Below are 48382 nucleotides of genomic sequence, written 5' to 3' on the forward strand. Positions count from 1 at the left end.
CGCCCCAAAAGGGTGTTTTGGGGGGGGTGTGCTTGCCCCGCGATGGCTTTACATCAGAAGCCCAGGCGATCGCGCAGGCTGTAGTACCAGGCACCGATGGCGCTGAACGGCACACGCAGCATCTGGCCACCCGGGAACGGGTAGTGCGGCAGGCCGGCGAACGCGTCGAAGCGCTCGGCCTGGCCGCGCAGGGCCTCGGCCAAGACCTTGCCGGCCAGGTGGGTATAGGTGACTCCGTGGCCCGAGCAACCCTGCGAGTAGTAGATGTTGTCGCCGATGCGGCCGACCTGCGGCAGGCGCGACAGGGTCAGCAGGAAGTTGCCGGTCCAGGCGTAGTCGATCTTGACGTCCTTGAGCTGCGGGAAGGCCTTGAGCATCTTCGGGCGGATGATCGCCTCGATATTTGCCGGGTCACGCGCACCGTACACCACGCCACCGCCGAAGATCAGGCGCTTGTCGCTGGTCAGGCGGTAGTAATCGAGCAGGTAGTTGCAGTCCTCGACGCAGTAGTCCTGCGGCAGCAGGGTGCGGGCCAGTTCTTCGCCCAGCGGCTCGGTGGTGATCACCTGTGTGCCGCAGGGCATCGACTTGGCAGCCAGCTCCGGTACCAGGTTGCCCAGGTAGGCGTTGCCGGCGACGATGATGAATTTGGCGCGCACCTTGCCCTGCGGGGTATGCACCACCGGGTTGGCGCCACGCTCGATGCGCACGGCCGGGGTTTGCTCATAGATGATGCCACCCAGCGACTCGACCGCGGCGGCTTCGCCCAGGGCCAGGTTCAGCGGGTGGATGTGGCCGCCGCTCATGTCGAGCATGCCGCCTATATAGCTGTCGCAGGCCACCACTTCGCGGATGCGCTTCTGGTCCATCAGCTCCAGCTGGTTGTGGCCGAAGCGTTCCCACAGGCGTTTTTGCGATTCCAGGTGGCCCATCTGCTTGCTGGTCAGCGCGGCGAACACGCCGCCGTCCTTCAGGTCGCACTGGATGTTGTACTTGGCCACGCGCTCACGGATGATGCGCCCGCCCTCGAAGGCCATCTGACCGAGCAGTTGCGCCTGCTTGGGGCCGACGGTGCGCTCGATGACATCGATGTCGCGGCTATAGCTGTTGACGATCTGGCCACCGTTGCGGCCCGAGGCGCCGAAACCGACCTTGGCGGCCTCGACGATGCTCACCTTGAAGCCGTTCTCCAGCAGGAACAGGGCGCTGGACAGGCCGGTGTAGCCGGCACCGATGATGCATACATCGGTTTCCACCTCACCCTGCAGCGCCGGACGTGGCGGCACCGGGTTGGCCGAGGCGGCGTAGTAGGACTGGGGGTAGGGGGTGTTAGCCATGCTCGAGGGACCTCGTGTTTTATATTTTTAACGAATGTACCGATGCTATCAATAATAATAAACACCCGCTAGTCGTCCGGTGAAAATCCTTTACGCCCCCCTGAGCCTCGACCTTTCTATAAATAGTTTAAGATTCAGTAGCTTAGCGTGAAAAAAACAGTTGACAGGGTATCTGGATCGGGTAGAATGCGCCCCACACGACAGGCACATAGCTCAGTTGGTTAGAGCACCACCTTGACATGGTGGGGGTCGTTGGTTCGAGTCCAATTGTGCCTACCAAATCAGAAGAGGGCGATCCGCAAGGATCGCCCTTTTTGCTTTTGGTCGCTTCCAGCGGGCGAGCCGTATGCGAGATCGGCCGGTAAAAGCCTTGCCCGCAGGTCACTGGGGCGGTTCGGATAAATTTCGCAAAGTTTTTGATTTTTTTGAAAAAAACGCTTTACAGGTGCGCAGTCGATCACTAATATGCGCACCACACGACAGGCACATAGCTCAGTTGGTTAGAGCACCACCTTGACATGGTGGGGGTCGTTGGTTCGAGTCCAATTGTGCCTACCAAATCAGAAAGGGGCGATCCGCAAGGATCGCCCTTTTTGTTTGTGCAAGAAAAGACGCTTGCGGTGTTTTTCCTCGGTCGCCCTGGTACGGCCTTAGCGCTTGCTGCTGTGGCGTCGCACCAGCGCACCGTCATCGCACGTATGTGCCAACGGCAGCAGCCAGTCCAGCATCTGCTGGCGTTCATTGGCCTGCAAAGGGCTGTCTGCCCCCTCGAACTGAGCGCCCAGGGCCCTTAGCGCATATTCGACCACTGTATTGTTGACGACTGTTTTTGATGTCTCGATGTGGTGGTGAATCGATGCCATCAGCGTGTCGTGATCCTCTGTCGGTTCGAGGCTCAGCGACAGGGCAAGATACCTGGGCAGCCCTCGCTTGTGGCCTGCCATCATGGCGACTGCGCGGTACAGGTTGACGACATCTTCCTTGTCGATGTGCCCTGCCGAGCGGCTTGCATAGTAACGCTCGAGTCGGTTGATGGCGTACGGCAGGTCCGCCTGCCAGCGGCCTTGTGCTACCAGTGCTTGTTCGCGTACATCCCCGATCGTCAGCAGATAATCCAGATAGCCTGCGAAGCTCCGAGCTTCCCTGGCGTAGCGCAACCGACGCCAGCGTGAGCCGAATTCGCGCTCCCAGGTCCAGCGCCTGACCTGTGGCAGCAGTTCCTGGTTGAGCCAGTCCAGTGTGTCCTGGCAAGGCCACCAGCCTCTGGCTGACGGTTCGCGTTCGCTGAGGTCGTGGGGCGTCCACAGCAGGTCTAGCCAATCGCTGGAGAATGCCTCGGTCGACGCATGGGTGGTGATCACCGCGTGGTAGCCGCTGTCGTGACGGTCGGTTGCCTGTGCGTGGCAGGGCTTGAGCATGCTTGGGTGGGCGTCGAACATGTGCCAGGGGCTTGTGCCTGCGGCGTAGTCGTGCGCCTCGCAGAAGCGGGCGATGTAGCTCCAGGCACGCTTGCGCAGCGAGCCGATTTTCACCCGGTGCGAGCCACCGTGGGCGATAAACGGAAATCCGCTGGCGGACAGGCTGCGCTCCAGTGCCTGCAAGGTGTCGCGCATCACCACGGTGAGCGCGTCGGCGACATCGGCAAGTGCCTGCACCACGGGTTCTTCGAGTATCAGCCGGCTGCTGGGCAGGTCGATCAGGTAACGGTCCTTGTCGCCTGGCATCAGCCCGACGATGAACGGGCGCGACTGGCTGTCCAGTGGCGCGCCGCTGGCAAACAGAAAGCGCTCGAGCAGCCATTCGTGGCTGACGGTGATCGTCACGCCGCGCAGGTCGTGCTGGTGGAAGTCGAAGGCGGCGGTGGCGCGGGACGCGGTAAGGTCCGGCAGGAACACGCTCAGCGAAAACCAAGGCCCGCGGTAGTACCAGTGACGGCCGTGATGGCCGATGCGGGTGAAGGCATCGGGGCTGCAGGCGCTGTCGGGCGCATGCCTGGCGGCGGCCAGGTGGTCGCTCAGCCTGCCTGGGCGTTCTACGAATGCCCTGGCTTTGCGTGCCACGTAGGGGCGTGGGTCGAAGATGGATTTGGCAACCAGCTCGGTGAACCCTACGCGTTCCATCCACAGGTTGCCAAACGTCTCGATATGCGCGCCAGGGAAGAACTTCGACAGCACGTCGGGATGCTGCTGCAGTCTCTGCGTCAGGTCGTGGGCGGTCCACAGCTGCCCTTCGATACCTGCCGCTTTCAGGCGTTGTTTCTCGCCGATCCAGCGACTGGCCAGCGTGCCGATCTCGCGCTGCGCGAGGATCAGGGTGAACGAGCGCGTGAGCGAAGGCCAGGGGCCATTCAGGAAGGCATCGATTGCTCCCGTCAGCTCGGTGCCGGTGAAGTCCTTCCAGGCCTTGCATTCGAAGACGTTCAGCTGGTCGGGGCTCTCCTCGTCCTGGGCGAACAGGTCGATGCCGCCTTGCCGGGTGCCGCTTTTCCCGAGGCGGTGGCAGCCGCCAAGCGGTTGTTCCTTGCTCAGCAGCCACCAGCACAGCTGTTCGAAGGATTGCGCCGGCATCGCGAAATCAAGCACGAAGGTCGTGCGCGGGTAGATGCGCGTGTCGGGGGTGATGCTGGCTTCGGGTTGCAGGTGCGAGGGCCACTCCTGCGGCAGTTCGGGCATGCTTGCGGTGGTGACTGTGGCGTTTGAAGGTTCCAACCTGAGTCCTTGTATCGCTGTCTGTCCATTGTGGTGCGGCAACATCTTCGGCCAGGTCGATTACCGAAGGCAACAGACAAAGCCTGCGACAGAAGTGCCATGAGGGGATGTTCCGGGCCATGCTAGAATCCGCCCCTTCGAATCTGGAGGTACAGGCGTGCGCAAACTGGCGGTGGTAATGGCGGTGTTGGCCCTGGCGGGCTGTAACAACGAGGTCGAAGGCGTGCACAAGCAGGTGGCCGAACACCTGAACAACCCCAAGACGGCCAAGTTCGCCAACGTGCGCTTCGACACCCAGGGTTCCATCTGTGGCCAGGTGCGCGGCAAGGATGACGCCGGTCAGTACGAGCCTTATCGCAGCTACGTGGCGATCAAGCACGACGGTCAGTACGAGATCCTCATCGACGAGACCGGCAACAACCTGCGTATCCGTGAAGTCTGCGGTGGCGCCGACCTGCAGCGCCGCGCCGAGGCGCTGGCCGACCAGCCGGCACCGGAAGGCTGGGACGTGGAGGTGATCCAGGGGCCGAACATGGGCGCCCTGACTGACATGACCGCACGCCTGATCGAAAAGGGCATCCCGTCCTGGGTCGAATACCGCGACGGCAAGCCGGTGGTGCTGATGGGGCCGTTCCCGGCCAAGGTCGAGGCCGATGCGCGCAAGGCCGAAGTGATGGCCAAGCTGGGCACCGACTCGATCGTCATCCAGCACGGCGTCCAGCGCTGACGTTCACCCGTACCTGCCAGGCTTGGACGCTGGGCAGGTATCAGATTGAACGCGGGCTTGCCTCGCGTTCGGTGCCGATGTCCTCGAACACGCTGATCAGATGCTCCGGCTGCCCGTCGGCGCGGCGCTCCAGCGAGGTGCGTGCCCGCACCCAGAGGTAGTGCCCGTCCTTGTGGCGTACACGCTTCTGCACTTCGTATCGCTCGATCTCGCCGGCCAGCATACGCCGCAGCAGTGCCAGGTTGTCCGGCAGATCGTCGGGATGGGTGAGCTGCTGGAACGTCGTGCCGTACAGCTCGTCCTCACGGTAACCCAGCAATTCGCAGAGGCTGCCGTTGACCCGCTGCCAACTGCCATCCGGGTCGATGTAGGCCAGCGCGCCCCAGGCCAGTTCGAAGATGGTGCGAAAGCGCGCCTCGCTCTGGCGCAATTCCTCTTCGGCCACCTTGCGCTCGGTGTTGTCCATGCTGATGCCGACCATCTTTACCGGGCGCCCGGCACTGTCGCTCAGCACCGTGGCGCGCGAGGCGATCCAGCGTTGGTCGCCGTCGGGGCGGGTGATGCGAAAGTCGCACTCGCAACCGGTGCCGTCAGCCACGGCCTGGGCATACATGCCCTGCATGTGGCTGGCGTCCTCGGGATGGATGTGCTCCCAGAAGTCCTCATTGCGCCGTAGTGGCCAGCCATATACTGCCTCGACGTTGGGCGAGTAGGTCACTTCGTCGGTGACCAGGTTCCATTCCCAGGTGACGATGCGCGCACCTTCCTGGGCCAGCTTCATGCGCGTCTCGCTCTCCATTATCTCGGCGGTGTAGCGACGACGCACGTCGGTCATCGGCAGCTCGACCACCTCGGCCTGCTGCACGCTGTGCAGGGCCTCTTCGCCATAGCGCAGCCAGATCCAGTTGACCTTGAGCAGGTCGGCCAGCTTGCGCAGATTGGCGTAGTCGATCTCGCCGCCGCGGGTCCACTTGTGCACCGCCGTGCGCGAGATCCCCAAGGCCGTGCCCACCGCCTGCAGGGTCAGCTTGTGGTGTTCGAGCAGTTCCTTGAGGCGAAAGGCGAAGCTGTTTTCCGTCATGGGTGCTGGATCCTTGGGCGTGGGCGAGGCAGCCAGTATACCTGAGCTGTCAACTTGAGGTTGACAGCTCGGTTGCCGCGCCCGGCGGCGCCGGTTAACGTGGCGCCTGACTTATAAAGGACAGGGATGCACCGCATGAGCCGATCATTGGAACTCAACCGCGCCAGTTGGAATGAACGGGCGCCGCTGCACGCCGCTTCAAAGGACTACGAGGTCGAACGCTTTGTCGCCGAAGCCGGCCACCTGTCCGAAGTGGTGCGTTTCGACCTGCCACGCCTGGGCGATATCCATGGCCTGCGCACGGTGCACCTGCAATGCCATATCGGTACCGACACCTTGTCGCTGGCGCGCCTGGGTGCGGATATCTGTGGCCTGGACTTCTCTGCCGCCTCGCTGGCCCAGGCGCGTGACCTGGCCGAACGTTGCGGCGCTGGCATTGCCTATGTCGAGGCGGACGTCTACCAGGCTGCTCAGGTACTACCGGCCGCTGGTTTCGATCTGGTCTACACCGGTATCGGCGCGTTGTGCTGGCTGCCGAGCATCGAGCGCTGGGCGCAGGCGGTGGCGGCATTGCTCAAGCCGGGCGGACGCCTGTTCCTGCGCGATGGCCACCCGATGCTGATGGCGGTCAACGAAGACCATGAGGACCGTTTGCAACTGGAGTATCCGTACTTCGAGTGCGAGGCACCGACCGTGTGGATCAGCGACCAGACCTACGTCGATACCGACCAGGCCCTGACGCAGACCGAAACCCATGAGTGGAACCATGGCCTCGGCGAGGTGATCACCGCGCTGTTGAGTAGCGGCCTGCGCATCACCGCCCTGGAGGAGCACCAGAGCATTCCCTGGGAGGCCTTGCCTGGGCAGATGGCGTTAGGTGATGACGGCGAGTGGCGCCTGGTCGAGGCGCCCTGGAGATTGCCGCTGAGCTATACGCTGCAGGCGGTCAAAGGGTAGGTCAAAGGCTTGGCGTGTACGCGAGCCGTGGGAGCGGGCTTGCCCCGCGACAGGTTCGCGATTGCAGTCGCGGGTCAAGCCCGCTCCCACGAAATCCGCGCCATTTCAGTCAGGGACCTGTGTGCTCAGGACAGGAACCCGCCGTCCACATTGAGCGCGGTGCCGGTGGTATAGCTGGAGGCGTCGCTGGCCAGGTACAGCACCGCCCCGGCCATTTCGCTCGGGTCGGCCACGCGCTTGAGCGGGATCTGCTGCAACGCGGCATTGCGGATGCTGTCGTTCTTCACCAGCGCCGAGGCGAACTTGGTGTCGGTCAGGCCGGGCAGCAGGGCGTTGCAGCGGATACCGAACTGCGCGCACTCCTTGGCAAACACCTTGGTCATGTTGATCACGGCCGCCTTGGTCACCGAGTAGATGCCCTGGAACAGCCCCGGTGACACTCCGTTGATCGAGGCCACATTGATGATGCTGCCACCGCCGTGCTCGCGCATCAGCTTGCCGGCTTCCACCGACATGAAGAAGTAACCGCGGATATTGACGTCGACGGTCTTCTGGAATGCGCCCAGGTCAGTGTCCAGCACGTTGCAGAACTGCGGGTTGGTGGCGGCGTTATTGACCAGGATGTCGAGGCGCCCGAACTGCTCGCGGATGCCGGCGAACACCTGCTGGATCTGCTCCATCTCGCCGATATGGCAGGCCACCGCGGTGGCCTTGCCGCCGGCGGCGACGATCGCCTCGGCGACCTGCTGGCAGCCGTCGAGTTTGCGGCTGGAGACGATCACATGGGCGCCCTGCTGGGCCAGCAGGTGGGCAATGGCTTCACCGATGCCACGGCTGGCACCGGAAACGAAGGCGATCTTGCCGTCGAGGTCGAACAGGTGGGTCTTGGACATTCGGGTATTCCTTGTTGTATGCCGGGTTACAGGCTGGATTTGCCGATCAGTTGCAGGCTCATGTGCTCCAGCAGCTTGTTCATGTGGATGAACTGGGCGAAGCGTTTGTCCTGGGTCTGGCCGTGGAAGAAGCGGTAGTAGATCTGCTGGACGATACCTGCCAGGCGGAACAGGCCATAGCAGTAATAGAAGTCGAAATTGTCGATGCGAATGCCGGCGCGCTCGGCGTAGTAGTCGACAAACTGCTTGCGGGTCAGCATCCCCGGTGCGTTGCTCGGTTGGCGGCGCATCAGTTGCACCGGCGCCGGGTCGCCGGCCTCGATCCAGTAGGCCAGGCTGTTGCCCAGGTCCATCAGCGGGTCGCCGATGGTGGCCATTTCCCAGTCCAGTACGCCGATGATGCGCATCGGGTTGGCGCTGTCGAGGATGACATTGTCGAAACGGTAGTCGTTATGCACGATGCCCGGGCGCGGGTGGTCGGTGGGCATCTTCTCGCGCAGCCAGGCGATCACCTGCTCCCAGCGAGGTGCGTCGGGGGTCAGGGCTTTTTCATAGCGGCTGGCCCAGCCTTCGATCTGGCGCTGCACGTAACCTTCCGGTTTGCCCAGGTCGGCCAGGCCGCACGCCTGGTAGTCCACCTGGTGCAGCTCGACCAGGCGATCGATGAAGCTTTTGCACAGCGCCTCGGTTCGGTCGGCGTCCAGGTCGAGTCCGGCGGGGATGTCGGAGCGCAGGATGATGCCGTTGACTCGCTCCATCACATAGAACTCGCCGCCGATGAGTGCTTCCTCGGTGCAGTGCACGTAGGCCTTGGGGCAATAGGGGAAACCGGCATTGAGCTGGTTGAGGATGCGGAACTCGCGGCCCATGTCGTGGGCCGACTTGGCCTTGTGGCCGAATGGCGGGCGTCGCAGGACGAATTCCTTGCCTGGGTAGGCCACCAGGTAGGTCAGGTTCGAGGCGCCCCCCGGAAACTGGCTGATGATCGGGCTACCCTGCAGCCCGGCGATATGACCCTTGAGGTACGGATCGATGACGGCCGCGTCGAGTTCTTCGCCGGGGCGTACCTGGGTGGACTGGTCGGTGAGCGTCATGCGATTTCCTTATGATCGATAGCAAGGACTATTGGCTAATCTAATTTCCTGTCGAAACTGGTACAAGCGTGCCAGGCGCTTATTGGCCTGGGTGTTGCTGGCCGATCAATGGCCCTGATGGGCGGGCTTTGCGCGGGCGAAAAAAAACCGAAGCGCATCAGGCTTCGGTCTTTTTCATTCGCGATCTACCGCGCCGATCAGGCCGGGAACAGCTCGCTGAGCTTCATCGACAGCATCATGTCGCCTTCGACGCGCAGCTTGCCGCTCATGAAGGCCTGCATGCCGTCGGTGTCACCGCTGACGATACCTTTGAGGGTTTCGCTGTCCAGTACCAGGGTGCAGTTGGCGTCGGCGTTCTCGCCTTCCTGGATCTTGCAGGTGCCGTCCTTGACCAGCAGGGCGTAGTGCTTGTCTTCGTCGGTGATGTTGAAGCCGAACACCAGATCCAGGCCGGCGGCAGCTGCAGGGTTGAATTTTGCCTTCATCGCCTCGACGGCTTTAGCTACATCGCTCATGGTGTATTCCTTGTTAAGTGATATTCGCGTCCGCAAGGACACAACAGACCGGGCTCATCGGTAGGTGACGAGCTCCGGCAACCGCAACAGCCGCACATGGGCTTGGCTGTTGAAGGAAGCCAGGGTGACGTCGCGGCCCCGGAATTTCAGGTGGCTTAGCGACGTGTTGATGATCTGCCAGTTCAGGGTAAATGCCTGAGCCGGCGTGATTCCGCTCACCAGGTGGAGCAGGGCGGCAATGGTGCCGCCGGAAGTGAACAGGGCAATGTTGTCTCCGCTGGCAGCGCTGTCTAGCAGGCGCCCCAGGCCATCGCCGACCCGGCCGCTGAAAGACTGCCAGGTTTCCAGGCGATCGTCGTGGTCGTGGTCGCCGTCGTGCCAGCGCTGCACCATCAGGGCGAACAGACGCTGGAACTCGCTGCGGTGCTGGGCACCGTTGCGCAGTACATGCAGGGCTTCAGGCTCTTCAGGCAGCAGGCGCGGGAGCAGGGCGCGAATCACGCCATCGGCGTCGAACTCGTTGAAGGCCGGGTCGGTCTCAATGGCCGGGATCGGGTTGCCATGGGCATGCAATGCGTCCAGGGCCAGGCGGGCGGTGTCCTGCTGGCGGCGCAAGGTGCCGGCCACGCAGCGGTCCAGGCGCAGGCCCAGTTGGGCCAGGTGTTCACCCAGTGCCTGGCTCTGACGCTCGCCCACAGGCGACAGGACGTCGTAGTCGGCGGCACCAAAGGAGGCTTGGCCATGTCGGATCAGGTAGAGATTGCCCACGTTGAAGTCCGGCCCGGTTGGAGGTTGCTGCGAGGTTAGGTTGCCCCAGGCGGGCTGTCAACGAAAAAACATACAAGCGTTTGAAAAGGTCGTTTGAACTGTGTTGCCAGCATTTTCACCCGCTGGCAGAGGCTCTGGCGCCCCGGTATGCTTGCATCCAGTTCGCGTCCTTGCGGCGCTGGTTTATCAAGGAGTCAATGTGGAGTTTCTTGCCGAATACGCAAGCTTTCTCGCCAAAACCGCCACCCTGGTGATCGCCATCCTGGTGGTGCTGTCGGCCATCGCCGGCCTGCGTGGCAAAGGGCGGCGCAAGCCGGGCGGGCAACTGCAGGTCACCCGCCTCAACGAGTTCTACAAGGAACTGCGCGAGCGCCTGGAGTCGGGCCTGCTCGACAAGGCCCAGCTCAAGGCCGTGCGCAAGCAGCAGGCCAAGGCGGAAAAACAGCAGAAGAAAAAGCCTGAGGACAAGCGCCGGGTGTTCGTCCTTGATTTCGACGGCGACATCAAGGCCTCGGCCACCGAGAGCCTGCGCAACGAGATCACCGCGCTGCTGACCCTGGCCACCCCGCGTGACGAGGTGGTGCTGCGCCTGGAGAGCGGCGGTGGCCTGGTGCACAGCTATGGTTTGGCGGCCTCGCAGCTGGCGCGCATCCGCGAGGCCGGCATCCCGCTGACCATCTGCATCGACAAGGTCGCCGCCAGCGGCGGCTACATGATGGCCTGTATCGGCGAGAAGATCGTCAGCGCACCGTTTGCCGTGCTCGGTTCGATTGGCGTGGTGGCGCAGATGCCCAACCTCAATCGCCTGTTGAAGAAGCATGACATCGATTTCGAAGTGCTCACCGCCGGCGAATACAAGCGCACCCTGACCGTGTTCGGCGAGAACACCGAGAAGGGTCGGGAGAAGTTTCAGGAAGACCTGGACATCACCCACCAGCTGTTCAAGGATTTCGTCGCCCGCTACCGCCCGCAGCTTCATATAGACGAAGTGGCGACCGGCGAGGTCTGGCTCGGCATCGCTGCGCTCAATCGCCAACTGGTCGACGAACTGGGCACCAGCGACGAGTACCTGAGCCGCAGCGCACGCGAGGCCAACGTGTTCCATCTGCGTTTCGCCGAGCGCAAGAGCCTGCAGGAGCGCATCGGCATGGCCGCCAGCGGGGCGGTGGAGAATACCCTGGTAGGCTTGTGGAGCAAACTCGGGCGTCTGCGCTAACACCTTGAACCCCTTGAAGATTTTTTTCTTCAAGGGGGTTGCAAGGTGCATCGAATGCCGACATAATGGCGTCCATCGAAACGCAGCTGGCTTGAAAAAGCCCAGCGGTTTCAAGGAGATAGCGAAAGCTGACTCCGACTTTGAGGCCGAGTAGCAAAGTGGTTATGCTCCGGATTGCAAATCCGTCTACGCCGGTTCGATTCCGACCTCGGCCTCCACTATTCGAAACCCCGCAGATCTAGGTCTGCGGGGTTTTTCTTTGCGTGCAGAAAATGCCAAGAGTTCCGAAACAAAAGGTATGGAGTTCCGAAACCTCAGCCTTTTGAAGGCTTGGCGATCGCTCCGACTCGACGGTAAACGCGCTCGGTGATTCCTTCTTTCGAGTGGCCCAACAGCACGCTTGCATCGCTCAGATCGTTGATTTCCGACGCCGCCTTCGGTCGGATGTCCCTGAACTGGAAGTGCGCTATCCGGTTGGCCAGGTCGGTTTTTTTCTCCAGTTCAGCCTTCTTTCTGGCTGCCTCTCTGGCTTCGGCCTATCGGTTGCAAAGCATCCCCCAGCTCATGCGCTTCCCGTGCTCCTTGGCTGATTGGAATCTGGAGGCTACTACTGCCCCGCCATCATTGGTTACTGGCTTTCCGTCCAGGGTGGACAGCTGTGAGTAATTGATGTTTTCGCTTGCAACCATCGGTCTGATATAAAACTTCTCTTGTCGTTGTCGGAGCACACTCGATGTAGCTCAGAAACTTCTGAGCATTGAGAGGTGCGTATGACCAGAGATAGGGATAACGGACAGGGTGGCAAGTCAGCCGGTAATGGTAGCTGGCCAGCCGGTCGAGACGAGGATGCCAAGAGGGCCCGCCCAGAGGATCGCGACGATTACATCGAAAACCGGCCCTTTCGAGGCGGGCAGAGACAAGGTCCGCCGGACCCATCGCGGGCATCCAACGCCGAGCGCTATAGCCATCACGAGCGCCCACTGGAATAATTGCCAAGTCTAAAGGCTCACTGATTCAAGGCGAGCACTACTGGCTAGAAGCCCAGCCCCCGAGCTGGGCTTTTTGCATCTGGGCTCACCCCAGGCCCCGGCGCTTCCACGCATCGTACTCCCATAGCGCGCTGGTGTGGAAAGCCGCATAAGGCGCATGCTCCGTAGCTCTTCGACCTGGGCAATGGCCTCGGCCCGATCCCTGGTGCGGATCGCATCCACAGCCTCCGCCCAGTGCTCCAGCGCCTCGGCAAATCTCCGCTTCTCATCGTCGGGCATCTTCGCACCCTTCATGTGAGTGGTTGGGGAGGGTAAGGGTAGAACAAATGGACGTGGGCGGGTGGCGCTTGTCGGCGGACCTATGACTGGCTGTGATAGATTCCGACCTCTAACAGGGAGGTGCCAATGAGCAGCAGAGGAACAGATCGTCAGATCGACAACATCGAGTTCAACGTTAGCGATATCAGCCGCAGCAAGGCTTTCTACGGCGCTGTGTTCGGTTGGACCTTCGTCGATTACGGCCCCACATACACCGAGTTCAGCGACAGCCGGCTTGCTGGCGGCTTCACCACGGGTGAGCCTGTCAGGCCCGGTGGCCCGCTGGTCATCTTGTATTCGGACGACCTCGTCGACGCCCAGGTCAGAGTGTTGGCTGCGGGAGGGAAAATCAGCCGAGAGGTATTTTCGTTCCCAGGCGGGAAGCGATTCCACTTCACTGATCCTGATGGGTATGAGTTGGCTGTCTGGACCGAAACGGACTGAACCAGTTAAGCCCAGTGACTTGCTGGGCATACTCCGGCTTGCGTCTGCGGCTGCCTGGCTGTGGTAGATTGTGGTCCTAAACGCACGATGTCGTGCCTATCAGTCTGGCGGCAGATCTTGGCTGGGATGGTCGCTGAAAACCCTTCTGAACGAGTCTCATCACCATATGCAGATGGCATGTAGAACATCAGGTTGATGCCTATCAGCGCTTTGGCTGGTAGCGGTGAGAGCCAGTCTTCAAACGTGTTCCTGGTGCTGATCAGGGCTGGCTCGAAATTCTTCTTGAGAAGGTCGGTGGAGGCTTCTAGTAGCGCGCCTCCGACTGCAGTGGATAAGGCCAGAAGGCTGCTGACCAGATACTTCTTGAGTGAGGGCATTGTTCGCGTCCTTGCGAGTTGAGATTGACGAGCCCGCGAAAAATCGTGGGTTAAAGAATGAGCGGCGCTTGGCCCGGCTTGGGGTTAATCACGACTTAGCGAATGGCACTGGGGGCCTTGGCCGGAATCGTCCTGGCGGGATGCGGGGCTAGCGATATCAATCGGGCGCGTAAGGCTGCCGCCTATCACTTGAAGGATCCGGAGTCCGCACAGTTTTCACCGACCAAGAACCGCCGGACCTTCTGCGTGTTCCGGTAGTGCCTGTCCAGCTGGGTGGCGCGGGTGATCGGTCCAGCGTGCCAGTCGAAGCTCATCTTCATTCCCTTGGATGGCTGTGATCCCAGGAGCGTAGTATTGTCGGCGGCTGCGCGGACGCGCCCTGACCTGATGGTCTGCGCCGTCTAATTAAGCCAGGCGGCTTGCCAGAAGCTCGACAAACGCCCGCACTTTGACCGGTCGAAAGCGAGCCGTTGGAAAGACTGCATGGATCTCGCCTCGGGGTAGCGACCATTGCGGCAGCACCTCGATCAGCCGGCCTGCTTGCAGGTCAGGCTCAGCCACATAGTCCGGAAGGACCGATAGCCCGGCCCCGAGTAGCGTGGCTTCGCGCACTGCCAAGGTGGCGTTGAGCGACAGGCTGGCTTTCATCTCCACTGTTTCGCGCTGCGAGGCACCCTTGGCAAATAGCCAACGGGTCGGTTCTCGCAGCGCCAGGTTCGCCACGATCGGCAACTCGGCCAGATCCGCCGGGGTCTGCAGTTTGTCCACTCGCGCTTGCCACTGAGGGCCGGCCACCAATCGTTGCGCAAACTCGCCGATTCGCCGGGCCTGCAGATGTTGCTCGGTTATCCAGCCAACGCGAATGGAAAGGTCCAGATCGTTGGCGCCCAGATCCAGGGTCTGGTCGCTGAAGTGTGCTTCGACCTTGCACTGCGGATATCGCTGCGAGAATGCGGTGATGGCCGGCACCACGACACCGATGCCGTAATCGAAAGGGGCGGTCAGGCGGAGGGTGCCCGTCGGCTCGCTGGCGGCTTCGGACAATTCCTCGAAAGCCTCTTCAGCCTCTTTGAGGATCAATGTACAGCGGTGATAGAACTGTTGGCCCGCCTCGGTGGTGCGGACTTTTCGCGTGCTGCGAACCAGCAGTGTGGTGCGACAGTCGCTTTCCAGTCGCGCTACCTGCTGGCTGACCACGGCCTTGGTGATGCCGAGGCGCTCGGCAGCGGCGGTGAAGGAGCCGGTTTCGACCACCGCGGTGAAGTACGCAAGCCTGTTCAGGCTGGAAGCGCCGGTCATTGATATGTCCTTAATGTATGCCAATAACATACAGTTCGTTTATTTTGTGCGCGTTTAAATGTCAATGCTTGATCTATAAGATTCGAGGCATTTCATTCAAGGCGATCCACTATGAGCAAGACCCTGGTTTACCTCTTCGATCCACTCTGTGGCTGGTGCTACGGTGCAGGCGGACTGCTGCCCCGCGTTCTCCAATCCACGGGCCTTGCGTTGCGACTGATACCGACGGGGCTGTTTTCCGGCAGCGGTGCTCGCGCCATGGATGATGACTTTGCGGCCTACGCCTGGAGCAACGACCAGCGTATCGAGCGCCTGACCGGGCAGGTCTTCAGTGAACGCTATCGTGACCAGGTACTCGCCGACCGTCTTCAGGGGTTCGACAGTGGTCCGTCTACCCTGGCGCTCAGCGCAGTGAACCTGACTTCGCCAGAGCACGAGTTCGAAGCGCTCAAGGCGATTCAGGCAGCGCGCTATGTCGATGGCCTGGACGTGACTCGACTGGAGACGTTGACAGCAGTGCTGGCGGACCTGGGTCTGGATGCCGCCGCGCAGCGGCTGACGCGTCCGGATTTGGCCTTGCTGCAGGCCAACGATGATCGTGTGGGGCAGGGGCGCGCCTTGTTGCGTCGCGTGGGCGGTCAAGGCGTGCCGACATTCGTTCTGCAACAAGCGGACGACGCCATGCAGTTGTTACCTGCCAGCGCTATCTTTTCAGATCCTCAGGCCTTCATTCGCGAGCTGAACGTGGGGGTAAAACCATGAGCAGGAGCAACCTGGACATCATCCGAGCCTCGTACGAAGGCTCAGCCGAACAGAATGGCCGGAATCTGCTGGCGGCGCTGGCTGCGGACGTGACCTGGACCGAGGCGGCTGGCTTCCCTTATGCCGGTACCTATGTCGGCCCGCAGGCGATCATGGAGGGTGTGTTCCATCGCCTGGCCACCGAATGGGATGGCTACCAGGCCAAGGTGCATACCTATGTGGCCGAGGACGACCGGGTTGCCGCCTTTGGCGTCTACTCGGGCACCTATCGCAAGACCGGGAAAGCGATGACTGCTACCTTTGCCCATCTGTACCGGCTGAACAACGGCAAGATCGTCAGCATGGAGCAGTACGTCGACAGTGCGCAGGTCAACGCGGCGCTTACCTGAGCCGTTTCACGGTCGGCGTCGGTTCCAGGCGCAGGCCGCTGCAGGGCGGCCTGCGCCGACTGGCATTTACTTGCCCGAAGCATCCTGCTCGACCACCAGGTCCAGCACATAGACTTGCGACGGGGCGTCGGCTGGCGGGTTCTTCCATTCGTACTGCTTTACCCGCACCACGGTACGCACGCCGTCATGGTGCTCGTAGCCCTCGATGGACTGGTACAGCGGGTGCCAGTTGTCCTGGGTCGGCAGTTGCAGACCAGCGTCGTCATAACGGCGCTCGCGCACTTGCAGGCACTGGTAGTTGGGGATCAGCGGATGGCTGCACTTGACTGTGTTGGCGGCAACTTCCAGGAACTTGGTCTCACCCTTGCTGCCGTAGCGGGTTTCTGGAGTGGCTTCGCCCTGAAACTTCAGCACCGAACCGTCCTGGGTGGTCAATTGCAGCATGGGTGCGTGGGTTTCGCCGCTGAAGGCCGCGCGCAGATCACCTTTCAACAGGCGTCCGATCTCGGCATCCAGGTCCATCAGGCGCTTGTCGCAGGCCATCATGGTCGAAGCCAGTTGCTGCACCTTCAGGACACCGTTCTGATAGCTGTAGCCACCGAACTGGTTGTTGCAGCCACCGCTGATGTTCAGGCGCTGGTCACCGAAATTCAGGCGCAACTTGCGCTCGATGCCTGAGGCCAGGGCTGCGTTGGGCTTGCCGGCTGCATCGCTGGCCGATGCCAGGTTCCAGTAGTAGGCCGAGAGCAGAGGCTGGGCTGCGGCAGACGCGGTGGTGGCCGGCATGGAAGGCGATCCTTCATGGGAGGTGGAAGCCGGGGTGCAGGCCTGAAGCAGGGCGGCACAGACGGCGACGAGGAGAATATTCTGTTTCATGGTTCGCTCTTTCAGCCTTGAAAAATAAGGGCGGCATCCTCGCAGGTGGGGTGCGCGCGCCGGTAAGCCGGTTTTGTCGAGGATGTATCGGGTTGTCCGGCGACAACTCGAGGTGACCTCTGCAGCTACCGATGGCAATCGGACAGCATTGATCCCGTTCGGTTTCATGGAATGGGTGATGGGTAAGTGTTACGAAATTTTGCACACTACGCTGGCGGTTTTCGAGCGGATGTCTTGCTCCCCGAGCCCGCGGGTAAGTCGTTCATGGTAGCGGCTGGATGAGCTCGGCGCCCTGGTTGCGTGCATTACCCACTGCCATGCCGACCCGATACCACTCGAAGCGCTCGGCCGGCTCGCCCAGGCCTAGGGCCATCTGCTCGGCAGCTTCGCTGGGCAGGTCGGGCGCCATCCAAGCCACGGCCAGCTGCGCTGACAGCACCACTGGCCTGCGGTCGTGGACATCGACCAGGCCGCCTTGAGCGTCGGCGGTGATGATGACGAAGCCGTCGCGTTCATTGTCGGAAAATTGGCCGATGGCCGCGCAGAGGGCAGGGTGGCCATCGCGGCGGCGGATGAAATACGGCTGTTTCTTCGCCGCGCCCTCATCGACCCATTCGAACCAGCCATCCACGGGCACGACGGCGCGGTGGGGCCAGATCGAGCGAAAGTAGGGCCCATGGGCGACCTTCTCGGCCCTGGCATTGACCGGCGTGACAGGGTCGGTGGCCCAATGTGGGCGCCAGCCCCATTTCACCAGATCGGCCCTGCTGCCGGCAGCCTCCCGGCGCAGTACAGCCACGGGCGTGCCGGGGGCGACGTTGTAGCGCAGCAATGCCCGGTCACCCACGGCGTTACGCCAGGCATCCGGCATGCTGAGCGTTTTGACGAATTCATGGATTCCACGGTACTGGCTGAGCCTTCCGCACATCGTAAGCCTCTCCTGCGTACGCAGGTGAAGCATAGATCGCGCGAGGTCTTGTGCTGCAGGCAAAGAAAGGCCCGCTGGGGAGGGCGGGCCAAGTGTTTCACGGATGAGTCGTCAACTTGCCACAGCAGACGTGAAAATGTTGTCAACGACCGAGGCTTGCGCAGGAAGGAAAGCCCAGAAAAAAGAAAACCCGCCAGATCGGCGGGTTGAACAGAACGTATCGAAGCCAGGCCAGTCTGCCTTGTAGAATGTCAGAATTTCGTGAATGTCATTCTGGCAGGCGCTCAGTAACCGTTACTGAATTTTTCATTGACCATGCGGCGTTTGACCGCGTAGTGCTTTTGATCGATGGCATTCAACAGTAACTGGCTGTCGAGTTCCTCCATCTCGTTTCTTTTCAGGCGTGCGACATGCGCCCGGGTAACCTGATAATTGATCGACTCTGCTGCGTTGTAGCCACTGAATGGGTCCCATAGAACAGACACTGGCCAGAGCAACAGGTTGACCGTACCAGGAACATACGCTCGTCCGTAGAACGATCCGCCACCCGGTAACAGCCCTAATAGCATTGCGGCTGTGGGGCTCTTTTCTTCGGCTGCCAGGTTGTTGGCACGGTAATGGTCGAGTTCGGCCTGCTGAATGGAGTTCAGGCCGGAGGCGCAGCCGCTGGTCAGCATGAGGAGTGCGGCAATGAGTAGGGGGCGGTAATACATTGTGTATCCTTTCTTGCGAGGCAGTTACTCGCGCAAGGTAGGACGCGAGGTGATCACATGCTGCGCTGATGCTGGCCATATTGCTGTCATCCTATTTGCTCAAAGACGTCCGAAATGGCGATTTCAGTGCAGCCGTGCCCCTCAGCCATGCAGGAGTTCCAGTTGGCTGATCACGCATATCGAGCCATCCGAGGCCGGGGTGGTCGAGCTGAAATCCAACTGGTTGTAAACCCCGCCGTGGAAGTTGAACGTATGGCCATTCCAGCTTGACGTCATGTTCAGCATTGCGCTGCTGCCGGTGCGGCCGGCGCAAACGGCCGACACCGTGGCGGCGCCCGCCGCAGTGACCTCGATGGTAATGTCGAAAGGCGCGCCCAGCGGCACCTCGGCCAGGATGGTGCTACTGGTCGGTATCCCCTGGTTGAAGTCCTGGCGAAAACCAAGGGTGACCTTCCCTTTGTTCCAGAACACCTTGATGACCGGGCTGTCGTCATCTTTCACATGCATCTGCGCGATCACCACCTTCTGTGCCGAGTTGACCCGCTCCAGCACCATGCGTTGGTGATTGACATGCCGGCCGGCGCTGGCCAGCGTCCAGTAGACCGCTTCCTTCCACTCACAGCGGGTGCGGTGGGTGCTCTTGCTCGCCGCCCCTTTGGTTGGGGCGGTCATGCGCACGGCACCATCGTCCAGGCGGCTGACAACCTGGGGCAGGGTGGCGAGGGCCTGGGCGCCGGTCAATTCCAGCGCCACTGGGTTGCTGGACGACTTTGCCACTGGGGTGGTGATGATCAGGTTGTCGATGTTCACGGTCATGGTGGATACCTCCTTGATGATAAAGATCCTGCACCGCATGCGAGCCTTGAAAGGGCGCTCGGTTCATCGGGCAAGGGAGGTCCAGGCAAAAAAAGCCCGCCAGGGCGGCGGGCAAAGAGCGTTTTTGAAGGGAGAGCCTGCACTGTGCGCCTGGTCGGTTAAGCCGGGGTTAAGCGCCATGAGGATTGACCCTGTGCGTCGATGCGCCTATATAGGCCTGCCGTTGTTACCGGAGCCTGTGATGCACGACGAAGACGATCTGCACGAACCTGAGCACGACCATCTGCTCGACCCTGAATTCCACGAGGGCTACGACCCCGAGGCGGATGCATACGGGGCCCTTGACGAAGTCGAGGAGGACGAAGAGTCGCTCGACGACTTCGATGACGAAGAGGACCATCCGGCCTGGCACGACGACTGCGACGACTGATGTCGACGCGGGTGCTCAGCGGCGGTCGAGGGAGAACCGCCCGGCACCGCTGACGGCCAGCAGCAGCAAGCCGCCAATGATGCTGAGGTTTTTCAGGAACTGGGTCATGTTGGCGCTGCGCTCGGGTTCGACCATGTTCCAGAACGGATGCCCGATCAGCGCGGTACCCAGCACAAACAGGGCGAACAGCAAGGCCAGGGGGCGGGTGTAGAACCCCAGGATCAACAGGATGCCGACCAGCAGTTCCATGATCACGGCGATGGCCGCAGCCAGCATCGGGGCGGGGGCGCCCAGGGAGGTCATGTAGCCGACCGTGCCTTCGAACCCGGTCAGCTTGCTCCAGCCGGAGAGCACGAAGAGGATCATCAACAGGATGCGGGCGAGCAGCAGAATGAAGTCGCGTTGACCATCGAGCAGGCTATAGCGCATGGCGGCGCTCCAGTGAACAGGGACAGGTTCCACTCTAGCAGCTGCGCGGCGGATTTCCGGCGGGTATGAAAAAGGCGCCGCAAGGGCGCCTTCATCGACAGAAGATGGTGCGAGTGGCGGGACTCGAACCCGCAAGGCTCACGCCGACAGATTTTAAGTCTGCTGTGTATACCAATTCCACCACACTCGCACGATTGGCTGGCGCGCCGCAGGGCAGCCTGGGCCAGACAATCAGGCGCGCTTTATAACCCATTGTTATAGAAGCGTCAACCAGCCTAATGTTCAGGATTCGATAGCACGCGCGATATCGCGCATCTCGCGGGCACTATGGCGCAGGTCATCAACGTGCCCGCCCATTGTGTGCGCATCTGCCTGATGAATCGAATGACGCAGGTAACGGACATGGCCGTCCAGCGCCTGGCTCAGTTCATCGAGTTCGCTGGCGCTGCGCATCAGGTCGTCCTGCAGCCCTTGCATGCGAAGGTTGGAGGTCATGATGGTTCCTGTGGGATCCGGGGCGCGGGCACTATAGTTCAATTGACAGGATGCCGCGATTGCGCCACTGTCGCGCATTGGATCCAACCAGGCCTGTCGCCATGTCATCGCTTCCCCCTGGCCCGGACGCAACGCGGCGTGTTCGCCCAAAGTTGTTCTGGCGCTTGTTGTTCCTTCTGGTCTGCCTGCTGGCGGCGTTTCTTTACGCAGGCTTCATCAGCCTGGGTGGTTACCTGCTGATGCTCGGCTTCGACCAGGAGGCTACGCAGCCCAGGCGCTTGCTCGCCTTCGCAGGCGCAGCGCTGATCCTGCTGGTGGGGGTATGGCTGCTCAAGGTGGCGATGCCGCGCAGGCTGGTGCCGACCGTGGTGGAGCGCGAGCGCTGACGATCGTCGCATAAGGTGCAGTGCATGCTGGACTTTTGACTACGCTCAATATGTCCTTTCGCGGTGCTTGTGGAGCTCACATGGTTTCGACAGACCGCCCCACCCATTCGGTGATGCCCGAGGCACGCTACGAGCAGTTGGTCCAGGCGGTGGTGGACTACGCCATTTATATGCTCGACCCAACCGGCCATGTGGTGTCCTGGAACGCTGGCGCGCAGCGGATCAAGGGCTACGTTGCCGATGAGGTGATCGGCCGGCATTTCTCGCTGTTCTTCAACGCCCAGGATTGTGCCGACGGCCGCCCGCAACGCTTGCTGCGCCAGGCACTGGAAGAAGGCAAGGCGCAGGACGAAGGCTGGCGCGTGCGCAAGGACGGCACGCAGTTCTGGGCGCTCGCCGCGCTGGATGTGATTCGCGACGCGCAAGGCGAGGTCATCGGCCTGGCCAAGGTCACCCGCGACATCACCGATCGTCGCGAGTCGGCCCAGCAGCTCGATGCCATGCGTGCGCAATTGTTCCAAGCGCAAAAGCTCGAGGCCCTGGGGCAACTCACCGGAGGCCTGGCCCATGACTTCAACAACCTGCTGACCATCATCCTCAGCTCAGCCCGGCTGGCCAGCAGCAGCCAGGATCCGGCACGTGTGAGGCGCTTGCTCGAGCATATCCTCGATGCTGGCCAGCGCGGCACCCAGCTGACCCAGCAACTTTTGAGCTTTGCCCGGCATCGGCAACTGAGTATCACGCGCATCGTGCCTGCCGAGGCGATCGATATCATTTGCGGGCTGGCGGAGCACGCATTGCCCCGGGAAATCGAATTGCTACCCCAGGTACAGCCTGACTTGCCGCTGATCGAGGTGGACGCCGGGCAGTTGCAGATGGTCTTGCTGAACCTGGTGTTCAATGCCCGCGATGCCATTGTCGCCACCGGGCAGATCCGTATGGTGGTCGAATGCGTGCAGTTGTCCGGCGAAGTGGATGGGCTGTGCGGGCGCTTCGTGCGCTTCGATGTACGTGATGACGGCCAGGGCATTGACCCGCAGGTGCTGCCACGGATCTTCGAGCCGTTCTTCACCACCAAGGCCTTCGGCAAGGGCACTGGCCTTGGCCTGAGTCAGGCCTATGGTTTCGCCCGGCAGAGCAATGGTGCGATCGAGGTGTCCAGCCGGCTTGGCGAGGGCACCTGCATGAGCCTGTACCTACCAGCCCGGACGGGCCCCGATTCGCTTTCGACCGACGGATAGACAGCCATGGTAGAGCAACTAAAGCGACTGGCCACGGGCATCGCGGGGCTCGATGCGCTGCTCAAAGGGGGGTTGGTGGTTGGCGCCTCCTATATCGTTCAAGGGCATCCCGGTTCGGGCAAGACCATCCTGGCCAACCAGCTGGCGTGCAACCATGTGCGTGAAGGTGGTCGGGTACTGGTGGCGACGTTGCTCAGCGAGTCCCATGAACGGCTGTTCCAGTACCTGTCGACCCTGAGCTTCTTCGACCCGGCGCTGGTGGGCGACACCATTCAGTTCGTCAGCGCATTCGACACCCTGGAGCAGGAGGGCCTGGACGCGGTGGTCAGGCTGTTGCGCCAGGAAATTGCCCGACAGCAGGCCACCTTGCTGATCGTCGACGGGCTGCTCAACGCCCGCTCCAGGGCGGAAACCAGCCTCGACACCAAGAAATTCGTTTCCGAGCTGCAGGGGCATGCGGCGTTCGCCGGCTGCACGCTGCTGCTGCTGACCAGTGCGCGATTGGATGAAGGCAGCCCCGAGCACACCATGGTCGATGGCGTGATCGAGCTCGGCGAACACCTGGTCGGCAGCACGGCGGTGCGCCATGTCCAGTTGCGCAAGACGCGTGGCAGTGGTGCGTTGTCCGGGCGCCACGAATGCCTGATCACGGAGGCCGGGTTGCAGGTCTACCCGCGCCTGGAGTCGCTGTACAGTCGCCCCAGCCAGGCAGGAGCGCAAACCCTGAGCCGGGTCGCCACGGGTGTTGCCGACCTCGATGCCATGCTCGGTGGCGGGTTGGCCGAGGCGTCGGTGACCCTGCTGATGGGGCCATCGGGCGTAGGCAAGACAGCGCTGGGCATCGCGTTCCTGGCCGCTTCGACCCAGGCTGCTCCGGGTCTGCATTTCGGTTTCTACGAGACGCCTGCGCGGTTGCGGTTGAAGGCCTGTGCGCTGGGCTTCGACCTGCAGGCACTTGAGCGTGAAGGTAGCGTGCAACTGAGCTGGCAATCGACCAGCGAAGGCTTGCTGGATCAACTTGGCGCCCAGCTGTTGGCACAGGTCGAGGCGCTCGCTGCCAGGCGCGTGGTAATCGACAGCCTTGGAGCCTTCGGCCGCCTGGCGCTGGAGCCTGCCCGACTGAATGCCTTCTTCCGCGCGCTGACCGGTGAGTTGCGCGCCCGTGGCGTGACGGTGCTGCTGACCTGGGAGATGCGTGACATCTTCGGCGCGGAGATCACCGCGCCGGCCCCCGACCTGTCGAGCATCGTCGACAACCTGATACTGATGCGCTTCGCCGAGCTCGACGCGCAACTGCACCGCGCACTGTCGGTGATCAAGGTGCGTGACAGCGACCACGACCCTGCTTTGCAGGCGCTGAATCTGGGGCCTCATGGCATCAGCCTGGCGCGGGCGTTCGACGGTGCCAGTGGCGTGCTCAGTGGCTCGGCGACACCGCCTGGAGATCGTTGATGGGATGAACAGCATCCTGATCGTCGACGACGAGTACCTGATTGCCGATATCCTCGGTTTTGCCCTGGAGGACGAAGGCTACCTGGTTGAAAAGGCGAGCAACGGGCGCAAGGCCCTGGAGGCTTTGAAGGAAAAGCGCGTGGACCTGGTGATCACCGACTACATGATGCCGGTGCTCAATGGCGAAGAACTGCTGCAAGCCATACGTGAAGAGCTGCAACTGGCGGACCTGCCGGTCATTCTCATGAGTGGCGCCCAGGCCAGTCAGGGTCGGGCCTGCCCCGGGAGGTTCGCGGCGGTGTTCGACAAGCCATTCGACATGGACCGGATGATCGCCACGGTGCGCGAACTGCTGGGCACCTGAGGTTCAGGAGAGGCTCCCCGCATGGGCGGGCAATCGATCAGGCGCATCCGTGCGGCATGATGCAGTTGGCGTGCGGGTTACTCGTCGTTGCTTTTTTCGGGCGCCGGGCTGCCCGCCTGGATCCGCTTGTAGATCTCTTCACGGTGCACCTGGACATCTTTCGGTGCATCGATACCGATCCTCACTTGCATCCCCTTGACGCCCAGAATGGTGACTTTGATGTCATCGTCGATGACGATGCTTTCGCCAACCTTGCGGGTGAGTATCAGCATGTAGTTCTCCTTGGTGATGTAGAAAACCGCCGAGCCAGGTGCTCTGCGGTGGGAGCCTGTCCCTCTTCCTTCTCATTAAAGACGCTTTCGGCGGATAGTAATTCCCCGACAGACAAATTCTGTTGTCGATCTTTAGTTGCAGGTGCCGGCAGGGCTGCGAGGCCACTCCACGGCAAGGTGCTCGGTGGCAAGGATAGGGTGCTTGGCGCCATATGGGAAATTTCTCTGCTCGATGAAGTAAATAGTGTCCGTCAATGATCGTCTTGGCGCTCCAACATCTGCAGGAAACGTAGCAGTGCCACTTCCTCGGTTTCCAATCCCTTGCGCGGACGGACACGGGGCAATGCCGAAAGACGGCCGAGGTGGAAGTGCTCAAGGACGGCGGGATGGATGTAGCAGCGTCGGCACACAGCCGGAGTGTTGCCCAGGCGCGTCGCCACCTGGCGGACGATGGCGGCGACCTGCCGACGCGCCTCGCTGTCGGGCTCCCAGGCCTGTGGCCTGAGCAGGTTCAGGGCCAGGCTGCTGCCGGCCCAGGTGCGGTAGTCCTTGGCGGTGAAGTCGGCGCCGGTCAGCTGCTGGAGGAACTGGTTGACCTCGGTCGAGCCGATGCCATGGCGCTGTCCATGTTCGTCCAGGTACTGGAACAAAGCCTGGCCGGGCAGTTCCATGCAGCGCTTGACCAGGCCGGCCAGGCGTCGGTCGGTCAGGGTGACGTTGTGTTCGACACCGCGTTTGCCGCGGAACTGGAAGCGGATACGGCTGCCCTTGACCTGCACATGGCGGGTGTCGAGGGTGGTCAGCCCGTAGGAGCGGTTGTCGCGCAGGTACTGGCGGTTGCCGATGCGGATCAGCGTGGTGTCGAGCAGGCTGATCACCAGCGCCATGACCTTCTCCCGGCCCAGTCCGGGGGAAGCCAGGTGCGTGTCCAGTTGCTTGCGCAGCTTCGGCAGCACCTCGGCGAAGGCCAGCATGCGCGCGTACTTGTGCTGGTCGCGCAGCTCGCGCCATTGCGTATGGTAGCGGTACTGCTTGCGCCCCCGGGCGTCGCGCCCGGTGGCCTGCAAGTGCCCTTGCGGGTCGGCGCAGATCCACACGTCGGTGTAGGCCGGCGGGATCACCAGGGCGGCGATGCGTGCCAGGGTCTCTTTATCGCGTACCCGCTGGTTGCCGGCGTCGAAATAGTGGAAGCGGTCGCGCCAGCGCCGGCGGGTCAGGCCGGGCTGGCTGTCATCGACATAATGCAGGGCGGCAGGCAACGGGCAGTCGGGCATCGGCGCAGTCCATCGAGGGCACTCATGCTGCAATGGACAGCATCCGCCGCGTCATTGCTCAGCCCAACAGCGCCACCGACTTGATCTGCGCCCACAGCAACTGGCCCGCGCGCACGTCGAGCTGGTCCGCCGAATAGCGCGTGATGCGTGCCAGCAGCGCACTGCCGGCGGCATCCAGGCTGACCAGCACATGGGCCGGGTTGTCCGCCGGGCGGCATTCGCGGACCCGCACCGGCAGGCGGTTGAGAATGCTCGACGCGCCGTCGGCGGCCAATGCCAGGCTGACGTCCCGGGCCTGGACCTTCAGGCGCAGGCTGCTGCCCACCTGCAAGGCGGGGTGGGCGATACGCAGCAATTGCCCCTCCGTGCCGGACAGGCGCAGGTCGAACAGCTCATAATGCGGGTCGTGGCCCACCACCACGCCTTCGAGCACCACCCCGGCATCCTCGCCCTGGGCCAATGGCAGGTCGAGGCGGGCCAGGGTCTGGCCGATCGGCCCGCTGGCCACCGCCTTGCCCTGTTCGAGCAACACCAGGTGGTCGGCCAGGCGCGCCACTTCGTCCTGGGCATGGCTGACATAGATCAGCGGGATATCCAGTTCGTCGTGCAGGCGCTCCAGGTACGGGAGGATTTCACGCTTGCGCGCGCTGTCGAGCGCAGCCAGGGGCTCGTCCATCAGCAACAGTCGCGGGCTGCTGAGCAAGGCTCGGGCGATGCCGACGCGTTGTGCCTCGCCGCCGGACAGTGTCGCCGGCTTGCGCGCCAGCAGGTGGCCGATGCCCAGCAGCTGGCAGGCCTGTTCCTGGCTGATCTTGCGGGCCTGCGGTGCGATACGGCGCCAGCCGAACTCAAGGTTGCCTTGCACCGACAGGTGCGGGAACAGGCTGGCCTCCTGGAACACGTAGCCGACCGGGCGCCGGTGAGGTGGGATGAAGTGCCCGCGGGCGCTGTCTTCCCACACCTCGCCATTGATTTCGATGTAGGCGCTGGCGGCCCGTTCCAGGCCGGCCAGGCAGCGCAGGCACGAGGTCTTGCCTGAGCCGGAGTGACCGAACAGGGCGCTGATGCCGCGACCGGGCAGGTCAAGGTCGACGTCCAGGGTGAAGTCGTCACGCGCCAGTTTCAGGCGCGCCTGTATCGATGCGCTCATTTCAGCTCCAGCCTGCCTTGCCACGGCGGCCGGCATAGAGCATCAGCAGCACCAGGAACGAGAACACCAGCATGGCCCCGGCCAGCCAGTGGGCCTGGCTATATTCCATGGCCTCGACGTGATCGAAGATCTGCACCGAGACCACACGGGTCTTGTCGGGAATGTTGCCACCGATCATCAGCACCACGCCGAACTCGCCGACGGTATGGGCGAAGCCGAGGATGCTGGCGGTGATGAAACCGGGGCGAGCCAGGGGCAGTACCACGTGGACGAAGGTGTCCCAGGGGCTGGCGCGCAGTGTCGCTGCCACCTCCAGCGGGCGCTGGCCAATAGCGCCGAAGGCGTTCTGCAATGGCTGCACCACGAAGGGCATCGAGTACACCACCGAGCCGATCACCAGCCCGGTGAAGCTGAACACCACGCTGCCCAGGCCCAGAGCCTGTGTGGCCTGGCCGATCCAGCCATGGGGGCCGAGGGCCAGCAGCAGGTAGAAGCCGATTACCGTTGGCGGCAGCACCAGGGGTAGGGCCACTACCGCGCCGATCGGCCCGCGCAGCCAGGAACGGGTGCGCGCCAGCCACCAGGCGATGGGCGTGCCCAGCACCAGGAGGATGGCGGTGGTCAGGCTGGCCAGCTTGATGGTCAGCCAGATGGCGCCCAGGTCACTGGCGTCGAGAGGCATCAGAGCTCATAGCCGTAGGACTTGATCACCGCGGCGGCTTTCGGGCCCTTGAGGTAATCGACCAGGGCCTTGGCGGCCGGGTTGTCCTTGCCTTTGTTGAGGATCACCGCATCCTGGCGGATCGGGTCATGCAGTTCGGCGGGCACGATCCAGGCGGAGCCTTCGCTGACCTTGCCATCCTTGTAGATCTGCGACAGCGCGACGAAGCCCAGCTCGGCGTTGCCGGTGGAAACGAACTGGAAGGCTTGGGTGATGTTCTGGCCCTCGACGATCTTCGCCTTGGTGGCTTCGGTCAGCTTCAGCTTGTCCAGTACCTGGGTGGCGGCCAGGCCATAGGGCGCGGCCTTGGGGTTGGCGATGGACAGGTGCTTGTACTCGTTCTTCTTCAGCACATCACCCTTGGCGTCGACATAGCCTGGCTTGGCCGACCACAGCGCCAGGGTGCCGATGGCGTAGGTGAAGCGCGAGCCTGCAACGATTTCCTTTTCCTGTTCCAGCTTGGCCGGAGTGCTGTCGTCGGCGGCGAGAAACACTTCGAATGGCGCGCCGTTCTTGATCTGTGCGTAGAACTGGCCGGTGGCGCCGTAGGCAGCGACCAGCTTGTGGCCGGTGTCCTTCTCGAAATCCTTGGCGATGGCCTGGATGGGCGCTGTGAAGTTGGCCGCGACAGCGACCTGGACTTCATCGGCCCAGGCACTGTTGAGGCAGATCAGGCTGGCGAGGGTGCTGGCGGCCAGATAGGACAAGCGAATACGCATGAAGACGGCTCCTGAGGGATTATCGTTATGGTGCGGAATATATAGCGATAAGCCGTCTGTCGGGAAGGGGTTGGTGTGATTTGCCGTCGGTGGTGGTCTTGTTGTGGAGCTGCGTGGCAGCGGCGCACGGCCGCTCCCACGCAGGTGATGCTTGAACGCTATTCCCTGCGCGACAGCGCAGCCCAAGGGGTGGGCGATCTCCAGAAGATCATCGCTACGCCGCCAATCGTCCGCTGGCAATCGCCTCCGACGCGGCCAGCATCGCCCGCAGCAGCACCGCGCAGCCGGCGGCGAGGTCCTCGGGGGCGGCGTTCTCGATTTCGTTGTGGCTGATCCCGCCCTCGCACGGCACGAAGATCATCCCCGCCGGGCCCAGTTCGGCAAGGAAAATCGCGTCGTGCCCGGCGCCGCTGACGATGTCCATGTGCGCCAGGCCCAGGTTGCGTGCCGAATCACGTACCGCCTCGACGCAACCTTTGTCGAAATACAGGGCCGGGAAGTCAGCGGTGGGCACCAGCTCGTAGTCCAGCCCGTGCTTGGCCGTGGTGGCCTCGATCACCTGGCGCACCTCGGCGATCATCGACTCCAGTCGCTGGCCTTCCAGGTGGCGAAAATCCAGGGTCATGCGCACTTCGCCGGGGATCACGTTGCGCGAGCCGGGGTAGGCCTGCAGGCAACCGACCGTGCCGCAGGCATGTGGCTGGTGGGCGAGGGCGGTGCGGTTGACCGCCTCGACCACGGCGGCGGCACCGACCAGGGCGTCCTTGCGCAGGTGCATCGGCGTGGGGCCTGCGTGGGCCTCGACGCCGCGCAGGGTCAGGTCGAACCACTTCTGGCCGAGGGCGCCGAGCACCACGCCGATGGTCTTGTGCTGGTCCTCGAGGATCGGGCCCTGCTCGATATGCGCCTCGAAGTAGGCGCCGACCGGGTGGCCGGACACGGCGCGGCTGCCGGCGTAGCCGATGGCGTTCAATGCCTCGCCGACGCTCACGCCCTGGGCATCGCGCTTGGCCAGGGTGTGCTCGAGGGTGAACTTGTTGGCGAACACCCCAGAACCCATCATGCACGGGGCGAAGCGTGAGCCTTCCTCGTTGGTCCACACCACCACCTCCAGCGGCGCTTCGGTTTCCACGCCGAGATCATTGAGGGTGCGGATCACCTCCAGCCCGGCCATCACGCCAAAGCAGCCGTCGAACTTGCCGCCGGTGGGCTGGGTGTCGATATGGCTGCCGGTCATCACGGGTGGCAGCTTGGCGTTGCGCCCTGGGCGGCGGGCGAAGATGTTGCCTACGGCGTCGATGCTCACCGTGCAACCGGCTGCTTCGCACCACTGCACGAACAGGTCGCGAGCCTGGCGATCGAGATCGGTCAGCGCCAGGCGGCATACGCCGCCCTTTGGCGTGGCGCCGAGGCGGGCCAGGTCCATCAGCGATTGCCACAGGCGGTTACTGTCTATGTGGTGTTGGCTGGATTGCAGGATTTCCTTGGCGGGGGTGGTCATGGGGTGTCTCCTCAGGCTGTTATTTTTACCATCACGTGGGAGCGGGCTTGCCCCGCGATGCGGCGCATCAGGGCATCGGCTTGGCCAGCCGCGCCGGGCCGCGCACCGCGATACCGCCGAGGGCGTAGTAGAGCCCGCCGCCGAGCAGCGAACCGGTGAACCAGCCGTAGTCGTAGAACCAGCTGAAACTGCTGTTGCCAATCGCCATCACGGTCAGCGCCACCGGCACGCCGAAGGCAATGAACCCGGCCCAGTTCCACGCCGGGTACACGTCGTCGCGGTACAGCCCGGCGAGGTCCAGCTGCTGGCGGCGGACCAGGAAGTAGTCCACCACCATGATCCCGGCGATTGGCCCTAGCAGGCTGGAATAGCCCAGCAGCCAGTTGGAGTACAGGCTCTCCAGGCTCAGGTCGGAGACGATCCAGCCGAGCTTCTTGAGCAGCTCGTGGCCCATCAGCGCCAGGCCGATGAAGCCGGTCAGCCAGACGGCACGGCTGCGCCCGATCAGGCGCGGGGCGATGTTCTGGAAGTCGTTGGTGGGCGAGACGATGTTGGCCGCGGTGTTGGTCGACAGCGTTGCGACGATGATCAGCGCCATGGCCAGGGCCACCCAGCCGGGGCTCTGGATATGGCCGATCAGGCTCACCGGGTCGGACACCGTCTGACCCACCAGCGAGGCGGAGGCAGCGGTCATGATCACGCCCAGCGAAGCGAACAGGAACATGGTCAGCGGCAGGCCGAAGATCTGCCCGAGAATCTGGTCCTTCTGGCTTTTCGCGTAACGGCTGAAATCGGGGATGTTCAGCGACAGCGTGGCCCAGAAACCGACCATGGCGGTGAGCCCGGCGCAGAAGTAGCCGACCACGCTGGCGCCCTCGGGGCGTTTGGGCGGCTGCGCCAGCAACTCGCTCATCGACATGTGCGGCAGCGCCCAGAACAACAGGCCGACACCGACCGCCACCAGCAACGGCGCCGACAGCGTCTCCAGCCATTTGATCGACTCGGCGCCGCGCAGCACCACCCACAGGTTCAGCGACCAGAACAGCATGAAGCCGATCACCTCGCCGGATCCACCCAGTGCCTTCCACTCGGGGAACAACGAACCCAGGAACAGGTGGATGGCCAGACCGCCGAACATCGTCTGGATACCGAACCAGCCGCAGGCCACCACGGCGCGGATCAGGCACGGCACGTTGGAACCAAAGATACCGAACGAGGCGCGCAGCAGCACCGGGAACGGGATGCCGTATTTGGTCCCGGGGAAGGCGTTGAGGGTCAGCGGGATAAGCACGATGAGGTTGGCCAGCAGGATCGCCAGCAGCGCCTCGCCCACGCTCAGGCCGAAGTAGGCGGTGAGCACGCCGCCAAGGGTGTAGGTAGGCACGCAGATGGACATGCCCACCCATAACGCAGTGATGTGCCACTTGTTCCAGGTGCGCTGGTGCACCTTGGTCGGTGCGATGTCGTGGTTGTAGCGGGGGCTGTCGAGGACGTCGCTGCCGGCGTCGAGCTCGTACAGGCCATGCTGCTCGACCACTTGCGATCTGCTCTGTTGCATGGGGTTCTCCAGGTCTTTTTTCTTGTAGTTGTCGCTCATCGGGCTGACGCGATGGCCGGAGTACACACACCACCAGTACTGCACCTCCGGCCCGGCCAGGCGGTTGTGGCCTGCGTTTTCAACAAACGTGCCGGGAAAGCCCGCGCCTTCCCGGCAGGCCGCCGCCGACCGGAGGTAACTCACTGACCTGCAAAGGCATTCATCAAGGCGGCAGGCGAAGCGGGAGCTCCTGGGCATGCCGTCTGTCTGGCCGGTCCAGCACCCGCGTGGTTCAAACGGGTGCAACCTGGAAAAACACCGGCGCGGCCTGCGCCATCCAGCCAGTAAACAAACACCTGATTTTGCGTAGAAAATCTTGACCAATTTGGCTTCCTGTCAAGTGCGTCAAAATGGTGAAGGGGTGTCACTTTTTGGTGAGCTGGTGAATAAATTTTTAAAAATCAATTAGTTATTGTTTTTGATGGTTGCATATATTTTTTCTTGATGAATATCCGATCAGATACTAGCCTCGATTCTTGTCAGGCCTGACAGGATTGATGAAATCACCTCCAGCGCCCGGCCAACACAATTCCAAGAACCGGCCAGAAGACCGGTCAGCCTGCGAGGAAAACGGCATGTCCCTGTTGATCCGTGGCGCCACCGTGGTTACCCATGAAGAGAGCTACCCCGCCGATGTCCTGTGTGCCGATGGCCTGATCCGCGCCATCGGCAAAGACCTCGAAGCCCCCACCGACTGTGAGATCCTCGACGGCAGTGGCCAGTACCTGATGCCCGGCGGCATCGACCCGCACACCCACATGCAGCTGCCGTTCATGGGCACGGTGGCCAGCGAGGACTTCTTCAGCGGCACTGCCGCGGGTCTGGCCGGGGGCACCACCTCGATCATCGACTTCGTCATCCCCAACCCGCAGCAGTCGCTGCTCGAAGCCTTCCATACCTGGCGCGGCTGGGCGCAGAAGAGTGCCAGCGACTATGGCTTCCACGTCGCCATCACCTGGTGGAGCGAGCAGGTCGCCGAGGAGATGGGTGAACTGGTCGCCCAGCATGGAGTGAACAGCTTCAAGCACTTCATGGCCTACAAGAATGCGATCATGGCCGCCGACGACACCCTGGTGGCCAGCTTCGAACGCTGCCTGCAACTGGGCGCGGTACCCACGGTGCACGCCGAAAACGGCGAGCTGGTCTATCACCTGCAGCAAAAATTGCTCGCCCAGGGCCTGACCGGCCCCGAGGCACACCCGCTGTCGCGTCCGTCCCAGGTCGAAGGGGAGGCCGCCAGCCGCGCCATCCGCATCGCCGAAACCCTGGGCACGCCGCTGTATCTGGTGCATGTCTCCAGCCGCGAGGCGCTGGATGAGATCACCTATGCCCGGGCCAAGGGCCAGCCGGTTTACGGTGAGGTGCTGCCGGGGCATCTGCTGCTCGACGACAGCGTTTACCGTGATCCGGACTGGGCCACCGCCGCCGGCTACGTGATGAGCCCGCCGTTCCGCCCGCGCGAGCACCAGGAGGCGCTGTGGGGTGGCCTTCAGTCGGGCAACCTGCACACCACGGCCACTGATCATTGCTGCTTCTGCGCCGAGCAGAAGGCCATGGGCCGCAACGACTTCAGCCGGATCCCCAACGGCACCGCCGGCATCGAAGACCGCATGGCGGTGCTGTGGGACGCCGGGGTGAACAGCGGGCGCCTGTCGATGCACGAGTTCGTCGCGCTGACCTCCACCAACACCGCGAAGATCTTCAACCTGTTCCCGCGCAAGGGCGCGATCCGCGTCGGCGCCGATGCCGACCTGGTGCTGTGGGACCCGCAGGGCACCCGTACCATCAGCGCCCAGACCCACCACCAGCGGGTCGATTTCAACATCTTCGAAGGCCGCACAGTGCGCGGCGTCCCCAGCCACACCGTCAGCCAGGGCAAGGTGCTCTGGGCCGATGGCGACCTGCGTGCCGAGCCGGGCGCGGGGCGTTATGTGGAGCGCCCGGCCTATCCCTCGGTGTACGAGGTGCTGGAACGGCGTGCCGAACGGCAGAAACCGACGCCGGTTCAGCGCTGAAGCAGCTGGGGCTGCTGCGCAGCCCTATCGCCGGCAAGCCGGCTCCCACAGACAGCGCGTCGTGGCTGCTGAATGCACAACCTGTGGGAGCCGGCTTGCCGGCGATAGGGGCGCAAAGCGCACCCTGATTACAACACACATGCTCCTGTTGACTGCCATCCCCCAGAACGGACAGGCGAGTGACCGCCGCCTGAACCCATAAAAAAGCGAGAGGCTACAACCGTGATCGATGCCCTGAACCACTTGCCGCGCCCCCGCGCCGGCGCCGACCAGCTGGCAGAGGCCTTCAGCGACCTCGCGCCCCCGCTCACCGCCCGCCAGGCCGCTGTCGAGAGCGCGCGCTGCCTGTACTGCTACGACGCGCCGTGCGTCAATGCGTGCCCCAGTGAAATCGACATCCCCTCGTTCATCCACCGCATCAGTGACGAGAACCTGCAGGGCGCCGCCGAACGCATTCTCTCGGCCAACATCCTTGGCGGCAGCTGCGCCCGGGTTTGCCCCACGGAGATCCTTTGCCAGCAAGCCTGCGTGCGCAACAACGCCCAGGAGTGCGCCCCGGTGCTGATCGGCCAATTGCAGCGCTACGCCCTGGACCATGCCGACTTCACCGAGCATCCGTTCCAGCGCTCACCGGCCAGTGGCAAGCGCATCGCCGTGGTCGGCGCCGGCCCCGCCGGATTGTCGTGCGCGCACCGGCTGGCCATGCACGGCCACGACGTGGTGATCTTCGAGGCGCGGGAGAGGGCCGGTGGTCTCAACGAATACGGCATCGCCCGCTACAAGCTGGTGGACGACTACGCCCAGCGCGAAGTGGAATTCCTGCTGGGCATCGGCGGAATCGAGATCCTCCATGGCCAGCGCCTGGGCGGCAACCTGTCGTTGGCCGAGCTCCACGGCCAGTACGACGCGGTGTTCCTCGGCCTGGGCCTGGGGGCCGTGCGCCAGCTGGGCCTGGCGGACGAAGACGCGCCGGGCCTGCTTGCCGCCACCGACTATATCCGTGAGCTGCGCCAGGCTGACGACCTCACCCAGCTGCCGTTGGCTGACCGCTGCCTGGTGCTCGGCGCCGGCAACACCGCCATCGACATGGCCGTGCAGATGAGCCGCCTGGGCGCCCGCGACGTCAACCTGGTGTACCGCCGCGGCGAAGCCGACATGGGCGCCACCGGCCATGAGCAGGAAATTGCCAAGCACAATCAGGTGCGCCTGCACACCTGGGCACGGCCCGATGCCGTGCTGCTGGATGATGCCGGGCGCGTGCGTGGCATGCGCTTCGCGCGCACGCAATTGATCGACGGACGCCTGGGCGATACCGGCGAAACCTTCGAGCTGGCCGCCGACGCGATCTTCAAGGCCATCGGCCAGCGCTTCGATGAGCAAAGCCTCGGCGATCCGCTGGCGGCGCAACTGGCCCGCGACGGCGAGCGCATACAGGTGGACGCGCACATGCGTACCTCCATCCCCGGCATCTACGCCGGCGGCGACTGTACCGCGCTGGGCCAGGACCTCACCGTCCAGGCCGTGCAACATGGCAAGCTGGCCGCCGAAGCCATCCATGCCCAACTCATGCTCAACGTGGAGGCTGCGTAAATGGCCGACCTGTCCATCGTATTCGCCGGCATCAAGGCACCCAATCCATTCTGGTTGGCTTCCGCGCCCCCCACCGACAAGGCCTACAACGTAATCCGCGCCTTCGAGGCCGGCTGGGGAGGGGTGGTGTGGAAGACCCTGGGCGAGGACCCGGCGGCGGTAAACGTGTCGTCGCGCTACTCGGCGCACTACGGCGCCAACCGCCAGGTGCAGGGCATCAACAACATCGAGCTGATCACCGACCGCTCGCTGGAGATCAACCTGCGCGAGATCACCCAGGTGAAGAAGGACTGGCCCGACCGTGCGCTGATCGTGTCGCTGATGGTGCCGTGCGTCGAAGAATCCTGGAAGTTCATCCTGCCGCTGGTGGAAGCCACCGGCGCCGATGGCATCGAGCTCAACTTCGGCTGCCCCCACGGCATGCCCGAGCGCGGCATGGGCGCCGCCGTCGGCCAGGTGCCCGAATATGTGGAAATGGTCACCCGCTGGTGCAAGACCCATTGCACGCTGCCGGTGATCGTCAAGCTCACCCCCAATATCACCGACATCCGCCAGTCGGCGCGCGCTGCCCACCGGGGCGGGGCGGACGCAGTGTCGCTCATCAACACCATCAACTCGATCACCAGCGTCGACCTGGACCGCATGGTCGCGCACCCCATCGTCGGCGACCAGAGCACCCATGGCGGCTACTGCGGGTCGGCGGTCAAGCCGATCGCCCTGAACATGGTCGCCGAGATCGCCCGTGACCCCGAGACCCGCGGGCTGCCGATCTGCGGCATCGGCGGTATCGGCACCTGGCGCGACGCCGCCGAGTTCATCGCCCTGGGTAGCGGCGCGGTACAGGTGTGCACGGCGGCGATGCTGCACGGCTTTCGCATTGTCGACGACATGCAGGACGGCCTGTCGCGCTGGATGGACCAACATGGCCACCGCAACCTCGAGGCGTTTCGTGGCCAGGCCGTTGGGCACACCACCGACTGGAAATACCTGGACATCAACTACAAGTCGGTGGCGCAGATCGACCAGGACGCCTGCATCGGCTGCGGGCGCTGCCACATCGCCTGCGAGGACACCTCGCACCAGGCCATCGCCAGCACCCTGAAGGCTGACGGCACTCACGCCTACAGTGTGATCGAGGCCGAGTGCGTGGGTTGCAACCTGTGCCAGATCACCTGCCCGGTGGAAGGTTGCATCGACATGCAGGCGCAGGACACCGGCAAGCCATACATGAACTGGACGCAGGATCCGCGCAATCCCTATCGTGAGGCGGGTTGAGGAGGCCGTCGATAAACACGCCTCGGCAGCGGTGATGCCTGCTCGAGCTCCGCGCTAGCTGATTGCGGTCTCGTGCAGGCAGCGCCACACCACGCCGCGGTTGCTGCACTCCAGCAGTGCCAGTGACCAGCGTGCCTGCACCACACCCTGCAACCGATGGGTTTCCTTGTAGCGCACTGCTACGTTCACCCCGGCCTGCCATACCACCTGGACGTCGCTGACGACGATCTCCAGCCCTGGCCGTGCGCCGGCCGCCCGGCTGAATAGTTGCTCCACCTGTGCGCGGGTCACCACCGTGCCCGCCGTGCCGACCATGCTGAAATCATCGGCGAACACCGCCATCAGTCCACCGAGCACTGCCTGGGTCTCGGCCGCTGGGCGGGTGAAGATTCTGTGGATCAGCTCATGAACGTGATGAATGCTGCGTTCGGCGCGGGCAATCGCTTGGTCAGGCATGGCGAGGGGGCTCCGGGGGTAGTGTGTGCAGTGTCATCAGTGGCGCCAGCCCGAGCAGCGCGGCCAGAGTGAAGGTCAGGTGATAGGCGTCCGGCGTACTCAGGCCCACCAGCAACAGGTTGAAGATCATCAGCAGCAAGGCGGCGCCGACGCTGAAGGCCATCTGTCGATTGAGGTTCCACAGCACGCTGGCCTGCTGCATCCGCTCGCCGCTGAAGTCGAGCAGCGCGGTGGTCTGGGCGGTGTTGGCACCGATGCCGCCGCCGATGCCCATGAGGCCGTAGGCCGCCATCAGTACGGCGTTGTCCGTCGGGGTATCGACCATGACCAGCAGGCAGATACCCAGGCTGTGCAGGAGCATGCCGAGCAGCAACAGGCGGGCGGCACCGACGCGGTTGTACAGGCGGCCGGCCAGCAACATGGCGGCGAAGGCCCCGGCGGCGTAGAGCAGCATGAACAGGCCGGTGGCCTGGGCGCTCAGCTGCAGCACATCCTGCAGATAGAAGATGTTCAACAGGTTGACCCCGGTGAACACCCCGGGGATCGCATGGTAGACCTGCATCGAGACTCGCAGGCGGGGGCTGGCGAGCAGCTTCAGCTCGACGATGCCTGCCGCAGCGCGTTGGTAATGGGCGCGGTACAGCAAGGCGCAGGACACACCCGCCAGCAGGCAGGCGATGGCCAGCAGGGCGCCATGGCCGGCACCATACAGCGACAGGCCCAGCAGCAGGCAGGCGAGGGCGGCGCTGACCAGCAGCAATCCCTTGAAGTCCGGGCGTGGCGCTGTCGGACCCGGTGCCTGGTCAAGCCAGGCCCAGGCCAGCGCCGCCGTCAGCAGGGCCAGCGGAATGTTGCTGTGGAAGACCCACGGCCAGCGGCCATGGTCGACGATCAACCCGCCAAGGGTAGGTGACAGCGCCGGCGCCAGCAGCGCAACGGCCATCACCAGGGTGGACACACGGGCGCGCTCCGGGCCCTGGAAGCGTTCGAAGGTCAGCGCCTGCCCCACGGGGATCAGCAAGCCACCGGCCATGCCCTGAACCAGGCGCCAGGCAATCAACGCGGCAAAGCTCTGCGCCTCGCCGCAGCCCCACACCGCCACGCTGAACGTCAGCATGGCTGCGCTCAACAGCCGCCGCGCGCCCCAGCGATTGGCCAGCCAGGTGCTCACCGGCACGGCCAGGGTCAGCCCGAGCATGTAGGCATTGCCAACCCACGCGCTGCTGGCGTTGCCGATGGCGAACTCGGCGGCGATCCGTGGCAACGCCACGGTCGGCATGAACAGGTTGATGCAGTCGATGAAGAACCCCATCAGGAAGATCGTTGCCACGCGATACCGGTACGTCATTGCCACTCCTTTTCGACGCGCAGAGTAGGTGTCGTGGACTGCCCCTGTCGATGTCGCTACCCTTGAAACTCTGTTTGATGGAAGTGAACAATGCCGCGCACGGCTCTCCACACCCAGCTCAACCGGGTGCAGACGTTTCTGGCGGTGGTCGATTTCGGCTCTTTCACCAAGGCGGCGGACTTTCTCGGCATCAGCAAAGCCATGGCCAGCCAGCACGTCAAGGCGCTGGAGCAGGCCCTGGGGGTGACGCTGCTGGCGCGCAGCACCCGTGCTATCGCCCCGACCGAAACCGGCCAAAGTTTCTATGAAGATTTCAAGGTGATCGTCAGCGATGTCGAAGGCGCCTTCGCCAATGTACTGCGCCGGCACAACGGCCTATCGGGCAAACTGCGCATCAGCACCACCGGGGAGTACGGCGAGCGTTTCATCCTGCCGCTGATCCCGCTGTTCGCCGAGCGCTACCCGGCGTTGTCGCTCAGCTACGATACCGACTCGTCGCTGAGCGACCTGATTGCCGAGCGGCTCGACCTGGTGGTGCGCCTTGGCGCGTTGCCGGACTCGAACCTGCGCAGTCGCCAGCTGGCCGAGTACGACATTGTGCTGGTGGCTGCTCCGGCCTTTCTTGCTCGCCATGCCATTGACCGGCCCGAGGAACTGGCGGATACACCCTGGATTGCCAACAGTAACCTGCAGAGCCCGACCGCCTGGACCTTGCACAGCACGCAGGCGGGGAGTGCAAGCGTTGTCGGCCGGGCGGCCTACCAGTCCAATGCGTCCCACGCCATTCGGGCAATGGCCTGCGCCGCCCTGGGCGTAGCCGTGCTGCCGGCTTGGCTGGTCGAGCAGGACCTGGCCGACGGCACCCTGCGGCGGGTATTGCCGGACTACAGGCTGCCGAGGCAGCCGATCAGCGTGGTGTACCCGAACAGCAGCCATGTGCCGCACAAGACCCGGGTGTTCATCGATTTTCTGTGCGAGCACCTGGGGCGCTAAGGGCGCTGCTCACGGCTCCAGGCCGATGCCGCGCAGGATGACGCCGGTCACGGTCTGCACCGCTTGCTCGAACGCCATGTCCGACAGCGGCTCACCGTCATTGAGCAGGGTGACCTGGAAACCGAAGTCGGCGTAGTGCTGGGTCGCCGCCCAGATCATGTACAGCAGCGCCGACGGCTCGACCGGCAGGATGCGTCGGTCCTCGACCCAACTGCGGATCTTCTCCTGCTTGAGCCGCGCCCAGGGCACCAGGATTTCGTCCAGGCTGGGGCCCAGCAGCGGGGCGCCGTGGAGGATCTCCTCGGCCCAGATCTTCGAGCCCAGCGGCCGCGAGCGCGAGTGGCCCATCTTGGCGCGGATGTAGCTGGTCAGCACCACCCGCGGGTCGTCGAAGTGCTCGAAGCACAGGGCATCCTGTTTCCAGACGTCCAGCAGGTCCTGCAACACGGCGCGGTACAGGTCGTCCTTGGTGCTGAAGTAGTAGTGCAGGTTGGAGCGCGGCAGTTGCGCCCGTTCGGCGATATCGCCCATGGAGGTGGCGGCGTAGCCCTTGTCGGCGAACACCTGCTCGGCGGCTTGCAGGATCTTTTCGACGTTGCGCCGGCGGATCTCGATCTTGTGGTTGGCCATGGGCTGTCCGTGGTGACCTGAACAGGGCAAGGCTAACAGCTTTGCCGGGGCGGCGATAAGGTCAAGGTTGCCGGCTCGGCAACAGCGTCAGTGCCTGGCGGCTGGCACTGCGCAGGTCCTCTCCGGGCACGCCGTCGCGGGCCTGCACGGAGATACCGTGGAGGAAGGTGGCATAGAAGTGGCCGAGGGCCTCGACCTGCGTGTCGGCCGGCAACTGCCCCTGGTCACGGGCTTGGCGCAGGCGCTCGATGATCGACTCGGTACGCTGCCGGCGGTGCCCGGACAACCACTGCTGGACGGCCAGGTTGTCCGGTGCCACGCCGCTGGCGGCGCTGACCACCAGGCAGCCCCTGGGTTCGTCGGCGCGGGTGTAGGTGCTGATGGCGTCCTCGAGCATCCGTGCCAGGGCCTGGTGGATATCCGGCAGGGCCAGGGCGCGGTCGGCGAAGCCGCCCTCGGCCGACTCGTACAGGGCCACGGCTTCCTCGAACAGTTGCTGCTTGCTGCCGAAGGCCGCGTAGATGCGCGCGGAGGCGATGCCCAGCGCGGACACCAGGGCCGACATCGAGGTGCCCTCGTAGCCATGTTCCCAGAACAGCCGCATCGCCTTGCGCAGCGCCTGTTGCTTGTCGAATTCCCGAGGTCGCCCTGCCATCGCCCGTCTGCCTGCTTACGTGAAAAGCGCATTCTAGCCAATTTGCGATTGACGGGCAGCGCCATTCAATACTATTGTTTGTCGATCAACAAACAATAGGATTGCATCATGCGAACACTCAAAGGCCCCAGTCTGCACCTCGCGCAGTTCAGCAGCGACACGGCGCCGTTCGACAGCCTGGGCAGCATTGCCGACTGGGCGGGGCAGTTGGGCTTCAAGGGGCTGCAGATCCCGGCCTGGGACGCCCGGCTGTTCGACCTGGAACTGGCCGCGCAGAGCACCGGCTACTGCGATGAGGTCAAGGGGCGGCTGGCCGAGCACGGCTTGCAGGTCAGCGAGCTGACCACCCACATGATCGGCCAATTGGTCGCGGTCCATCCGGCCTACGACTTGATGTGCGACGCCTTCGCCCCGGCCGCGCTGGCCGGGCGGCCGGCAGAACGCACCGCCTGGGCGACCGAGCAGATGACACTGGCGGCTCGGGCCAGCCGCAACCTGGGCCTGGAGGACATGGGGACCTTTTCCGGCTCGCTGGCCTGGCCCTACCTGTTCCCGTTCCCGCAGCGTCCCCAGGGCTTGGTCGAAGCTGCCTTCGAAGAGCTGGCGCGGCGCTGGCGGCCGATACTCGACTGCTGTGACGAACAGGGTGTCAACCTGTGCTTCGAGATCCACCCGGCCGAGGACCTGCATGACGGCACCAGCTTCGAACGTTTCCATGCCCTGGTGGGTGAGCACGTGCGTTGCCGCATTCTCTTCGACCCCAGCCATTTCGTGCTGCAGCAACTCGACTACCTGGCCTATCTGGACCTCTATCACCCACTGATCCGCATGTTTCACGTCAAGGACGCCGAGTTCAACCCGAGCGGTCGGCAGGGCGTGTATGGCGGCTACAGCGATTGGACCGAACGTGCCGGGCGCTTCCGATCGCTGGGTGACGGGCAAGTGGACTTCAAGGCCATCTTCTCGCGGCTGGCGCAGTACGACTTCGCGGGGTGGGCAACCCTGGAATGGGAATGCTGCCTGAAGCATCAGGAGGACGGCGCCCGTGAAGGCGTCGAGTTCATCAACCGCCACATCATCCGGGTCACGGACCAGGTGTTCGACGATTTCGCCGGCGCACCGATCGACGCCCATCAGATCCAGCGCATGCTGGGCATCGACACGGGGGCTCGGGTATGAACCTGGCCATCGAGTCTTTGGCTGACGCCTTCGAGCATGTCTATGTGCAGGTGCAGGGACAGCGCATCCACTGTGTCGTGGCCGGCGCGGGCGAACCGGTGCTGCTGGTGCCGGGCTGGCCACAGACCTGGTACGCCTGGCGCCATGTGCTGCCGATCCTGGCCGCGCGCGGGTTCCGTGCCATCGCCATCGACCCGCCGGGCCTGGGGGACTCGGACCGCCCCGAGCAGGGCTACGACACCGGCAGCGTCGCCGCTGTGCTGCATGCTGCGATGACCCAGCTGGGGCATGAGCGCTATCACCTGGTCGGTCACGATGTGGGGATGTGGGTGGCCTATGCCCTGGCCAGTGATCGGCCACAGGCGGTGCGCTCGCTGACGGTGGCCGAGGCGGTGATCCCGGGGCTTGCCGAGGCGCCGTCGATCTTCGTGGCGCCGCAGGACAACATCTTCCTTTGGCACTTCCTGTTCAACCAGGTACGCGATCTGCCGGAGTTCCTGATCGCCGGACGTGAGGAGGGCTACCTCAACTTCATGTTCGACCGATGGGCGATCCATCGGCATGCGGTGGCGGCGGATGTCTATATCCGTGCCTACGCCTCGCCGGGCGGGATGCGGGCGGGCTTCGCCTATTACCGGGCGATCCCCGAGACCATCAGGCAGAACCGCGAGCGTGCCAGGCGTCCGCTGCCCATGCCGGTGCTGGCGATCGGTGCCGAGCACGCCACGGGCGATGCGCCGCTGCGTACGCTGCAGGGGCATGCCGACTCGGTGCGCGGGGTGATCCTGCCGGGTTGCGGGCACTTCGTCATGGAGGAAGCGCCGGTGTCGTTCAACGAGCACCTGCTGGCGTTCCTGGAAGAGGTCGAGGTCAACCGCTGATCGCGGTCGTGGCCCTGGCGGCGTCGGTCACGGCTTGCTGGTGATCGGCGCGCAACACGGCCAGTTTGCGGCGCTCGTACTCTTCCTGGCTCAGACCCTGGCGTTGCAATGCCTCGAGTTGCAGCTGACGGGCTTCCTCGGCGCTGTAGGGGCGTAGCTCAGGATGGCTGGCGCAACCGCCCAGCACGGCGATGGCCAGGGTGGCGAGGAGGAGGCGGGCGGTGGTGTTCATCGGGATGATACCGTGGGCTGTCGGATCGATGAACCCAGGTTATTGGCCACGGTGGCACGATGGAAATCGCTGTGCTCGATAGTGACTATCGACGTCTGCGCGCCTGCCGTTCAAGGAATGCTCATGGCCCTCAGCGCGGCATGTAGCCCAGTTGCCAGGCACGCGGGATGAACACCGTCACCAGCGCCTGCAAGCCCAGCCGTTGCTGCAGCCAGGCCCCGAGCGCGGCACCCAGCAGCATGCCGCTCCAGGGCACCAGTTGTACCCGCCAGCCATGGCGCCGCTCACCCAGCAACCAACGCCCCAGGCCACGGCCGAAGCGCGACAGCGCGCCGGTTACGTAGGTCAGGCCGATCGGCAGGCCGTTCACCTGTTCGACCACGGCGTTGAGCATGCCCATGGCCAAGGTGGCCGCGATCAACGCGGGCAATGTGGTGGGCGCAGGCCACGCTGCGGCAAACGCCAGCAGGCTGGCGGTAATCAGCAGCAAGGGTGCGGCGCGGCGGCGCAAGCGGCGGGCCAGCAATACACCCAGGGTGTTGCCCAGCACGAAACTGAGGATCGCCAGGGCCAGGCGCAGCATCAGCGCCAGGTCCGCCTGGCTGATGGCCACCGCCAGGCGCGTGGTGTTGCCGCTCATGAATGATACGAAGTCGCCCAACGCCAGCAGGCCGATGGCGTCGGTCATGCCGGCCAGCACCGACAATCCGGCCACCAGCCCCAGGCCGACCCGGCCGCGCAGGGCCTGCAAGCGGACCCGACGGGCACTGTGCTGGGAGGTGGCGGTGGGTAGCATGGGGCGAGTCTCCGGGGCGCAGGGGGCTTTGATCTTATACCCCGGCCAGCACCTTGCGCATGGGGATGCAGGACAGTTCGAGGCCGAATGGTGACTGGTAGATCGACAGCGCATCGCCGATGTAGCCGCAGCGGCGATAGAACGCCGCTGCGTTCAAGGTCGAGTCCAGGTGGACATCTTCCAGACCTTCGGCCCTGGCGATGCCTTCGAGGTGTTCGACCATCGCCCGGGCGATGCCACGGCCCATGAATGCCGGCAGTACGAACAGGGCACCCAGTTCACCGCTGTGCCGGTCGAGCATGCCAGTGGCGACGATCGTGTCGTCGATGCAGGCAAGGTGGAAATGCTCGGCGACCAGGGCCGCGTAGCCTTCTGTGAACGGTACGTCGGCCCAGGCCTGGGCCAGGGTGGCATCGTAGGCTTCGGTGCACTGCCACAGGATCGCCTGGCGGCGGATGGCGTACGTGTCCAGCGCGTCGTGACGGCTGGCGCGGCGTATGGCGAGCATGGGTTCCCTCCCGGTTGGGCCTGGATGATAACAAGGCGCCGGGGAAAACGGACGCAGGCCTCGCCAGCGCCTTCAAGCGCCTGCTCGACTGATTGGTCAGAACGATCCCGTTTGCACCTCGCCGCTGCGCACGTAGTGGGCGAGCAATACGCCCTTGGGCGTGCTGCTCGACTCCACCAGTGTGAAGGCCGCGGCCTGGGCATCGTCACCGAACAGGCGCTTGCCACGCCCAAGCAGCAAGGGGTGGATCAGCAACCGCAGTTCATCCACCAGGCCGGCCGCCAGCAGTTGGCGTACCAGTTCGCCGCTGCCTTGGGTCAGCAGCGTCGGGCCGTCCTGTAGCTTGAGGGCGCGCACCGCCCCCGTCACATCAGCGCCCAACGGGTGACTGTTTTGCCAGTCGATGGATTCGGGATGGTGCGTGGCGACATGCTTGGCCACGCCATTGAACAGGTCGGCCAAGGGCCGGTCCGGCGCCTCGGGCCCGACCTTTGGCCAGAACCCGGCGAAGATATCGTAGGTGCGTCGCCCCAGCAGCAGTTCGAACGGTTGGCTGAACAAGGTCTGCATGGCTTGGCCGAAGGCCTCGTCGGCCAGGGGCGGGATCCAGCCACCAAAGGTGAAGCCGCCGCTGGTGTCTTCCTCCGGCCCGCCGGGGGCCTGCATGACGCCGTCGAGGGTGACGAAGGCGGCGACGATGAGCTTGCGCATGGGGTGAACCTCCTCGGGTGTGTGCTGGATAGTCGAACGGGGTTGGCGAGAATCGACAGCAGTGCTGAACGATAGTCAGGTTCGACGGATGGGGGCACGGGAGGAGAGAAAGCAGGTGCGGGATACGCGGTCATCCGTAGGAGCGGCTTCAGCCGCGATGCAGGCACCGCGGAATCTGGCACCCGCTCTGCGGGTGATCGCGGCTGAAGCCGCTCCTACAGATGGTCCGATTACAGCCAGTAGGTCACCGCCCACCAGCCCAGGCCGCCCATCACCACGGTATAGGGCAGCGCCATCCACACCATGCGCCCATACGACAGGCGAATCAGCGGTGCGATTGCCGAGGTCAGCAGGAACAGGAACGCCGCCTGGCCATTGGGCGTGGCCACGCTGGGCAGGTTGGTGCCGGTGTTGATCGCCACCGCCAGGGTCTCGAAGTGCTCGCGGCTCATCGCGCCATTGACGAACGCCTGCTTGACCTCGGTGATGTAGATGGTGGCGACGAACACGTTGTCGCTGATTGCCGAGAGCAGGCCGTTGGCCAGGTACAGCATGCCCGGCTGCTGCTCGCTGGGCAGCGCCAGCACCCAGGCGATCAGCGGGCTGAACAGTTGCTGCTGGTGGATCACCGCGACCACGGCGAAGAACACCACCAGCAGCGAGGTGAACGGCATGGCATCCTGGAACGCACGGCCCAGGCGATGCTCGTCGGTGATGCCGGTGAAGGCGGTGATCAACACGATGACCAGCAGGCCGATCAGGCCCACCTCCGCGATGTGCAGGCCAAGGCAGACGATCAGGATCAGCGCGGCCAGGCCCTGTACCACCAGCGCCACCCGTTGCGCCTGGGTGCGGGCGGCATCGTCCTCGGCGGCGTAGCTGGCCAGCACCTGGCGCACGCGTTCGGGCATCAGCGTGCCGTAGCCGAACAGCCGCAGCTTCTCCAGCAGCACGCAGGTCACCAGGCCCGCCGCCAGCACCGGCATCGACACCGGCGCGACCTTGAGGAAGAAGTCGGCGAAATGCCAGCCCATTTCATGGCCGATCAGCAGGTTCTGCGGTTCGCCCACCAAGGTGCACACGCCACCCAGCGCCGTGCCCACCGCGCCATGCATCAGCAGGCTGCGCAGGAAGGCGCGGAACTGCTCGAGGTCTTCGCGGTGCAACTGCTCGACCTGATGGTCGCTGTCCAGCGCCGATTCCTCACGAGGATTGGCACCCGAGGCGACCCGGTGGTAGACGGCATAGAAGCCTACAGCGGCGCTGATGATCACCGCGGTCACGGTCAGGGCATCGAGGAACGCCGAGAGGAACGCCGACAACACGCAGAACAGCAGGCTCAGCACGGCCTTGGAGCGCACGCCGAGCAGGATCCGCGAAAACAGGTACAGCAGCAGTTCCTTCATGAAATGGATGCCGGCGACCATGAACATCAGCAGCAGGATCACCGGGAAGTTGTGCTGCAACTCCTCGTACAGGGCTTCGGGCGTGGTCAAGCGCAGCAGCAGCGCCTCGACCAGCAGCAGGCCACCGGGCATCAACGGGTAGCATTTGAGTGCCATGCCCAGGGTGAAGATGAACTGGATCACCAGCACCCAGCCGGTGACCACCGGACCGAGGGTTGCCAGTAGCAAGGGATTGAGCAGCAGGAACAGGCAGATGACGGCCTTGTACCAACGCGGCGACTGGCCCAGGAAGCTGTGGGCGAGGGCGCCGGTCAGGGAGCGGGACATGAATTTGTATCCTTTTGATTCAGCAGTGGCGCACGGTGCCGGATCGTGCGTCAGGGTGCAAGTTGTCCAGTCCGGCTTTTGGCACATGCACCGCCTTGCGGGTGCGCTAAGATCCGCCGTTGTGAATCCTTTCCCCACAGGAGTGCCGTCCGTGACCGAATACACCGCGTTCAAGGTCGAACTGACCGACCACATCGCCCACGTGCAGATCAACCGCCCGGAAAAGATCAACGCGATGAACGCCGCCTTCTGGGAGGAGCTGGTCCAGATCTTCCAGTGGATCGACGACACCGACGCGGTGCGGGTGGTGGTACTCAGCGGCGCCGGCAAGCATTTCTCCTCCGGTATCGACTTGATGATGCTGGCCGCGCTGGCCCAGCAACTGGGCAAGGACGTCGGCCGCAACGCTCGGATGATGCGTCGCACCATCCTGCGCCTGCAGGGCTCGTTCAACGCCGTGGACAACTGCCGCAAGCCGGTGCTGGCGGCGATCCAGGGCTACTGCATCGGTGGCGCCATCGACCTGGTCTCGGCTTGCGACATGCGCTACTGCGCCGGTGATGCGCAGTTCTCGATCAAGGAGATCGACATGGGCATGGCCGCCGATGTCGGCACCCTGCAACGTTTGCCGCGGATCATCGGTGACGGCATCATGCGTGAGCTGGCCTACACCGGCCGTATGGTCGACGCCCAGGAAGCGTTGCGCATCGGCCTGGTCAACCGCGTCTATGATGACCAGGCGGCGCTGCTCGACGGGGTCTTTGCCATCGCCCGCGAGATCGCCGCAAAATCACCGATCGCCGTGGCCGGCACCAAGGAGATGATCAGCTACATGCGCGACCATCGCATCGACGATGGCCTGGAGTACATCGCCACCTGGAACGCCGCCATGCTGCAGTCCGAAGACCTGCGCGTGGCCATGGCCGCCCACATGAGCAAACAGCAACCGACGTTCGCCGACTGACTGACAGTGGCGGGCGCCATCTAGGGACCCGAAACCATGTCAGCACGCTGGACAACCGCAGTACTCGACCCGCAGATTTCCGGCGGACTGGCCGTCGCCCGCAGCCCGGACGGGTTCCTGATGGACGCCAACGGCGCGTTGTTCCCTCGCGACTGGCTCAAGCGCCAGGACCTGGACGTGTTGTGCGAGCATGGCATCGGACACCTGGACGGCGAGCCGGTGTTCCTGCTGGAGCTACGCAGCGCCAGCGAAGTGCCGGGGTGTGGCTGGCAGGGGCTGCGCCGCTTCATGCTCGAAGGCGATTTCGATACGTACAAGGTACTTGGTTATGCCGCGCAGATCGGCACCTGGGCCCGCGAGCACCGTTTTTGCGGCAGCTGTGGCCAGCCGATGGCGCAGATCCGCTGGGAGCGGGCGATGTATTGCCAGCCGTGCGACCTGCGCAGCTATCCGCGGATTTCACCGAGCATGATCGTGCTGATCACTCGGGGGGACGAGGTGCTGCTGGCCCGTTCGCCGCGTTTCGTCAGTGGGGTCTACAGTACCCTGGCGGGCTTCGCCGAGCCGGGGGAGTCGGCCGAGGATTGCCTGGTGCGCGAGGTGCGTGAGGAGGTGGCGGTGGAGGTGAAGAACATCCAGTACGTCGGCAGCCAGTGCTGGCCGTTTCCGCATTCGATGATGCTCGGGTTTCATGCTGAGTACGCTGGGGGGGAGATTGTCATGCAGGCGGATGAGATCGAGGATGCGCGGTGGTTCGATGTGCATGCGTTGCCGCCTTTGCCGGCGGGGCGGTCGATTGCTCGGTATCTGATTGATTTGTATGTGGCGCGGCGGTTGGGGATGCCAGAACCGGTTTTGCCTGCCTGATTGCTGATTGCTGATTGCTGATTGCTGATTGCTGATTGCTGGTTTTAGTTGGGTGGCTAGTTTTGAAAGTTGTATGCGCATTCATTTGCGATGGCGACGCTTATTCACCTTTCCGCCCTTACGGCGGCCTACTTTGGTCTTGGCCAAAGTAGGCAAAGCCGCTCGCTCCATTCATACGGCCCCTGCGCTTCGCTCCGGGGTTCCCTCACTCCGGCCTTGCTCCCGGGAGGACCGCGCTGAACGCCCCATCCTGGGGCGCAGCGCTTGACGGGCATCCATGCCCGTCACCTCCCTCCGCAAGACCTCCGTTC

General features: G+C 63.7%; 50 protein-coding genes, 4 tRNA genes and 2 pseudogenes. 22 read left to right on the forward strand and 34 right to left on the reverse strand.

From position 1 onward, the window contains the following. Window positions 1–53: 53 nt before the first annotated feature. Window positions 54–1337, reverse strand: coding sequence for an NAD(P)/FAD-dependent oxidoreductase (locus ACQ4OD_RS19185; protein WP_102719452.1), 1284 nt, complete (start codon window positions 1335–1337; stop codon window positions 54–56). Window positions 1338–1539: 202 nt separating this feature from the next. Here ACQ4OD_RS19185 and ACQ4OD_RS19190 point away from each other — a divergent pair. Beyond that, window positions 1540–1616: transfer RNA gene (locus ACQ4OD_RS19190), tRNA-Val, on the forward strand. Window positions 1617–1818: 202 nt separating this feature from the next. After that, window positions 1819–1895, forward strand: a tRNA-Val gene (locus ACQ4OD_RS19195). Window positions 1896–1987: 92 nt separating this feature from the next. On the opposite strand, the gene ACQ4OD_RS19200 is transcribed toward ACQ4OD_RS19195, so the two are convergent. Continuing rightward, window positions 1988–4045, reverse strand: a complete 2058-nt coding sequence (locus tag ACQ4OD_RS19200; protein ID WP_258598510.1) for a hypothetical protein — start codon at window positions 4043–4045, stop codon at window positions 1988–1990. Window positions 4046–4202: 157 nt separating this feature from the next. On the opposite strand from ACQ4OD_RS19200, the gene ACQ4OD_RS19205 reads away from it, so the two are divergent. Next, window positions 4203–4772 carry an SPOR domain-containing protein gene (locus ACQ4OD_RS19205; RefSeq protein WP_102683328.1) on the forward strand — a complete coding sequence of 190 codons (570 nt, stop codon included), beginning with the start codon at window positions 4203–4205 and terminating at the stop codon, window positions 4770–4772. A 40-nt stretch (window positions 4773–4812) separates the two neighbouring features. Here the strand turns inward: ACQ4OD_RS19205 and ACQ4OD_RS19210 are convergent, their stop codons facing one another. Next, complete coding sequence (locus ACQ4OD_RS19210; protein ID WP_198755389.1) at window positions 4813–5853, reverse strand: helix-turn-helix domain-containing protein; 1041 nt, start codon at window positions 5851–5853, stop codon at window positions 4813–4815. Window positions 5854–5988: 135 nt separating this feature from the next. Between ACQ4OD_RS19210 and ACQ4OD_RS19215 the strand changes: the two genes are divergently transcribed. Continuing rightward, window positions 5989–6810: a class I SAM-dependent methyltransferase gene (locus ACQ4OD_RS19215; RefSeq protein ID WP_139671985.1), complete on the forward strand. Its 822-nt coding sequence runs from the start codon at window positions 5989–5991 to the stop codon at window positions 6808–6810. Between the two features lie 125 nt (window positions 6811–6935). Here the strand turns inward: ACQ4OD_RS19215 and ACQ4OD_RS19220 are convergent, their stop codons facing one another. From ACQ4OD_RS19220 to ACQ4OD_RS19235, 4 genes are all read right to left on the reverse strand, one after another. Beyond that, window positions 6936–7703, reverse strand: coding sequence for an SDR family oxidoreductase (locus ACQ4OD_RS19220; protein ID WP_046856224.1), 768 nt, complete (start codon window positions 7701–7703; stop codon window positions 6936–6938). A gap of 26 nt (window positions 7704–7729) precedes the next feature. Then, window positions 7730–8797, reverse strand: coding sequence for a phosphotransferase family protein (locus tag ACQ4OD_RS19225; RefSeq protein WP_139671982.1), 1068 nt, complete (start codon window positions 8795–8797; stop codon window positions 7730–7732). A 197-nt stretch (window positions 8798–8994) separates the two neighbouring features. Continuing rightward, the gene (locus ACQ4OD_RS19230; RefSeq protein ID WP_430944767.1) at window positions 8995–9312 is read right to left on the reverse strand and encodes an SCP2 sterol-binding domain-containing protein; all 318 of its coding nucleotides are present in this window, start codon (window positions 9310–9312) and stop codon (window positions 8995–8997) included. 54 nt (window positions 9313–9366) lie between these two features. Then, window positions 9367–10080 (reverse strand): histidine phosphatase family protein, encoded by a 714-nt coding sequence (locus ACQ4OD_RS19235; protein WP_110698512.1) that lies wholly within the window; start codon window positions 10078–10080, stop codon window positions 9367–9369. Window positions 10081–10279: 199 nt separating this feature from the next. Here ACQ4OD_RS19235 and sohB point away from each other — a divergent pair, with 199 nt between their 5' ends. Together sohB and ACQ4OD_RS19245 are read left to right on the forward strand one after the other, a co-directional pair. Continuing rightward, window positions 10280–11296 (forward strand): protease SohB, encoded by a 1017-nt coding sequence (sohB, locus tag ACQ4OD_RS19240; RefSeq protein WP_102683324.1) that lies wholly within the window; start codon window positions 10280–10282, stop codon window positions 11294–11296. A gap of 144 nt (window positions 11297–11440) precedes the next feature. Next, window positions 11441–11514, forward strand: a tRNA-Cys gene (locus tag ACQ4OD_RS19245). 96 nt (window positions 11515–11610) lie between these two features. Here the strand turns inward: ACQ4OD_RS19245 and ACQ4OD_RS19250 are convergent. Further along, window positions 11611–11877 (reverse strand): annotated as a pseudogene (locus ACQ4OD_RS19250) (integrase); the annotation flags it as partial. 813 nt (window positions 11878–12690) lie between these two features. Between ACQ4OD_RS19250 and ACQ4OD_RS19255 the strand changes: the two are divergent. Continuing rightward, a complete protein-coding gene (locus ACQ4OD_RS19255; RefSeq protein WP_258598502.1) occupies window positions 12691–13047 on the forward strand; it encodes a VOC family protein in 357 nt (118 codons plus the stop codon). A 5-nt stretch (window positions 13048–13052) separates the two neighbouring features. Here the strand turns inward: ACQ4OD_RS19255 and ACQ4OD_RS19260 are convergent, their stop codons facing one another. From ACQ4OD_RS19260 to ACQ4OD_RS19270, 3 genes and pseudogenes are all read right to left on the reverse strand, one after another. Next, the gene (locus ACQ4OD_RS19260; protein ID WP_198755386.1) at window positions 13053–13424 is read right to left on the reverse strand and encodes a hypothetical protein; all 372 of its coding nucleotides are present in this window, start codon (window positions 13422–13424) and stop codon (window positions 13053–13055) included. A gap of 215 nt (window positions 13425–13639) precedes the next feature. Beyond that, window positions 13640–13738: pseudogene (locus ACQ4OD_RS19265) on the reverse strand (DUF6434 domain-containing protein); the annotation flags it as partial. A gap of 91 nt (window positions 13739–13829) precedes the next feature. Then, complete coding sequence (locus tag ACQ4OD_RS19270) at window positions 13830–14723, reverse strand: LysR family transcriptional regulator (protein WP_198755385.1); 894 nt, start codon at window positions 14721–14723, stop codon at window positions 13830–13832. 111 nt (window positions 14724–14834) lie between these two features. Here ACQ4OD_RS19270 and ACQ4OD_RS19275 point away from each other — a divergent pair, with 111 nt between their 5' ends. Both ACQ4OD_RS19275 and ACQ4OD_RS19280 read left to right on the forward strand, forming a co-directional pair. Continuing rightward, a complete protein-coding gene (locus tag ACQ4OD_RS19275) occupies window positions 14835–15485 on the forward strand; it encodes a DsbA family protein (RefSeq protein ID WP_139671970.1) in 651 nt (216 codons plus the stop codon). After that, a complete protein-coding gene (locus tag ACQ4OD_RS19280) occupies window positions 15482–15874 on the forward strand; it encodes a nuclear transport factor 2 family protein (protein ID WP_102683320.1) in 393 nt (130 codons plus the stop codon). The genes ACQ4OD_RS19275 and ACQ4OD_RS19280 overlap by 4 nt, the downstream gene beginning before the upstream one ends. A gap of 66 nt (window positions 15875–15940) precedes the next feature. Here the strand turns inward: ACQ4OD_RS19280 and ACQ4OD_RS19285 are convergent, their stop codons facing one another. From ACQ4OD_RS19285 to ACQ4OD_RS19300, 4 genes are all read right to left on the reverse strand, one after another. Beyond that, complete coding sequence (locus ACQ4OD_RS19285) at window positions 15941–16750, reverse strand: DUF4377 domain-containing protein (protein ID WP_198755384.1); 810 nt, start codon at window positions 16748–16750, stop codon at window positions 15941–15943. Window positions 16751–17012: 262 nt separating this feature from the next. Beyond that, window positions 17013–17678 carry an SOS response-associated peptidase gene (locus ACQ4OD_RS19290; RefSeq protein WP_139671964.1) on the reverse strand — a complete coding sequence of 222 codons (666 nt, stop codon included), beginning with the start codon at window positions 17676–17678 and terminating at the stop codon, window positions 17013–17015. 284 nt (window positions 17679–17962) lie between these two features. After that, complete coding sequence (locus ACQ4OD_RS19295; protein WP_139671961.1) at window positions 17963–18391, reverse strand: hypothetical protein; 429 nt, start codon at window positions 18389–18391, stop codon at window positions 17963–17965. Between the two features lie 141 nt (window positions 18392–18532). After that, on the reverse strand, window positions 18533–19207 hold the full coding sequence (locus ACQ4OD_RS19300) for a polysaccharide lyase family 7 protein (RefSeq protein ID WP_139671958.1): 675 nt from the start codon (window positions 19205–19207) through the stop codon (window positions 18533–18535). Between the two features lie 241 nt (window positions 19208–19448). Between ACQ4OD_RS19300 and ACQ4OD_RS19305 the strand changes: the two genes are divergently transcribed. Continuing rightward, complete coding sequence (locus tag ACQ4OD_RS19305; protein ID WP_046857840.1) at window positions 19449–19637, forward strand: hypothetical protein; 189 nt, start codon at window positions 19449–19451, stop codon at window positions 19635–19637. 15 nt (window positions 19638–19652) lie between these two features. On the opposite strand, the gene ACQ4OD_RS19310 is transcribed toward ACQ4OD_RS19305, so the two are convergent. From ACQ4OD_RS19310 to ACQ4OD_RS19320, 3 genes are all read right to left on the reverse strand, one after another. Further along, on the reverse strand, window positions 19653–20066 hold the full coding sequence (locus ACQ4OD_RS19310) for a DoxX family protein (RefSeq protein WP_102683315.1): 414 nt from the start codon (window positions 20064–20066) through the stop codon (window positions 19653–19655). Window positions 20067–20171: 105 nt separating this feature from the next. Further along, window positions 20172–20256 (reverse strand) — tRNA-Leu (locus tag ACQ4OD_RS19315). A gap of 92 nt (window positions 20257–20348) precedes the next feature. Beyond that, on the reverse strand, window positions 20349–20561 hold the full coding sequence (locus tag ACQ4OD_RS19320; RefSeq protein WP_139671955.1) for a hypothetical protein: 213 nt from the start codon (window positions 20559–20561) through the stop codon (window positions 20349–20351). A 101-nt stretch (window positions 20562–20662) separates the two neighbouring features. Between ACQ4OD_RS19320 and ACQ4OD_RS19325 the strand changes: the two genes are divergently transcribed. The 4 genes from ACQ4OD_RS19325 to ACQ4OD_RS19340 all read left to right on the forward strand — a co-directional run bounded on the left by ACQ4OD_RS19325 (window position 20663) and on the right by ACQ4OD_RS19340 (window position 24004). Then, window positions 20663–20947, forward strand: a complete 285-nt coding sequence (locus ACQ4OD_RS19325) for a hypothetical protein (RefSeq protein WP_177486044.1) — start codon at window positions 20663–20665, stop codon at window positions 20945–20947. Window positions 20948–21027: 80 nt separating this feature from the next. Next, window positions 21028–22188, forward strand: a complete 1161-nt coding sequence (locus ACQ4OD_RS19330; protein ID WP_139671952.1) for a two-component system sensor histidine kinase NtrB — start codon at window positions 21028–21030, stop codon at window positions 22186–22188. Between the two features lie 6 nt (window positions 22189–22194). Beyond that, window positions 22195–23640: an ATPase domain-containing protein gene (locus ACQ4OD_RS19335; protein WP_102683312.1), complete on the forward strand. Its 1446-nt coding sequence runs from the start codon at window positions 22195–22197 to the stop codon at window positions 23638–23640. A gap of 4 nt (window positions 23641–23644) precedes the next feature. Then, entirely contained in the window at window positions 23645–24004 is a 360-nt protein-coding gene (locus tag ACQ4OD_RS19340; RefSeq protein ID WP_102683311.1) for a response regulator, read from the forward strand. Window positions 24005–24081: 77 nt separating this feature from the next. Here the strand turns inward: ACQ4OD_RS19340 and csrA are convergent, their stop codons facing one another. The 7 genes from csrA to ACQ4OD_RS19375 form a co-directional block, all read right to left on the reverse strand. After that, window positions 24082–24276: a carbon storage regulator CsrA gene (gene csrA / locus ACQ4OD_RS19345; RefSeq protein WP_023628788.1), complete on the reverse strand. Its 195-nt coding sequence runs from the start codon at window positions 24274–24276 to the stop codon at window positions 24082–24084. Window positions 24277–24527: 251 nt separating this feature from the next. Then, window positions 24528–25550 (reverse strand): DNA topoisomerase IB, encoded by a 1023-nt coding sequence (locus tag ACQ4OD_RS19350; RefSeq protein ID WP_198755379.1) that lies wholly within the window; start codon window positions 25548–25550, stop codon window positions 24528–24530. A gap of 58 nt (window positions 25551–25608) precedes the next feature. Continuing rightward, window positions 25609–26700, reverse strand: a complete 1092-nt coding sequence (modC, locus tag ACQ4OD_RS19355) for a molybdenum ABC transporter ATP-binding protein (RefSeq protein WP_430944768.1) — start codon at window positions 26698–26700, stop codon at window positions 25609–25611. Between the two features lies 1 nt (window position 26701). After that, entirely contained in the window at window positions 26702–27382 is a 681-nt protein-coding gene (modB, locus tag ACQ4OD_RS19360) for a molybdate ABC transporter permease subunit (RefSeq protein ID WP_102683308.1), read from the reverse strand. Next, window positions 27382–28140, reverse strand: coding sequence for a molybdate ABC transporter substrate-binding protein (modA, locus tag ACQ4OD_RS19365; RefSeq protein ID WP_046856203.1), 759 nt, complete (start codon window positions 28138–28140; stop codon window positions 27382–27384). Before modA ends, modB begins: the two co-directional genes overlap by 1 nt. A 214-nt stretch (window positions 28141–28354) precedes the next feature. After that, window positions 28355–29641 carry a Zn-dependent hydrolase gene (locus ACQ4OD_RS19370; RefSeq protein WP_430944769.1) on the reverse strand — a complete coding sequence of 429 codons (1287 nt, stop codon included), beginning with the start codon at window positions 29639–29641 and terminating at the stop codon, window positions 28355–28357. A 67-nt stretch (window positions 29642–29708) separates the two neighbouring features. After that, window positions 29709–31199 (reverse strand): NCS1 family nucleobase:cation symporter-1, encoded by a 1491-nt coding sequence (locus ACQ4OD_RS19375; RefSeq protein WP_139673165.1) that lies wholly within the window; start codon window positions 31197–31199, stop codon window positions 29709–29711. Window positions 31200–31813: 614 nt separating this feature from the next. Here ACQ4OD_RS19375 and hydA point away from each other — a divergent pair. From hydA to preA, 3 genes are all read left to right on the forward strand, one after another. Further along, on the forward strand, window positions 31814–33253 hold the full coding sequence (gene hydA / locus ACQ4OD_RS19380) for a dihydropyrimidinase (protein ID WP_139671940.1): 1440 nt from the start codon (window positions 31814–31816) through the stop codon (window positions 33251–33253). Between the two features lie 222 nt (window positions 33254–33475). Continuing rightward, window positions 33476–34843: an NAD(P)-dependent oxidoreductase gene (locus tag ACQ4OD_RS19385; RefSeq protein WP_258700980.1), complete on the forward strand. Its 1368-nt coding sequence runs from the start codon at window positions 33476–33478 to the stop codon at window positions 34841–34843. Next, window positions 34844–36118 (forward strand): NAD-dependent dihydropyrimidine dehydrogenase subunit PreA, encoded by a 1275-nt coding sequence (gene preA / locus ACQ4OD_RS19390; protein WP_139671934.1) that lies wholly within the window; start codon window positions 34844–34846, stop codon window positions 36116–36118. It abuts the gene before it with no gap. A gap of 54 nt (window positions 36119–36172) precedes the next feature. Here preA and ACQ4OD_RS19395 read toward each other — a convergent pair whose 3' ends face one another. Beyond that, complete coding sequence (locus tag ACQ4OD_RS19395) at window positions 36173–36574, reverse strand: DUF4440 domain-containing protein (protein ID WP_198755374.1); 402 nt, start codon at window positions 36572–36574, stop codon at window positions 36173–36175. Continuing rightward, entirely contained in the window at window positions 36567–37922 is a 1356-nt protein-coding gene (locus tag ACQ4OD_RS19400; RefSeq protein WP_430944770.1) for an MFS transporter, read from the reverse strand. The genes ACQ4OD_RS19395 and ACQ4OD_RS19400 overlap by 8 nt, the downstream gene beginning before the upstream one ends. 90 nt (window positions 37923–38012) lie before the next feature. Between ACQ4OD_RS19400 and ACQ4OD_RS19405 the strand changes: the two genes are divergently transcribed. Further along, on the forward strand, window positions 38013–38915 hold the full coding sequence (locus ACQ4OD_RS19405; RefSeq protein ID WP_430944771.1) for a LysR family transcriptional regulator: 903 nt from the start codon (window positions 38013–38015) through the stop codon (window positions 38913–38915). A 9-nt stretch (window positions 38916–38924) separates the two neighbouring features. On the opposite strand, the gene ACQ4OD_RS19410 is transcribed toward ACQ4OD_RS19405, so the two are convergent. Both ACQ4OD_RS19410 and ACQ4OD_RS19415 read right to left on the reverse strand, forming a co-directional pair. Continuing rightward, a complete protein-coding gene (locus ACQ4OD_RS19410) occupies window positions 38925–39545 on the reverse strand; it encodes a TetR/AcrR family transcriptional regulator (RefSeq protein ID WP_258700977.1) in 621 nt (206 codons plus the stop codon). Between the two features lie 61 nt (window positions 39546–39606). Then, window positions 39607–40200 (reverse strand): TetR/AcrR family transcriptional regulator, encoded by a 594-nt coding sequence (locus tag ACQ4OD_RS19415; RefSeq protein WP_198755370.1) that lies wholly within the window; start codon window positions 40198–40200, stop codon window positions 39607–39609. A gap of 108 nt (window positions 40201–40308) precedes the next feature. On the opposite strand from ACQ4OD_RS19415, the gene ACQ4OD_RS19420 reads away from it, so the two are divergent. Both ACQ4OD_RS19420 and ACQ4OD_RS19425 read left to right on the forward strand, forming a co-directional pair. After that, window positions 40309–41379, forward strand: a complete 1071-nt coding sequence (locus ACQ4OD_RS19420; RefSeq protein WP_139671920.1) for a sugar phosphate isomerase/epimerase family protein — start codon at window positions 40309–40311, stop codon at window positions 41377–41379. Beyond that, window positions 41376–42260 carry an alpha/beta fold hydrolase gene (locus ACQ4OD_RS19425; protein ID WP_430944772.1) on the forward strand — a complete coding sequence of 295 codons (885 nt, stop codon included), beginning with the start codon at window positions 41376–41378 and terminating at the stop codon, window positions 42258–42260. The genes ACQ4OD_RS19420 and ACQ4OD_RS19425 overlap by 4 nt, the downstream gene beginning before the upstream one ends. On the opposite strand, the gene ACQ4OD_RS19430 is transcribed toward ACQ4OD_RS19425, so the two are convergent. The 5 genes from ACQ4OD_RS19430 to nhaB form a co-directional block, all read right to left on the reverse strand. After that, window positions 42250–42492, reverse strand: coding sequence for a hypothetical protein (locus tag ACQ4OD_RS19430; protein WP_102683296.1), 243 nt, complete (start codon window positions 42490–42492; stop codon window positions 42250–42252). The two genes, ACQ4OD_RS19425 and ACQ4OD_RS19430, sit on opposite strands and share 11 nt — an antisense overlap. A gap of 130 nt (window positions 42493–42622) precedes the next feature. Beyond that, complete coding sequence (locus ACQ4OD_RS19435; RefSeq protein WP_430944773.1) at window positions 42623–43288, reverse strand: YoaK family protein; 666 nt, start codon at window positions 43286–43288, stop codon at window positions 42623–42625. A gap of 34 nt (window positions 43289–43322) precedes the next feature. Next, on the reverse strand, window positions 43323–43796 hold the full coding sequence (locus ACQ4OD_RS19440) for a GNAT family N-acetyltransferase (protein ID WP_139671911.1): 474 nt from the start codon (window positions 43794–43796) through the stop codon (window positions 43323–43325). A 96-nt stretch (window positions 43797–43892) separates the two neighbouring features. Continuing rightward, window positions 43893–44507, reverse strand: coding sequence for a dihydrofolate reductase family protein (locus ACQ4OD_RS19445; protein ID WP_430944774.1), 615 nt, complete (start codon window positions 44505–44507; stop codon window positions 43893–43895). A 230-nt stretch (window positions 44508–44737) separates the two neighbouring features. Next, a complete protein-coding gene (gene nhaB, locus ACQ4OD_RS19450) occupies window positions 44738–46240 on the reverse strand; it encodes a sodium/proton antiporter NhaB (protein WP_139671902.1) in 1503 nt (500 codons plus the stop codon). A gap of 151 nt (window positions 46241–46391) precedes the next feature. Between nhaB and ACQ4OD_RS19455 the strand changes: the two genes are divergently transcribed. Beyond that, window positions 46392–47204 (forward strand): crotonase/enoyl-CoA hydratase family protein, encoded by an 813-nt coding sequence (locus ACQ4OD_RS19455; protein ID WP_102683290.1) that lies wholly within the window; start codon window positions 46392–46394, stop codon window positions 47202–47204. Between the two features lie 36 nt (window positions 47205–47240). Then, window positions 47241–48071: an NAD(+) diphosphatase gene (gene nudC, locus ACQ4OD_RS19460; protein WP_110698440.1), complete on the forward strand. Its 831-nt coding sequence runs from the start codon at window positions 47241–47243 to the stop codon at window positions 48069–48071. The last annotated feature ends 311 nt before the right edge of the window (window positions 48072–48382 follow it).

Origin of the sequence: Pseudomonas sp. WC1 (genome assembly GCF_050586565.1) — a bacterium.
In the GTDB taxonomy this organism is placed as follows: domain Bacteria; phylum Pseudomonadota; class Gammaproteobacteria; order Pseudomonadales; family Pseudomonadaceae; genus Aquipseudomonas.

Excerpts from the sequence above, each read along its gene's own strand:
- ACQ4OD_RS19185 (WP_102719452.1), bottom strand. The coding sequence starts at position 1,337 with ATGGCTAACACCCCCTACCCCCAGTCCTACTACGCCGCCTCGGCCAAC.
- ACQ4OD_RS19210 (WP_198755389.1), bottom strand. The coding sequence starts at position 5,853 with ATGACGGAAAACAGCTTCGCCTTTCGCCTCAAGGAACTGCTCGAACAC.
- ACQ4OD_RS19215 (WP_139671985.1), top strand. The coding sequence starts at position 5,989 with ATGAGCCGATCATTGGAACTCAACCGCGCCAGTTGGAATGAACGGGCG.
- ACQ4OD_RS19220 (WP_046856224.1), bottom strand. The coding sequence starts at position 7,703 with ATGTCCAAGACCCACCTGTTCGACCTCGACGGCAAGATCGCCTTCGTT.
- ACQ4OD_RS19225 (WP_139671982.1), bottom strand. The coding sequence starts at position 8,797 with ATGACGCTCACCGACCAGTCCACCCAGGTACGCCCCGGCGAAGAACTC.
- ACQ4OD_RS19230 (WP_430944767.1), bottom strand. The coding sequence starts at position 9,312 with ATGAGCGATGTAGCTAAAGCCGTCGAGGCGATGAAGGCAAAATTCAAC.
- ACQ4OD_RS19255 (WP_258598502.1), top strand. The coding sequence starts at position 12,691 with ATGAGCAGCAGAGGAACAGATCGTCAGATCGACAACATCGAGTTCAAC.
- ACQ4OD_RS19260 (WP_198755386.1), bottom strand. The coding sequence starts at position 13,424 with ATGCCCTCACTCAAGAAGTATCTGGTCAGCAGCCTTCTGGCCTTATCC.
- ACQ4OD_RS19270 (WP_198755385.1), bottom strand. The coding sequence starts at position 14,723 with ATGACCGGCGCTTCCAGCCTGAACAGGCTTGCGTACTTCACCGCGGTG.
- ACQ4OD_RS19275 (WP_139671970.1), top strand. The coding sequence starts at position 14,835 with ATGAGCAAGACCCTGGTTTACCTCTTCGATCCACTCTGTGGCTGGTGC.
- ACQ4OD_RS19280 (WP_102683320.1), top strand. The coding sequence starts at position 15,482 with ATGAGCAGGAGCAACCTGGACATCATCCGAGCCTCGTACGAAGGCTCA.
- ACQ4OD_RS19285 (WP_198755384.1), bottom strand. The coding sequence starts at position 16,750 with ATGAAACAGAATATTCTCCTCGTCGCCGTCTGTGCCGCCCTGCTTCAG.
- ACQ4OD_RS19290 (WP_139671964.1), bottom strand. The coding sequence starts at position 17,678 with ATGTGCGGAAGGCTCAGCCAGTACCGTGGAATCCATGAATTCGTCAAA.
- ACQ4OD_RS19295 (WP_139671961.1), bottom strand. The coding sequence starts at position 18,391 with ATGTATTACCGCCCCCTACTCATTGCCGCACTCCTCATGCTGACCAGC.
- ACQ4OD_RS19300 (WP_139671958.1), bottom strand. The coding sequence starts at position 19,207 with ATGACCGTGAACATCGACAACCTGATCATCACCACCCCAGTGGCAAAG.
- ACQ4OD_RS19305 (WP_046857840.1), top strand. The coding sequence starts at position 19,449 with ATGCACGACGAAGACGATCTGCACGAACCTGAGCACGACCATCTGCTC.
- ACQ4OD_RS19310 (WP_102683315.1), bottom strand. The coding sequence starts at position 20,066 with ATGCGCTATAGCCTGCTCGATGGTCAACGCGACTTCATTCTGCTGCTC.
- ACQ4OD_RS19320 (WP_139671955.1), bottom strand. The coding sequence starts at position 20,561 with ATGACCTCCAACCTTCGCATGCAAGGGCTGCAGGACGACCTGATGCGC.
- ACQ4OD_RS19325 (WP_177486044.1), top strand. The coding sequence starts at position 20,663 with ATGTCATCGCTTCCCCCTGGCCCGGACGCAACGCGGCGTGTTCGCCCA.
- ACQ4OD_RS19330 (WP_139671952.1), top strand. The coding sequence starts at position 21,028 with ATGGTTTCGACAGACCGCCCCACCCATTCGGTGATGCCCGAGGCACGC.
- ACQ4OD_RS19335 (WP_102683312.1), top strand. The coding sequence starts at position 22,195 with ATGGTAGAGCAACTAAAGCGACTGGCCACGGGCATCGCGGGGCTCGAT.
- ACQ4OD_RS19340 (WP_102683311.1), top strand. The coding sequence starts at position 23,645 with ATGAACAGCATCCTGATCGTCGACGACGAGTACCTGATTGCCGATATC.
- csrA (WP_023628788.1), bottom strand. The coding sequence starts at position 24,276 with ATGCTGATACTCACCCGCAAGGTTGGCGAAAGCATCGTCATCGACGAT.
- ACQ4OD_RS19350 (WP_198755379.1), bottom strand. The coding sequence starts at position 25,550 with ATGCCCGACTGCCCGTTGCCTGCCGCCCTGCATTATGTCGATGACAGC.
- modC (WP_430944768.1), bottom strand. The coding sequence starts at position 26,700 with ATGAGCGCATCGATACAGGCGCGCCTGAAACTGGCGCGTGACGACTTC.
- modB (WP_102683308.1), bottom strand. The coding sequence starts at position 27,382 with ATGCCTCTCGACGCCAGTGACCTGGGCGCCATCTGGCTGACCATCAAG.
- modA (WP_046856203.1), bottom strand. The coding sequence starts at position 28,140 with ATGCGTATTCGCTTGTCCTATCTGGCCGCCAGCACCCTCGCCAGCCTG.
- ACQ4OD_RS19370 (WP_430944769.1), bottom strand. The coding sequence starts at position 29,641 with ATGACCACCCCCGCCAAGGAAATCCTGCAATCCAGCCAACACCACATA.
- ACQ4OD_RS19375 (WP_139673165.1), bottom strand. The coding sequence starts at position 31,199 with ATGCAACAGAGCAGATCGCAAGTGGTCGAGCAGCATGGCCTGTACGAG.
- hydA (WP_139671940.1), top strand. The coding sequence starts at position 31,814 with ATGTCCCTGTTGATCCGTGGCGCCACCGTGGTTACCCATGAAGAGAGC.
- preA (WP_139671934.1), top strand. The coding sequence starts at position 34,844 with ATGGCCGACCTGTCCATCGTATTCGCCGGCATCAAGGCACCCAATCCA.
- ACQ4OD_RS19395 (WP_198755374.1), bottom strand. The coding sequence starts at position 36,574 with ATGCCTGACCAAGCGATTGCCCGCGCCGAACGCAGCATTCATCACGTT.
- ACQ4OD_RS19400 (WP_430944770.1), bottom strand. The coding sequence starts at position 37,922 with ATGACGTACCGGTATCGCGTGGCAACGATCTTCCTGATGGGGTTCTTC.
- ACQ4OD_RS19405 (WP_430944771.1), top strand. The coding sequence starts at position 38,013 with ATGCCGCGCACGGCTCTCCACACCCAGCTCAACCGGGTGCAGACGTTT.
- ACQ4OD_RS19410 (WP_258700977.1), bottom strand. The coding sequence starts at position 39,545 with ATGGCCAACCACAAGATCGAGATCCGCCGGCGCAACGTCGAAAAGATC.
- ACQ4OD_RS19415 (WP_198755370.1), bottom strand. The coding sequence starts at position 40,200 with ATGGCAGGGCGACCTCGGGAATTCGACAAGCAACAGGCGCTGCGCAAG.
- ACQ4OD_RS19420 (WP_139671920.1), top strand. The coding sequence starts at position 40,309 with ATGCGAACACTCAAAGGCCCCAGTCTGCACCTCGCGCAGTTCAGCAGC.
- ACQ4OD_RS19425 (WP_430944772.1), top strand. The coding sequence starts at position 41,376 with ATGAACCTGGCCATCGAGTCTTTGGCTGACGCCTTCGAGCATGTCTAT.
- ACQ4OD_RS19430 (WP_102683296.1), bottom strand. The coding sequence starts at position 42,492 with ATGAACACCACCGCCCGCCTCCTCCTCGCCACCCTGGCCATCGCCGTG.
- ACQ4OD_RS19435 (WP_430944773.1), bottom strand. The coding sequence starts at position 43,288 with ATGCTACCCACCGCCACCTCCCAGCACAGTGCCCGTCGGGTCCGCTTG.
- ACQ4OD_RS19440 (WP_139671911.1), bottom strand. The coding sequence starts at position 43,796 with ATGCTCGCCATACGCCGCGCCAGCCGTCACGACGCGCTGGACACGTAC.
- ACQ4OD_RS19445 (WP_430944774.1), bottom strand. The coding sequence starts at position 44,507 with ATGCGCAAGCTCATCGTCGCCGCCTTCGTCACCCTCGACGGCGTCATG.
- nhaB (WP_139671902.1), bottom strand. The coding sequence starts at position 46,240 with ATGTCCCGCTCCCTGACCGGCGCCCTCGCCCACAGCTTCCTGGGCCAG.
- nudC (WP_110698440.1), top strand. The coding sequence starts at position 47,241 with ATGTCAGCACGCTGGACAACCGCAGTACTCGACCCGCAGATTTCCGGC.